37 protein-coding genes and 6 tRNA genes are annotated in these 46,482 nt (G+C 54.4%); 23 read left to right on the top strand and 20 right to left on the bottom strand.

Translation table 11 applies throughout. From position 1 onward, the window contains the following. The first annotated feature begins 112 nt into the window (after positions 1-112). The 8 genes from U869_RS0117145 (at position 113) to U869_RS31505 (ending at position 11,812) form a co-directional block, all read left to right on the top strand. A complete protein-coding gene (locus U869_RS0117145) occupies positions 113-3,529 on the top strand; it encodes a phage tail tape measure protein (protein WP_232785370.1) in 3,417 nt (1,138 codons plus the stop codon). Then, positions 3,529-3,882 carry a phage tail protein gene (locus U869_RS0117140; RefSeq protein WP_025122144.1) on the top strand — a complete coding sequence of 118 codons (354 nt, stop codon included), beginning with the start codon at positions 3,529-3,531 and terminating at the stop codon, positions 3,880-3,882. The genes U869_RS0117145 and U869_RS0117140 overlap by 1 nt, the downstream gene beginning before the upstream one ends. A gap of 11 nt (positions 3,883-3,893) precedes the next feature. Beyond that, entirely contained in the window at positions 3,894-4,646 is a 753-nt protein-coding gene (locus tag U869_RS0117135; protein WP_025122145.1) for a phage minor tail protein L, read from the top strand. A 2-nt stretch (positions 4,647-4,648) separates the two neighbouring features. After that, positions 4,649-5,356: a C40 family peptidase gene (locus tag U869_RS0117130; protein ID WP_025122146.1), complete on the top strand. Its 708-nt coding sequence runs from the start codon at positions 4,649-4,651 to the stop codon at positions 5,354-5,356. 60 nt (positions 5,357-5,416) lie between these two features. Then, positions 5,417-5,932 carry a hypothetical protein gene (locus tag U869_RS0117125; protein WP_025122147.1) on the top strand — a complete coding sequence of 172 codons (516 nt, stop codon included), beginning with the start codon at positions 5,417-5,419 and terminating at the stop codon, positions 5,930-5,932. Between the two features lie 61 nt (positions 5,933-5,993). Beyond that, positions 5,994-6,605 (top strand): tail assembly protein, encoded by a 612-nt coding sequence (locus U869_RS0117120; RefSeq protein WP_025122148.1) that lies wholly within the window; start codon positions 5,994-5,996, stop codon positions 6,603-6,605. 60 nt (positions 6,606-6,665) lie between these two features. Then, positions 6,666-10,043 (top strand): DUF1983 domain-containing protein, encoded by a 3,378-nt coding sequence (locus U869_RS0117115; RefSeq protein ID WP_025122149.1) that lies wholly within the window; start codon positions 6,666-6,668, stop codon positions 10,041-10,043. Positions 10,044-10,111: 68 nt separating this feature from the next. Further along, entirely contained in the window at positions 10,112-11,812 is a 1,701-nt protein-coding gene (locus U869_RS31505; RefSeq protein ID WP_025122150.1) for a prophage tail fiber N-terminal domain-containing protein, read from the top strand. A gap of 163 nt (positions 11,813-11,975) precedes the next feature. Here the strand turns inward: U869_RS31505 and U869_RS0117105 are convergent, their stop codons facing one another. From U869_RS0117105 to cysZ, 5 genes are all read right to left on the bottom strand, one after another. Further along, positions 11,976-12,377 (bottom strand): hypothetical protein, encoded by a 402-nt coding sequence (locus U869_RS0117105; RefSeq protein WP_025122151.1) that lies wholly within the window; start codon positions 12,375-12,377, stop codon positions 11,976-11,978. Further along, positions 12,368-12,778 (bottom strand): helix-turn-helix domain-containing protein, encoded by a 411-nt coding sequence (locus U869_RS0117100; protein WP_025122152.1) that lies wholly within the window; start codon positions 12,776-12,778, stop codon positions 12,368-12,370. Before U869_RS0117100 ends, U869_RS0117105 begins: the two co-directional genes overlap by 10 nt. A gap of 638 nt (positions 12,779-13,416) precedes the next feature. Further along, the gene (locus U869_RS0117090; RefSeq protein ID WP_025122154.1) at positions 13,417-13,656 is read right to left on the bottom strand and encodes a DinI-like family protein; all 240 of its coding nucleotides are present in this window, start codon (positions 13,654-13,656) and stop codon (positions 13,417-13,419) included. A 10-nt stretch (positions 13,657-13,666) separates the two neighbouring features. Next, a complete protein-coding gene (locus tag U869_RS0117085; protein ID WP_025122155.1) occupies positions 13,667-13,930 on the bottom strand; it encodes a hypothetical protein in 264 nt (87 codons plus the stop codon). 302 nt (positions 13,931-14,232) lie between these two features. Further along, positions 14,233-14,994, bottom strand: coding sequence for a sulfate transporter CysZ (gene cysZ / locus U869_RS0117080; protein WP_025122156.1), 762 nt, complete (start codon positions 14,992-14,994; stop codon positions 14,233-14,235). A gap of 222 nt (positions 14,995-15,216) precedes the next feature. On the opposite strand from cysZ, the gene zipA reads away from it, so the two are divergent. The 3 genes from zipA to U869_RS0117065 all read left to right on the top strand — a co-directional run bounded on the left by zipA (position 15,217) and on the right by U869_RS0117065 (position 18,487). Then, on the top strand, positions 15,217-16,173 hold the full coding sequence (gene zipA, locus U869_RS0117075) for a cell division protein ZipA (protein WP_025122157.1): 957 nt from the start codon (positions 15,217-15,219) through the stop codon (positions 16,171-16,173). Positions 16,174-16,250: 77 nt separating this feature from the next. Next, positions 16,251-18,272 carry an NAD-dependent DNA ligase LigA gene (gene ligA / locus U869_RS0117070; RefSeq protein WP_025122158.1) on the top strand — a complete coding sequence of 674 codons (2,022 nt, stop codon included), beginning with the start codon at positions 16,251-16,253 and terminating at the stop codon, positions 18,270-18,272. After that, positions 18,272-18,487: a DUF3820 family protein gene (locus U869_RS0117065; protein ID WP_025122159.1), complete on the top strand. Its 216-nt coding sequence runs from the start codon at positions 18,272-18,274 to the stop codon at positions 18,485-18,487. Before ligA ends, U869_RS0117065 begins: the two co-directional genes overlap by 1 nt. A gap of 35 nt (positions 18,488-18,522) precedes the next feature. Here the strand turns inward: U869_RS0117065 and U869_RS0117060 are convergent, their stop codons facing one another. After that, the gene (locus tag U869_RS0117060) at positions 18,523-19,515 is read right to left on the bottom strand and encodes a bile acid:sodium symporter family protein (RefSeq protein ID WP_025122160.1); all 993 of its coding nucleotides are present in this window, start codon (positions 19,513-19,515) and stop codon (positions 18,523-18,525) included. A 96-nt stretch (positions 19,516-19,611) separates the two neighbouring features. On the opposite strand from U869_RS0117060, the gene U869_RS0117055 reads away from it, so the two are divergent. Continuing rightward, complete coding sequence (locus U869_RS0117055) at positions 19,612-20,532, top strand: LysR family transcriptional regulator (RefSeq protein ID WP_025122161.1); 921 nt, start codon at positions 19,612-19,614, stop codon at positions 20,530-20,532. Between the two features lie 2 nt (positions 20,533-20,534). On the opposite strand, the gene U869_RS0117050 is transcribed toward U869_RS0117055, so the two are convergent. The 3 genes from U869_RS0117050 to U869_RS0117040 all read right to left on the bottom strand — a co-directional run bounded on the left by U869_RS0117050 (position 20,535) and on the right by U869_RS0117040 (position 24,073). Then, positions 20,535-20,984, bottom strand: coding sequence for a FlxA-like family protein (locus tag U869_RS0117050; RefSeq protein WP_025122162.1), 450 nt, complete (start codon positions 20,982-20,984; stop codon positions 20,535-20,537). 91 nt (positions 20,985-21,075) lie between these two features. Beyond that, entirely contained in the window at positions 21,076-21,618 is a 543-nt protein-coding gene (locus U869_RS0117045; RefSeq protein ID WP_025122163.1) for a nucleotidyltransferase family protein, read from the bottom strand. 157 nt (positions 21,619-21,775) lie between these two features. Further along, the gene (locus tag U869_RS0117040) at positions 21,776-24,073 is read right to left on the bottom strand and encodes a TonB-dependent siderophore receptor (protein WP_025122164.1); all 2,298 of its coding nucleotides are present in this window, start codon (positions 24,071-24,073) and stop codon (positions 21,776-21,778) included. Positions 24,074-24,378: 305 nt separating this feature from the next. Here U869_RS0117040 and fes point away from each other — a divergent pair, with 305 nt between their 5' ends. The 3 genes from fes to U869_RS0117025 are packed head-to-tail and all read left to right on the top strand — an operon-like array spanning position 24,379 to position 29,928. Then, positions 24,379-25,731: an enterochelin esterase gene (fes, locus tag U869_RS0117035; protein WP_071998251.1), complete on the top strand. Its 1,353-nt coding sequence runs from the start codon at positions 24,379-24,381 to the stop codon at positions 25,729-25,731. A 10-nt stretch (positions 25,732-25,741) separates the two neighbouring features. Then, positions 25,742-25,948, top strand: a complete 207-nt coding sequence (locus U869_RS0117030) for an MbtH family protein (RefSeq protein ID WP_025122166.1) — start codon at positions 25,742-25,744, stop codon at positions 25,946-25,948. 29 nt (positions 25,949-25,977) lie between these two features. Further along, a complete protein-coding gene (locus U869_RS0117025; protein ID WP_025122167.1) occupies positions 25,978-29,928 on the top strand; it encodes an enterobactin synthase subunit F in 3,951 nt (1,316 codons plus the stop codon). Between the two features lie 29 nt (positions 29,929-29,957). Here U869_RS0117025 and U869_RS0117020 read toward each other — a convergent pair whose 3' ends face one another. The 3 genes from U869_RS0117020 to fepD are packed head-to-tail and all read right to left on the bottom strand — an operon-like array spanning position 29,958 to position 32,858. Then, positions 29,958-30,761, bottom strand: coding sequence for an ATP-binding cassette domain-containing protein (locus U869_RS0117020; RefSeq protein WP_025122168.1), 804 nt, complete (start codon positions 30,759-30,761; stop codon positions 29,958-29,960). After that, complete coding sequence (fepG, locus tag U869_RS0117015; RefSeq protein WP_025122169.1) at positions 30,758-31,783, bottom strand: iron-enterobactin ABC transporter permease; 1,026 nt, start codon at positions 31,781-31,783, stop codon at positions 30,758-30,760. Before fepG ends, U869_RS0117020 begins: the two co-directional genes overlap by 4 nt. 1 nt (position 31,784) lies before the next feature. Further along, positions 31,785-32,858: a Fe(3+)-siderophore ABC transporter permease gene (fepD, locus tag U869_RS0117010; RefSeq protein ID WP_025122170.1), complete on the bottom strand. Its 1,074-nt coding sequence runs from the start codon at positions 32,856-32,858 to the stop codon at positions 31,785-31,787. 160 nt (positions 32,859-33,018) lie between these two features. Here fepD and entS point away from each other — a divergent pair, with 160 nt between their 5' ends. Then, positions 33,019-34,287: an enterobactin transporter EntS gene (gene entS, locus U869_RS0117005; RefSeq protein WP_025122171.1), complete on the top strand. Its 1,269-nt coding sequence runs from the start codon at positions 33,019-33,021 to the stop codon at positions 34,285-34,287. On the opposite strand, the gene fepB is transcribed toward entS, so the two are convergent. Next, on the bottom strand, positions 34,274-35,233 hold the full coding sequence (fepB, locus tag U869_RS0117000) for a Fe2+-enterobactin ABC transporter substrate-binding protein (protein WP_025122172.1): 960 nt from the start codon (positions 35,231-35,233) through the stop codon (positions 34,274-34,276). The genes entS and fepB overlap by 14 nt on opposite strands. Before the next feature lie 195 nt (positions 35,234-35,428). Here fepB and U869_RS0116995 point away from each other — a divergent pair, with 195 nt between their 5' ends. From U869_RS0116995 to dhbA, 4 genes are read left to right on the top strand one after another with little or no spacing between them, the layout of a single operon-like run. After that, the gene (locus tag U869_RS0116995) at positions 35,429-36,637 is read left to right on the top strand and encodes an isochorismate synthase (protein ID WP_025122173.1); all 1,209 of its coding nucleotides are present in this window, start codon (positions 35,429-35,431) and stop codon (positions 36,635-36,637) included. Positions 36,638-36,647: 10 nt separating this feature from the next. Continuing rightward, positions 36,648-38,276: a (2,3-dihydroxybenzoyl)adenylate synthase gene (locus U869_RS0116990; RefSeq protein ID WP_025122174.1), complete on the top strand. Its 1,629-nt coding sequence runs from the start codon at positions 36,648-36,650 to the stop codon at positions 38,274-38,276. Between the two features lie 3 nt (positions 38,277-38,279). Continuing rightward, a complete protein-coding gene (locus U869_RS0116985; RefSeq protein WP_025122175.1) occupies positions 38,280-39,134 on the top strand; it encodes an isochorismatase in 855 nt (284 codons plus the stop codon). After that, complete coding sequence (gene dhbA / locus U869_RS0116980; RefSeq protein ID WP_025122176.1) at positions 39,134-39,892, top strand: 2,3-dihydro-2,3-dihydroxybenzoate dehydrogenase; 759 nt, start codon at positions 39,134-39,136, stop codon at positions 39,890-39,892. Before U869_RS0116985 ends, dhbA begins: the two co-directional genes overlap by 1 nt. Before the next feature lie 550 nt (positions 39,893-40,442). Here the strand turns inward: dhbA and U869_RS0116975 are convergent. The 4 genes from U869_RS0116975 to U869_RS0116960 all read right to left on the bottom strand — a co-directional run bounded on the left by U869_RS0116975 (position 40,443) and on the right by U869_RS0116960 (position 40,850). Then, a tRNA-Lys gene (locus tag U869_RS0116975) sits at positions 40,443-40,518 on the bottom strand. Between the two features lie 33 nt (positions 40,519-40,551). Beyond that, positions 40,552-40,627 (bottom strand) — tRNA-Val (locus U869_RS0116970). A 37-nt stretch (positions 40,628-40,664) separates the two neighbouring features. After that, positions 40,665-40,740 (bottom strand) — tRNA-Val (locus U869_RS0116965). A gap of 34 nt (positions 40,741-40,774) precedes the next feature. After that, a tRNA-Val gene (locus U869_RS0116960) sits at positions 40,775-40,850 on the bottom strand. Positions 40,851-41,133: 283 nt separating this feature from the next. On the opposite strand from U869_RS0116960, the gene gltX reads away from it, so the two are divergent. The 3 genes from gltX to U869_RS0116945 all read left to right on the top strand — a co-directional run bounded on the left by gltX (position 41,134) and on the right by U869_RS0116945 (position 42,984). After that, a complete protein-coding gene (gltX, locus tag U869_RS0116955) occupies positions 41,134-42,549 on the top strand; it encodes a glutamate--tRNA ligase (protein WP_025122177.1) in 1,416 nt (471 codons plus the stop codon). Between the two features lie 220 nt (positions 42,550-42,769). Continuing rightward, positions 42,770-42,845, top strand: a tRNA-Ala gene (locus U869_RS0116950). 63 nt (positions 42,846-42,908) lie between these two features. Then, a tRNA-Ala gene (locus U869_RS0116945) sits at positions 42,909-42,984 on the top strand. A 53-nt stretch (positions 42,985-43,037) separates the two neighbouring features. Here U869_RS0116945 and U869_RS0116940 read toward each other — a convergent pair. The 3 genes from U869_RS0116940 to U869_RS0116930 form a co-directional block, all read right to left on the bottom strand. Next, the gene (locus tag U869_RS0116940) at positions 43,038-44,633 is read right to left on the bottom strand and encodes a UxaA family hydrolase (RefSeq protein WP_025122178.1); all 1,596 of its coding nucleotides are present in this window, start codon (positions 44,631-44,633) and stop codon (positions 43,038-43,040) included. Positions 44,634-44,673: 40 nt separating this feature from the next. Then, positions 44,674-45,984, bottom strand: a complete 1,311-nt coding sequence (locus U869_RS0116935) for an MFS transporter (protein WP_025122179.1) — start codon at positions 45,982-45,984, stop codon at positions 44,674-44,676. Positions 45,985-46,002: 18 nt separating this feature from the next. Next, the coding region (locus U869_RS0116930) for a dihydrodipicolinate synthase family protein (protein ID WP_025122180.1) at positions 46,003-46,482 on the bottom strand (480 nt) is incomplete at its 5' end.

The raw sequence follows: 46,482 nt of genomic DNA, 5'->3' as shown, positions 1-46,482 counted from the left end.
GGGGTGACCATAGATTTTTTATAGGTGAAATATGGCATCTTTGCGTGAGTTAATCATTAAAATATCGGCCAACTCCAGTTCGTTCCAATCGGAGATCGCCCGTGCCTCACGTATGGGAGCCGATTACTTCAAAACCGTGGAGCGCGGTAATCGCCAGGCAGAAAACGCGACACGGCAAAGCCAACGCGCGCTGGCCGATCTGAATGGGCAGCTTGTCTCTGTTCGTGGTAGCGCCTTGGCTATGGGCGGCGCTCTTGCGGGGGCGTTCGCCACTGGCAACCTGGTCGCCATGGCCGATAAGTGGAACTCGCTCAATGCGCGGGTAAAACTGGCCACCACCTCAACGGAAGATTTTACTATTGCCCAGGCTGGCCTGATGAGGATCAGTCAATATACCGGCTCGACTTTTGAGGCGAATGCCAGCCTATTTTCACGCGCATCATCATCCTTGCGTGAATGGGGTTACGGAACGCAAGACATCCTGAAATTAACTGATGCCCTGTCTACCGGCCTACAGGTTTCAGGAGCATCAGCTGATGAAACCGCATCGCTGATCACCCAGCTATCACAGGCGCTAGGGCGTGGTGTCCTGCGCGGCCAAGACTTTAACTCTGTTGCCCAATCCGGTCAGCGGGTAATGAAGGCGCTGGCGGATGGTATGGGGGTAGCTCAAAAGGATTTGAAGGGGTTGGCTGACACAGGAAAGCTGACCACCGATGTGATTGTCCCGGCGCTGATCAGCCAGTTAGGGCAGTTGCGTAAAGAGTTCGACACAATGCCGAACAGCGTTAGCGCTGCGTCTACCCGCGTAATGAATGCCTTCCAACAGTGGGTTGGCGGCCAGAATAATGCAGTTGGCGTAACAGCGACAGTTTCTGCTGGTCTTGATGGTCTGGCTAAAAATATCGATACAGTTGCTTTTGCCCTTGGTGCTATGGCGTCGGTCGGTGCTGCGCGGTTCTTTGGCGGCATGGTATCCAGCATGGGGAATGCAACAACAGGCATACTCAAGGCATATCGTGCCGAAGTATCACTGGCTGCCGCACAACTTGAAGGCACCAAAGTAGCAACCGCTCGCGCTCGCGCGGCAGTTTATCGTGCACAGCAGGCGCTTGCAGCGGCCAGGGGAACAGACAGGCAGGCAGCAGCAGAAAGGCGACTTGAAGCGTCACAAGCGCGAGTGACCCGCAATATTGCAGCGAGAACGACAGCACAAACGGCGCTGAATGGTGTTACATCGGTAGGATCACGCCTGATGTCTGGCGCGCTGGGGTTGGTCGGCGGTATACCCGGCCTTGTCATGATGGGGGCTGGAGCCTGGTACTACATGTACCAGCAGCAGGAGCAGGCACGGGCGTCAGCGCAGGAATACGCTGCTCAGATAGACCAGGTAAGAGAAAAAGTTAAAACGATGTCGTTGCCCCAGACGGCAGATGAAGGTAAGAACGCACAGAAGGCGCTTGCAGAGCAAAATAGACTGATTGATGAGCAGGCTGCGAAAGTTAGAGCGCTGCAGCAGGATGTGGAAACGCTGAATCAAGCCCGAGCTAACCCAGCCTACTCCGCAAATATCAATGATGCCGACCTTGTTGACGGTATAGCAAAGGCAATTGCTGATCTTGCTGTTGAGCAAGAACGCCTCACTCAGATGCAAGGAAGAGCAGGGCAAGTACAGCAGACATTGGCAGAAATCGAACGCCAGCGCGTTAATCAGATACGTGAGCAGGCGTGGCAGCAAAATGCTGCTTATCAGTCTTTGGTGATGATGAGCACGCAGCACAAGGATTTCAATCGGCTACTCATTACGGGTAATGATTTATTGGCCACCCGTAACGGATTACTGGCAAGTAGCCCAATGCGCCTCCCTCAAGCTACGGTTACCGACTCCGAGCAACAGGCTTTGCTGCAAAAACAACAGGCGGCAGCGTTAGCCGGATTGGATGGAGTAGCCCGAGTAACAAAACAGGCTGAGTTTGATCTGCAAAGAATGGGCAAAACAGGCCCGGAAAACGCTACCTATGCCGCTCAGTATACTCAGGCAATGGTGAAGGAATATAACGAAACCCAGCGGTTGGCGGAGGCTAAAAAAGCAGGGGCCAGTGCTACCAACTTGCACAACAAAGCCGAAAATGAGGCCACCAAGACTGCAGAGCAGTACAGCAGGAAAATAGCTGATCTGAGCGTTGCCGTTGACGTTCAGAAGGTCAGGGCAGCCCAGGGGGAAAAGGCTGCCGATCTGTATGCTGCCTCTCATGAGAACGGCGCAAAGTGGACTAACGAGCAGCGGAAAGCGATCGAGGCATCAGCTGTAGAACTGGCAACATGGACGCAAAAGGCCGATGAAGCAGTCAGAAAACAGCGTGAAATGGCCGATGCGCTGAAGGAGTTAACCGATGCAGCCCGGAAATATCGGGACGATGCGGCCGCCAGCGAGAAAACTCGTGGGATGGGCCAGCGCCAGCGCGATCAGTTTGATGAACGGCAGCAGGTAGAGCGCATTTTTGATAAATCCGACAAAGGCAGCGCGGCTGTTGCTGCCAGGATTGCCGCTCTCGATGCGTTGGACATGAAGTATAAGGAGGCGAAAGCTGCCGAGGCGGATTGGATGGGCGGCGTTAGTGCCGGTCTTGCCGATTGGGTTGATGAGGCTTCCGACTATGCAGGCCAAGCAGCCGACGCAACTAAAAGCGCCATGAGCGGTATGGTCAACAACATTACCGACATGCTCAACGGCAATAAGGCGTCATGGAAAGATTGGTCTATCAGCGTTCTGGAGTCCATAGAGAAAATCCTTGTGAATGCGGCCCTTGTGAACAGCCTCAAAGCGCTGGGTAACTCAATGTCTGGCGCTGGCGGTATGTGGGGATCAATCGGCGGTTTTATTTCCAGTGCGGTGGCTAATGCCAAGGGGGGCGTCTACGACTCACCAAGTCTAAGCGCTTACAGCAACAGCGTGGTGTCCTCTCCTACATATTTTGCCTTTGCCAAGGGTGCAGGCTTAATGGGGGAGGCGGGGCCAGAAGCTATCATGCCGTTGACCCGCGCCGCCGATGGTTCGCTGGGTGTCCGTGCTGTTGGTCAGAGTGATCAGTCAGTACAAAATACCCCACAGGGCCGGGAGCAATTAGCGGCAATGGCGACGACAGCTAACGGCATTATGCAAACACTGTCCACCGTGGCCAGCTATCTCAGCGCATCTATACCAGCCAGCAGGGCAAGCGCCGGATCATCAGTCTGGGATGTTTCAGCCGCTTATGCAGCCCCTAACCGCGTTACCGATCGCTCTATGGACGTTAGGCCCACCACGGCCAGCCAACCATCCGGTTCAGGTATGGGTGGTGGTGCAACGGGGGGAAATGTTTACGTAACGATAAACGAGAACGGCTCTACATCCGTCTCTGGCGGCGGGGAGGGCGAGAGCTTTGCGCGTGAGTTAACAGCGGTCTTCCGGCGAGAATATATCAAGTTGCGCGACAAGGATCTGCGCCAGGGTGGGGCTATCAATAGCGCGATCAGAGGGGGTAGATAATGGCGCTGGAAACGTTCACTTATGCCGCCAGGGTAAACCCGACTGGCGATCACTCCTTCCGTGTTCGTGAAGTGCAATTTGGTGACGGCTATAAACAGCAGGTTGGCGATGGGTTGAATGCTGACCTCCAAAGTTGGTCATTAACATTTGTCGGCAACTGGAAGCGCACTTTCGAGATCAGGAGTTTTTTCAAACGCCACGCCGGTTATAAGGCCTTTAAATGGATGACGCCAAATTTTGAACTTGGGTTGTTCACTTGCAAAACATATCAGGTTACCGCCCTGGGCAAGAATGACCGCGGCGATCAGATGTACCAACTTGCGGCCACGTTCGAGACCGCCTTCCGACCATAATAGGTAAAACCATGTCTATCAATGCTGATCACCAGGTGCTTGAGCCTGGGAGTAAAATTCGCCTGTTCGAAGTGGATGGTAGCCAATTCAGCGGGCCTGAGTTGTATTTTCACAGCCACCCGATCCCGTTCACTTCGGCAGAGCTGGAAAAGGCGGGCGATGATCCGGCCAAGCTACCGGCGAAATCCATCTGGTTCGGAGGTCGGGAATATAAGCCGTGGCCGGTGGAGATCGAAGGGCTAGAAGTCACGAGCGACGGTACAGCGCCGAGTCCTACGCTGTCAGTCGGTAATATCGATGGCACTGTGGGCTCTATGTGCCTGGCATACCAAAATCTGGCCATGTTCAAAGTTACGATCCGCGATACCTATGCGCATTACCTGGACGCCCGGAACTTCCCCGAAGGAAACCCCGAAGCCGATCCGACACAGGAAAAGGTTGCCGTGTGGTATATCGATCGCAAGATCAGCGGCAGCAATACCGGCATCCAGTTTGCACTGTCGTCGCCCGCTGACCTGCAAGGCATCATGATCCCCACCCGGCAAATTCACAGCCTTTGTACCTGGTGTATCCGTGGCCAGTATCGCGGGGCGTCGTGCGGGTACACCGGCAGCAAGTATTTTGATGCAGACGGCAAGCCGGTTAGTGACCCGTCAAAAGATGCTTGTTCTGGCCTGCTGTCCACCGGCTGCGAACCCCGCTGGGGGAAGGGTAATCCGCTGCCGTTCGGCGGCTTCCCCGGCTCCGCATTGTTGAAGAGGTAGCAATGAGAAAGCACATTATCAGCGCCATTTTGGCGCATGCCGAAGAAAGCTATCCGGCAGAATGTTGCGGGTTGGTGGTGCAAAATGGCCGCCGCCAGCAGTATCTTCGCTGCCGAAATACCGCACCAGAGCCCGCCGAGCAATTCAGCATGCACCCGGAGGACTATGCAGCAGCGGAGGATGCTGGGGATATCGTCGCTATCGTTCACAGTCACCCGGACGCAACAACACAGCCGAGCCAGCTCGACCAGGCGCAATGTGACCTGTCACAGTTGCCGTGGATTATCGCAAGTTGGCCGGAGGGCGATATCAGAACGGTTATTCCCACCGAGGGTATTAAGCCGCTACTGGGACGCCCGTTCGTGCATGGCATCTGGGACTGTTACGCGATCGTGCGTGATTGGTACCGACTGGAATGCGGTATCGATATCCCCAACTTCGACCGTTCAGATGGCTGGTGGAATCGCGGCGAAAACCTCTACATGCAGCACTATGCAGAGGCCGGGTTTATACCGGCAACCGGTGATCTGCGGGTGGGCGACATAATCATTATGCAGGTGCGAGCCGACGAGCCGAACCATGCTGGGGTATATCTCGGTGATGGGGTGATGCTCCACCACACGTACGGGCAGTTGAGTAAGCATGTCCCGTATGATGGTTATTGGCAGGATAGGACGATCATCGCGCTTCGCTATAGTGGGTCTGCGTAGTGCTATTGCGGTCACACATGTTAAAGTGTTGCTGTTTGTTGGCATAATAAGGATTGAAATATGAATAAAACAATCATTTTCTTTGTCTCGGTATTATTGCTTGGATGTGTTGAAAGGCCGACATTAAAAGACGATTTTAATAAAGAGAGCGGTGATGTAAAAATATACAGCACTACTGATATTAAACTGGCACAATCTAAGGCAGATATGTTATGTGGGCACCATTCTTTCTATTTAAAGTTATATCACGAAAGTAATATTGAACTTGATAAAAGGTCTAATCACGGAATATATCGCTACATTCCTTTCCAGTGTGATGTATATGCTGCTGCCAGAGCCGGGAATCAAGAGGCAGAACAACAAACCGAGGAAAGTCTTGCTAACGCACGTAAGCAATTGAGTGAGGCAAAGCAGCATCAATATGAAGCTCACAAAGCGTATGCTAAAAAGTATGGCGGTGACTCGTATAGCGTGGTGAATCCTGATGGAAGTATCGAGGCGCATAGCTTCGATAGCAAAGGGCGTGCTTGCCATAGTGATGCTGACCAATATGGTTCACAGATATATTGTGATTAAATAGAAGTATATTAAATGATTGTACAACGCCCTCTTCGGAGGGTTTTTTATTGGAGTGAGCATGAATACAACATCACACGAATATCGAATGGTTAGACTCTATGGCGTTCTTGGTTCAACATTTGGCCGAGTTCACGAACTGGTTGTGTCCACGCCGCAAGAAGCAATCAAGGCGTTATCTATAACTATTCCCGGCTTTGAGAGATTCTTACAGACCGCAAAAGAAAGGGGACTGACATTCTCTATTTTTGTTGGGAAGAACAATATCGGTAAAGATGAGCTGGAGTTTTCTGGTAGTGATGATATCAGGATCGCCCCGGTCATTATCGGTAGTAAAAAGGCGGGGGTGTTTCAGACCATCCTTGGCGCGGTGCTGGTCGTCATTGGTGCTATTGGCATGTCTCCGTGGGGGCAGGCATTTGGCGGCGGCGCTTGGGGTTCTGCTGCGTTGCAGATGGGTGCCGCTATGATGATCGGCGGTGTAATACAAATGCTATCCCCCATGCAAGGCGGCTTGGCTCGACGTGAAAGCCCAGACAACAAGCCGAGCTATGCCTTTGGTGGGCCGGTGAATACCATTGCTCAGGGCAATCCGGTACCTATTCTCTACGGCAAGCGCCGGATCGGTGGTGCCATCATCTCTGCGGGGATCTTCGCAGAAGACCAGCAATAAACAACCTGCACTCCTCAATGGCCAGCCTAGAGCTGGTTTTTTTACGCCTGGAGAAAATCAATGTCTATGATAGAAGGCCGCAAGGGTGGCGGCGGTGATGCGCACACGCCAGTAGAATCTCCTGACTCCCTGCAATCCACCTCTTATGCGAAAGTCTTACTGGCGCTTGCCGAAGGTGAATTGGCTGGTGGTTTGGACGGAAAGAATATTTTTCTCGACGGAACCCCGATCATCGGCCCAGATGGTTCGGAAAACTTTCCCGGCGTGAAGTGGGAATTTCGCTCTGGCACTCCGGATCAGGACTATATCCCCGGCATGCCTGATGTTGAGAACGAGATAACCGTTGCTACAGAACTGACTAGCGCTAACCCGTGGGTGCGTTCTTTGACGAATACCCAACTTTCTGCATTTCGTGTGCGCTTCTCGTGGCAGCAACTGCAAGAACAGTGGGATAACGGCGACGTGGTGGGCTATCGTATTGAGTACGCGATCGACGTGGCGACCGATGGCGGTGCCTATCGTGAAATGCTGAAAACGGCTGTTGATGGCAAGACTACGACGAAATACGAGCGCAGCCACCGTATTGATTTACCCAAGGCCAGCACTAGCTGGCAGGTTAGGGTACGTCGGATCACGCCAAACAGCACCAGCAACCGCATAGCCGATAAAATGGTTACTGAGTCGATTACCGAGCTGATCGACGTGAAACTGCGGTACCCGGAAACCGCGCTGTTGTTTGTCCAGTTCGATGCCAAGCAGTTCCAGAACATCCCGCAAGTGTCGTGTGAGCCGAAAGGCAGCGTGATCCGCATCCCCACGACCTACGACCCGATCAAGCGCACCTATACCGGTACGTGGAACGGCAGCTTTAAATGGGCTTGGACGAATAACCCCGCCTGGGTGTTTTACGATTTGCTGATCAACGACCGCTACAGCATCGGCAGCCGCGTGAAAGCCGAGAACCTGGCGCTCACAAAGTGGGATTTGTATGCCATCGCGCAATATTGCGATCAACTGGTACCCGATGGGCGCGGCGGCAGCGGTACAGAGCCGCGTTTCCTGTGTGACGCCTACATCCAGTCCCAAGAGGAAGCCTGGACTGTACTGCGTGACTTCGCAAACATTTTTCGCGGCATGACCTACTGGGCGAACAACAGCATGAATGCGCTGGCTGATATGCCCCGCGATGTGGATTACATCTACACGCGCGCCAACGTCAAGGACGGGCTATTTACCGACAGCAGCGCCAGTGAGAAGACGCACTACAGCACGGCGATGGTGAGCTGGAGCGACCCGGAAAACGGCTACCAGGACTCTGTAGAACCGGTATTTGATAACAATCTGATTCGCCGTTACAACGTCAAGCAGGCCGATCTAACTGCTATCGGCTGTACCCGGCAAACCGAAGCAATCCGGCGCGGTAAGTGGCTGCTGCTGACAAATGACAAAGACCGGGTGATCTCCTTCACGGTTGGGATGGACGGGAATATCCCGCTACCGGGGTGGATTATCGGCGTTGCTGATGAGGCAATGGCTGGCCGCCCGCTCGGTGGCCGTATCAGCTCTGTTTCTGGCCGTAACATCACCCTAGACCGTGTGTCGTCGGCAAAAGTTGGTGAGCGCCTGATTGTGAACCTGCCAAGCGGCAAATCACAAGCCCGGACAATCAGCGCCGTGAGCGGCAAGGTGGTAACGGTTTCGACCAACTACAGCGAAGTGCCAGCGGCAGAATGTGCGTGGGCTGTCGATGCGACTGATCTGGCTATTCAACAATTCCGCGTTACCGGCATCACTGAAAATGAGGACGGTGTTTCGTTCGATATAACGGCTATCGAGCATGACCCGGATAAGTACGCCCGTATCGATACCGGTGCGCGTATCGAAAACCGCCCGATCACTGTAATCCCACCAGGCGTTCAGGCTCCACCGGCCAACGTCAGGATCAGGGAGAACTCTGCAACCATCCAGGGGTTGGCGGTGGCTACGCTCTACGTGACGTGGGACAAAGCCGAAAGCGCTATTGCGTACGAAACGGAGTGGCGCAGAGATAACGGCAACTGGATACCCGGCCCGCGCGTGTCAACGCTGGGCTTTGAAGTGCAGGGAATTTACGCCGGCCGCTATCAAGCCCGCGTTCGTGCAATAAACCCGGCTGAGATTTCCAGTGTGTGGGCCAACGCCCCGGAAATGACGCTTAAGGGCAAGATAGGAGAGCCGCCAGCGCTGGCCAGCTTTACCACTGCTGGCCAGGTCTTTGGCATTGTGCTGAATTGGGCGTTCCCACCTGGGGCTGAGGACACCCAAAGGACGGAGATCTGGTATAGCCGCAGCTCGAACGGTAGCGGCAAAATGCACCTGGGCGATTATGCCTACCCGCAGCGCAGCCACACAATGACCGGGTTGGCTGCCGGCGTGAATTTCTGGTTCCAGGCTCGCTTAGTTGACCGACTCGGCAACGCAGGGCCGTGGACTGCATGGACGCAAGGCACATCAAGCAGCGACGCTAGTGACGTTCTGGACTACCTCACAGGCCAAATCACCCAAACGCAGCTCGGCAAGGACTTGCTGGGGCCGGTTGAGGATGCCAGCAAACTGCAAGATATGTGGTCTGTCAAAGTGGGTAAAACGCAAGATGGCAAGCTATACACTGCGGGGATTGGTGTTGGTGTCGAAAATACGCCCGAGGGAATGCAAAGCCAGGTGCTTATAGTTGCGGATCGGTTCGCCATTTTGAATACGGCTAGTGGTACCGGCTCTGCGGTATCGAGTCCGTTCGCGGTCGAAGGTGGCCAGGTATTCATGAACTCGGCATTCATCAAAAACGCATCAATAGATAGCGCTAAAATAGCCCAGCATATCCAGTCAGATAACTGGGATAGCGGTAAAACTGGGTGGGCCATTAATAAAAATGGTTATGCTGAGTTTCAGCAGGTTAACGTACGCGGGAATGTATATGCTGATAGCGGATACTTTGCTGGTGAACTTCGTGCATATAATGGTTACTTCGGCGGTGAGCTGCGCGGTGCGGATGGATACTTTACCGGCACAGTTTACGCTGAAAAAATCCTAGGGGATGTGGTTTCCGCTAGTGTGTGGAAAGGCTTTAGCCTTGTTGGTGTGAATGCCTATACAAACCGCTACTTTAGCGGTGGCTTACCTTATGAGTCCATTGTTGTTGTCCCATACGCAAATATTATACCCGCGTCGGTTAGTGGCGGCGGTAGTGGGAAAGTCTTTATATCTGTAAATGGTGTGACGTATTGGGAAGACTCTGCTAATACAAGGGGCATTTTTTCTGGCGCATTAGTTATTAATGTGCCCGCTTACGGGTCGCTGGACGTGCAATTTGGAATAACTGGCGCTCCGAGTGGGCAAAATTGGAATAGTGGCGATATGGCCGTAATGGCATTCCGCAAGGGGCAAAACCGTTTCTCTTAGTAGTTATGGAAAACTAACAATCACTATCACCCGCCATTGAGCGGGCTTTTTATTGGAGAGTAAAAAATATGGCAGTAATCAGCGGTGTATTAAAAGGCCCAATGGGTGACGCGCGCGTGGGTGTGGTAATCGAGCTACATGCTGTCCGAACTTCTGCAACAGTTGTTATCCAGGCACGTTCTCAATCTGTCACTGACGCCACAGGGCGCTATACGCTGAGCGTCGAACCTGGTCAGTATGATGTAATGATTACTGCCGCAGGTCGCCAGCCGGAGCGCGTGGGCGGTATTCAGGTAATGCTAAACTCTGCAACGGGGACGTTAAACGACTTTTTGACCATTCCCGGTGAAACTGACCTTAACCCGGAGATCGTAGCGACTGTAGACCGCATGCGCGCAGATGCGGCTGCATCAGCAGCAGCGGCAAAGGCGAGTGAAACCAACGCGACAGCAGTAACGGGCGTCTTAAACAGCTCCCCTGGTGGCGCAACCGCAGAAATCGTCTGGCGCAGAATTGGTAAAATCACAAATTTTGGGCAGGGCGGGAAAACGCTGGTTATAACCATTGGCGGTACAGCTCAGTATAATGGGCGCACAAGCACAAACGGCTTGACTCAAATAGTTATTAGATCGGGTAGTGGTGGGGTTACCACAATTAATACATCCGGCAGGGCATCTATAAGTGCCTACGTAACAAATGGAGCGGGGACAGCAAACAGTTCACAATTGATAAACGATCTTGGGCTAATTGAGGTGTCTGCAAATACTTATGAGGTTTACCTTCGATACAATCCATTTATTGGAGATATATCTGCCTCGATAGATGGTGTATCCATGTCAGACTTAATCAATAACTGGAAGTGGGAAAGAACAATAGTTGATAGTCCAACAATTGTATTAGACCGTGAAATTATCAAAGTATGGACTGAGGGAAACCTGCCAACCCCTTTAAAACCCGGTGATTATGGTTTAGGTTCAGCCACACCAGTGACTTACACTGACGCTAATACTCTCGGGATAAATCAGTTCATAAGGTTGGCACCAGGAACACCGAACATGCCGACTCCAACAACGGCGGCTTGGGCTGGGATTTCCTGGGGTTATGATGGTGGTTCTAGAGCGCAGTTATTGAGCCAGCAGGGGCAAAATCTCAATAATCTAGTTTTCCGAGTTAGTGCGCCAGGTGCTGTCTGGTCAAACTGGGCTACGCTATGGCATAGCACAAACACCACTGTAGACGCCAACGGTTTTGTTAAGAAAGCCTCCCCGATCGTTAAGCTGTTCGGTACCGGCGAGAGTGAGCTCAACGATCAGAGCCAGGGCGTGACCACCGAGCGGGTTTCCGAAGGGGTTTATCGAATCTCTGGCACCCTGGGGTTTAATGCTGATGCTGAGTGGGGCGGGGTAGATGGCGGTATCGAAATCCCGACTGACCGCAACAAGTTGCCGCTGGTCTGGGTAGACTATGAAGTTGATGAAACCGGTGATCTGTTGATTAAGACGTTCCACCGGGTTAACTCTACCGCACCGAAGTTCGCGCAGAACGTCAAGACAGGCTACAAAGAAGGCCAGCCGATAGATATCCCAGTGGGCCGGTGGATTGATCTGCGTGTTGAGATGCCAGGTAGCGATGAGCCAGAGTACGTCCCCGAGCCGGAAACGGAAGAGGACGTTATCTTGGAACCAGGGCAGCCGGATGTAACAGAGCCGGAAAGCGGTGAAGAATCGGCACCAGGTGAAACTGAACCGACAGAAGAACCTCGCGAGTAGTAACAAGGCCGGGAGAAATCCCGGCCTAGATGAAGCCTAAAGGTAAACACTAAGAAGTTAAAGCATGCTATATATTATATGGTAATTTAGGTCGTGATTTTTGGAGAGGAATTTTCTGCCGGAAAAAATCAGAAATTTCAGCTTAATTAAGATTACGAAACTTCTAGTTTAAAGGCAATTCCACACCGCTTATTGTTGTATTTTTCAAAATATCATCAGCGAAAAATTTGAAGTGTGTCCGTAATAAAGATGCAAAATACCAAGTATTTTCTTCTAAAAATGATTCATTTAAAGAAACCGTTCTTGGATAAGTATAAAGCATATGCATGGTAATTTTTAGTGAGAAATCAATTTTTTTAAAATTATCTCTACCCCCTACAACCGAAGGCTTCGCTGTAACTTTTATCGTAGACTTTGACTCATCATCAGACAGTATTCCGCCACCTTCAAACACCAATTGACCATACTCAATTTTTAACATTCCGTCACCAGAACCAAGAGATTTCTGGGCGAAGTTTATGTCAACCACTGATGCTTCAATTAATGTAAGTTCACTTAGCAGCATTTTGTATATTCCATTTTTTGAGTGCTGAGTTTTATTTTTATTGTGTACGCAGATTTTGTTGATATGTTATTTGATGTGGTTATATATTGCTGGCGCTCAGGTATTAGATGATGAGAAACATCTCGACCATCCTTGATTATCGCGACTTTTGCTTCCGCGCCGAGAGCGAATGAAATATCAGCTAAAGTTTTTAGCGTCATATTTCTGGTGCCATCAAGAAGTTTGGATACGTATGGTCTCGACTTCCCTATTTTTTTTGCGAGTACAGACTGAGTAACGCCACTGTCCTGCATGGCTAAAAGAATATCTTCAGTAGTGTTGAACAGCAAGCGCTCGCAAGCCATCTCTCTCTCGCTCACAATGGGAAACTCAAAGTCTTCCACCTGTATCTTAGCTCTCATCTAACAACTCCTCGATTCGATTCCAGTTATTGCATACTTTCTTGGTATCTGAATCATGCAATTGATCAAAATCCTTGTAAATATAATGACTTATAAAGTAAGTCATTTCTTTCCTCTCGGACTCCCAGTAATACCCTCTAATAGGTATCTTCTTGATAGCCCAAAAATTTTTAGGGGGTCTACTTTTGAAAGAAGGTAAAAGCCCTTCCTTCCTTACACTAAGCTCCGCAGATCTCTTCCCTGAAGTTAGTCTTTCGATCTGTAGTTTTAGGCTAATGATCATTGATTTCTGTTTCTTCGCCGGTGAGATGCTTTTGAGCGATTCAGTTAGAGACTTTATGGCACCTTCACAATGAACTAAAGTGAAGCACTCCCCACGAAAAATTTTCTCAATCATCTACTAGTCCATAGTTAATATATATATTAACTCACAAACTCCAAGTGAGCCAACCAAAAAATGTAACTGCTTTTGATGCAATCTACTATGCATCTTGATACTGAATCTTCTGTGTACCTAACCGTTTTGATTACAGTATCATAGAACAGATCTTTTGGTTCTCAAATGCTGGTATTTTAATCAGTATTTCTAATCATTGAGGGCATACTCTCACTTGTCCGAATTATTAGGCGTGTAATCATCATTGTTGAAACCAATCTTCGGCACTTTCCCACGTCTCCTGTAGTATTTCCTCGATCGCCGCTTTATCGTCATCGGTACCACCTCGCACCGATAGCCCACCCGTTCCCGCCAGCCTAACCGTAGCTTCTACATCTGGAAACTTACGTTGTAATCGCTTGTTCAGTTCAACGGCCAGTGCTGAGGCGGCCCCCTCCGGCAGTTTCTTTTTCTTATCGATGATCACTTCAACATGCAGCATGATTTTATCCTCAATCTAAGATTTTGAATTCGTTATGCTCAATGCCTGCCTCGATGTAATCGACGCGTTTTTGTAGCTCACTGATAAGGGCTTTGGCGACATCCAGGCGGATCATTACCTGCTGATCAGGGTAATCGGTGGCCTTAGCTAGGCAGACGGAAGCCATAGTGTCTGCGAAGGAAGAGTGGAGCAATACAAATTGGCCATAGGCGCTGTGGTCAGTTTGGAATTCAGTTAACACCCGCATACCTTGGAGTTCGTCTTGAGGTTTCATTGATAGGATGCCTTATAGGTTTTACTGTGCATGCATACAGTATAATCCAAAGAAAAAACGTTCTGCAAAACTATTTTTAATGTGTTGTTTTTTCAGTAATTTTAATTTATAAGATTTCGATGATGCTGACTGATTATTGTGGCGATAACTAACGCATAAACAATTAGTTATCTCCAGCGGATTGGTATAATATTAGAGAATAAGTTTTAAGCACAATAACAAGGGCGCCAAAGCGCCCTAGAGACCACTGACAAACCTCGTGAAGCTGGCTACGTAGGGGCGCTGCATGCTGCGCCCGGTCATTAGTGGCGCACAAATTGCGAACGATAACGGTCCACCCACATCGCCGTGGCACCGCACACCGCGACCGGCAGGATCACCAGATTGAGGATCGGGATCATGGTGAACAGGCTGACCAATGCACCAAACTGCAGGTTATCGGTTTTGTGCTGGCGCAATGCCAGGCGCATATCGGCAAAGCTGACCTTGTGATTATCAAACGGATAATCGCAGTATTGAATAGCCAGCATCCAGGCGCTGAACAGGAACCACAGCACCGGTGCCAGCGTTTGGCCGATGCCTGGTATGAAATAGAGCAACAACAGGCCCAGCGCGCGCGGCAGGTAATACATGAGCTTGCGCCATTCACGGGACATGATGCGCGGCAGATCTTTGACCACACCCAGCATGCCGGTATCCGGCAGCGGTTTACCGGTCAGGCTGCCTTCGAGCTGTTCCGCCAGCAGCCCACAAAACGGCGCGGCGATCAGGTTGGTGATGGTGCTAAACAGGTAGCTGAATACCAACAATACGGAAATGACCGCGATCGGCCAGAGCAGATAACTCAGCCACTGGAGCCAGCTTGGCACGTGGCTCATCATGCTGGGGATCCAGTCACCCAGTTGGCTGAACAGCCACCAGAAGGCAGACCCCATCAGCAGCACGTTAACCAGCAAGGGCAAAACGACATAGCGTTTAATTCCCGGGCGCGAAATCAGGCGCCAGCCTTGGGCAAAATAATGGAAGCCGTTGGTGGAGCCGACAGGGGGAGGTACATAGGACATATCTTGGGATTTTCTCTTTGGCTGAACAGGCAACTCCATCATATAGGGTTGATTTTCCACTGGCTAGAGTCACATTGGCTGAAAAAACAGCAAAAAAATGCCGAATAATCATCTTTATTGGCATAAAGTTCAGCACGGACTTGCACTTGTGCCTGCGGGCAAATAGAGTTAAAGAGTGAATGTTTGCCGCGGTGGCAATGTCTTGGAACAACAGAGATAGCAATGATGCAGGATTTGCGTCTGATATTAATCGTTGTTGGCGCGATCGCCATAATAGCGTTGTTATTACATGGTCTGTGGACCAGCCGTAAGGAACGCTCGTCCCTTTTTCGCGATCGCCCAGCCAAACGCTCGAAAAACGAGCGTGAACCAACTCCCGTTGATGAACCAGCCGAAGGTGTGGGGGAGGTGCGTATTCGTGCCACTCGTTCCGAGCCTGAGGATGAGCCCTCAATGGGTCATATCGATGTCGCACGCGAAGAGCCGGTGATTGCACCAAGGCCCGCTCCTGCAGCACAGCCAGCGCCTCGGCCAGCTCAGCCTGCGCCGCTTTCCCAGCGGCCGGACTACGACGACATCCTGTTGGACAACTATGCCCAGGACGAAGACGAAGAGCCGCAGCAGCCTGTTGTGCGTCGTGAACCGCGCGTTGACGATATGCCTGCGGCCCATACGCCTGAGCCAGCCTTCCACCACGCAGAACCCGTGCGTGAGCCGCAGCCTGCTCCGGCTCCTGAACCGCTTAAACCGGCAAAATTGCAGGAAACCGTATTGGTGCTGCACGTTGCTGCTCATCAAGGCGGCGTGATCGGCGGTGAAGTGTTGCTGCAAAGTGTGCTGCAGGCAGGCTTCCAATTTGGTGAAATGGGGATCTTCCATCGCCATATCAGCCCGGCAGGCAGTGGCCCTGTGTTGTTCAGCCTGGCCAATATGGTCAAGCCTGGGTCATTCGATCCGGAAATGATGTCTGATTTCTCTACGCCGGGCGTATCGATGTTTATGATGGTGCCGTCTTATGGCGATGCCAATCAGAACTTCAAGCTGATGCTGCAATCGGCGCAACGCATTGCCGACGACGTGGGTGGCGTGGTGCTGGACGACGAGCGCCGCATGATGACCCCGCAAAAGCTGGAAACCTATAAAGCACGCATCCGCGAAGTGTTGGAAAACAACGCCTGACCGGTTGCCAGTGCGCTGCATAATCCGTAATCCAGAACCCCCGCCAGCCGGGGGTTTTTTATCTTTGATGGTGAACCATGGCCTCGATTAACGAAACAATCAATCAACTACGCACCGCATTACGCCATCACGAGTATCAGTATCACGTACTCGATGCGCCGGAGATCCCGGATGTGGAATACGATCGCCTGATGGGTGAGCTGCGTAAGCTGGAAGAGGCCCATCCTGAGCTGATCACCGCCGATTCGCCAACCCAGCGAGTAGGGGCGTCCCCCTTGGCGGCATTTGAGCAGGTGCGCCATGAAGTGCCGATGCTGTCGCTGGACAACGTCTTTGATGAAGAAAGCTATCTGGCATTTTACAAGCGCGTGCAGGATCGCTTGAAAAGCAGCGAACCGCTGACCTTCTGCTGTGAGCTGAAGCTAGACGGGTTGGCCGTCAGCCTGCTGTATGAAGACGGTGAGCTGGTGCGTGCCTCCACGCGTGGCGATGGCACCACCGGTGAGAATATCACCTCCAATGTGCGCACCATCCGCGCCATCCCGCTACGCTTGACCGGTGACAATATTCCGCGTCGCGTGGAAGTCCGTGGCGAAGTGTTTATGCCGCACGCCGGTTTTGAGCAGATGAACGAAGAAGCGCGTCGCAAGGATGGCAAAATCTTTGCCAACCCGCGTAATGCGGCGGCGGGGTCGCTGCGCCAGCTCGATCCACGCATCACGGCCAAGCGGCCACTGACCTTCTTCTGCTATGGCGTTGGCTTGCTGGAAGGGGGCGAACTGCCGCGCAGCCATTGGCAACGCCTGATGCAGTTCAAAGCCTGGGGCTTGCCGGTGAGCGGTCGCGTCAAGCTCTGTACCGGTAGCGATGAGGTGTTGGCGTTCTACCGTCAGGTAGAACAGGATCGTATCAATCTTGGTTTTGATATCGATGGCGTAGTGGTGAAGATCGACGATATCGATTTGCAAGAATCTCTGGGTTTTGTCGCCCGTGCACCACGCTGGGCGACGGCATTCAAATTCCCGGCACAAGAGCAGATCACCGTAGTACGTGAAGTGGAATTCCAGGTTGGGCGCACCGGGGCCATTACGCCGGTAGCACGTCTGGAGCCAGTGCTGGTCGCCGGGGTGATTGTCAGCAATGCCACGCTGCATAATGCCGATGAAATCGAACGCCTTGGCCTGCGCATTGGCGACACGGTGATTGTACGCCGTGCCGGAGATGTGATCCCGAAAGTGGTCGGGGTGATTGAAGAGCGCCGCCCACAGGATGCGCGTGAAGTGGTGTTCCCACTGCACTGCCCAGTATGTGGTTCCGATGTGGAGCGGGTAGAAGGTGAAGCCATTGCGCGCTGTACCGGTGGCCTGATCTGCGGTGCCCAACGGAAAGAGGCGTTGAAGCACTTCGTTTCCCGCCGTGCGATGGACGTTGACGGCATGGGCGATAAAATCATCGAGCAACTGGTCGATAAAGAATATGTCAAAACGCCGGCCGATTTGTTCCGTCTTTCCGCCGGTATTCTGACTGGGTTGGATCGTATGGGGCCAAAATCGGCACAGAATCTGGTCAATGCGTTAAACACCGCCAAACAGACTACGTTTGCGCGCTTCCTGTATGCGTTGGGCATCCGGGAAGTGGGAGAGGCGACCGCCGCCGGTCTGGCGGCGCATTTTGGCTCGCTGGAGAAGCTGCGAGAAGCCGATCTGGAGGCATTAAAGCAGGTGCCGGATGTTGGCGGAGTGGTGGCTAGCCACGTGGTGAACTTCTTTGCTGAAGCGCATAACCAACAGGTGATTAACGAACTGACCAGCCCAGAAATCGGCATTAACTGGCCTGCGCCGGTAGTGGTGGTGGCGGAAGAGATCGACAGCCCGTTTGCCGGTAAAACTGTGGTGCTGACCGGTTCTCTCAGCCAGCTTTCCCGCGACGAAGCCAAAGATCGGCTGACCGTGCTGGGGGCCAAGGTCAGCGGCAGCGTATCCAAGAAAACCGATTTGGTGATCGCCGGTGAGGCTGCGGGTTCCAAGCTGGTCAAGGCGCAGGAATTGGGGATCGAGGTGATTGACGAAGCTGAGATGATCCGCCTGCTGGGGGTATGATGGAAAAGGAAAACCTGATTGAGATCGCCAATACCATCATGCCTTTTGGCAAATACCAGGGCCGGGCGCTAATCGACCTGCCGGAAGAGTATCTGCTATGGTTTGCCCGCAAGGGCGAATTCCCCAATGGCAAGCTGGGGATGTTGATGGAAATGACGTTGGCGATTAAAATTGAAGGGCTGGATCATCTGATCAAACCCCTGAAGAAAAGCTGAACCGATGGGCGCAACACTATGCTGCGCCCGTCAGATTATCCCTCCGCCGCTTTGGCGTTCAGTATTGCCTGTCTTGCCTGCTGCTGTTTCTGGTAGCGTTTGGCCAGCACGGCGCAAGTCATCAACTGCACCTGATGAAAGATCATCAGCGGCAGCACCATCATCCCTACGCTGGCTGCCGGGAACAGAATGTTGGCCATCGGAATGCCATTGGCCAGGCTTTTCTTGGACCCGCAGAACACAATGGTGATCTCATCGGGCTTGCTGAACCCCAGCCAGCGCGCCATGTAAGTATTCACTAGCAGCACCAGCGTCAGCAGTACCAGACTGAACACTACAATAAACACCAGCGAACCAATGCCGACCTGATGCCAGATGCCATGTGTTACCGCCTCGCTGAATGCGGCGTAAACCACTAGCAGAATTGAAGTCTGATCGGTTTTGCCAATCAGCTTGCGATTACGCTCGATCCAGTTGCCGATCAGCGGGCGTGAAAGATGCCCGGCCACAAAAGGCACCAACAGTTGCAACACAATAGACCCCACCTGTTGCAGACTGGCGGTATCACCGTGCACATTCATCAGCAGACCAACCAACAAGGGGGAGACAAAAATCCCCAACAGGCTTGAGGCGGACGCACTGCATACCGCCGCCGCGACGTTGCCTCCGGCCAGCGAAGTGAAGGCTATGGCCGATTGTACGGTGGCAGGCAGAATGCATAGGTAGATAAAGCCGGAATACAGCTCGGGGCTGACGTTGATGGGAGACCACCATTTGAACAATACGCCCAGCAATGGGAACACCAGGAAAGTGCTGCACATCACCCACAGGTGTAAGCGCCAGTTATTGCTGCCCGCCAGGATCGCTTCGCGGGACAGTTTGGCACCGTGCATAAAAAACAGCAGGGCGATGGCAGCAATGGTCAACCCATTGAGCCAACCGACAAACTCGCCGCGTGCGGGTAAAAAGGAAGCCAGCAGCACAGTAGCTATCAGCGTCAGGGTGAAACGGTCGGGCAAGAATTTCATCGCGGCATACTCGGGGTAAAAATCGATGCGTCCATTGTTGCGTGGCGGCATATAATAATAAAATTGATTTATTGCATTCATCTATGAATAAAACACATGAATTACTCTCTCAAACAACTACGGATCTTTGTTGCAATCGCCCGGCATGGCAGCTTTAGCCGCGCAGGTGAAGCTATCGGACTATCGCAGTCAGCGGTCAGCCACAGCGTCAAGGAGTTGGAGGCGGAAATGGGCGTGCGGTTATTGGATCGCACCACGCGTGAGGTGATCCTCACCGAGGCTGGACAACGGCTTGCCAAGCGCGTTGAGCGCTTGCTGGATGAACTTCAGGCCACTTTGCTGGATGCCCGCAGCTTTGGTGTGCAACGCAGTGGCACGGTGCGCGTCGCCTCGAGCCAGACTATTTCCGCCCATCTGATGCCACAGTGCATCGCCGCAGGCGAACAGCAATATCCAGAGATCCGTTTTCTGTTACGCGACCAGCCGCAACAGCAGGTGCTGCAAAGTATCCGCAACGCCGAGGTGGATTTTGGCATTGTGGTCGATCCGGTGCAGGCGGTGGATCTGGACTGTGAACCGATCCTGCATGAGCCCTTTTTGTTGCTGTGCCGTAACGACCATCCGTTTGCTGCCTTGCAAACGGTGGAATGGTCGGCGCTGAATGGTTGCCGTCTGGTGTTGCAGGACTATGCGTCCGGCAGCCGCCCGCTGATTGATAGCGCGCTACGTCAGCAACGGGTGAATGCGCAGGTAGTGCAGGAGATTGGCCACCCGGCCACGCTGTTCCCCATGGTTACAGCGGGGATCGGTGTCAGTATTTTCCCTGCTTTGGCATTACCGCTGCCGGAAGGAGGGCAACTGGCGGTACGGCGTTTGGTACCGGAAATCAACCGGGCATTGATGCTGGTACGGCGTAAGAACCGTTCACTGACGCCGGCGGCGGAGGTGATCTGGCAGATCGTGCGCGAACAAGCGGAACGGCTACAGCAACGGCGTGAGCAGCAGGCCGATTACTAGGTTTATATATAAACATCCACGGCGTTGTCTGCCGTCGGGCGGTTGATGCCATCACCTTGCATGGCCTTGGCCATCTGCTCTTGCTGCTGCTGTTCCATTTCTTGTTGCTGAATGCGTGCGATCTCGGCCTGGAGCATCTGGATCTGGCTCATGATCAGCTGTTTTTGCTGTTCGATCTGCTTGGCGTCGCCATCCGAGTTTTGCAGCTCAACGAGCTTTTGCTGCAAGTTCTGGATCTGCTTGAACAGTGCTGAAATACGCGAGGCCGCGCTGCTATCTTTCGGAGCCACCGGTGCATCATTGTCGGTTTTTTTGGCCTTCCCCGCTTCTGGGGCATTATTAACCGGTGCTGCCATCAGTGCAGCCCCACCTTTGCCGGTGGCGGTGAAAACTTCGCTGACCCCGGCAATAGGGTTCTTGATAGGCACAATCATCGTAATATTAGCCGACATAAATTTCTCCCTGGTATCTTGCAGGAAGTATCGGCAGATTGCGGCAAAACTTTATCGGGCGCAGCATGCGGCCCCCCTACGTAATAAGTATTTACACCCGTTTGAGCTTTGGCCAGTGCTCAAGCCACCGTTTTTCCGCTACGCGCTGTTCGAAAGCGAGCTGGTTGTTGCTCTTGGGGTTGAAGGTGATGGTGTTGTTGAACAGTGCCTGTAGGCCAAAAGGGGCGACCAGTTGGATACTGTCGTCGGCCTGCAATCTGGCACCTATGGCAGTTTCGATCTCTGTCCAGTAACTGATGGCATCTTCGCTGTCGCGATAGGGAGCACGATTGCTGCGCAGGTGCATCCGCGCCTGATTCTTTACCGACCAAGGTTGCGGCATCCATTCCAGCAGGCGTGACTCCAGCATCTGGTCGCGCTCGGCGTCGTTATGGCGCGGATCGAAATGGATCACATCGATATCGTTGAGTGGCGTGCTGGTCGTAAAGCCATGCAGCCGGTCCCATACCAGATTGCGTACAAAACCTGCCCCTAGGCACCAGTCGTGCAGACCAAGCCGCCGAACGGTGCACAATGCCTGCATACGCTCGCTATCTTGGCGTAACCAATCAATAATTTGTTGCTGCGGATCCATGTATTCTCCTTTGTCGCCGCTACTGTAACCCGAAACCCGCGGTAGCGTGATAGCGAAAAGGGCAAAAAAAAGCGCGGCATATGTGCCGCGCTGAGATGACTGACGAACCCGACCGGGCTCATAACCTAGGAGCGCAGCATGCTGCGCCCGTTCAAAATCAGAACTGGGTGTTCAGGCTCATAAAGTAAGTCCGGCCCGGTTCGTTATAGGTTGCCGCCCCTGCGCCGTAGATATTGACTGCCCCGGTGATCGGGTTACCCACGTTTTGCGAGTTACCGGAACGGAACTGACGTTTGTCGAACATGTTGTCGATCCCCGTCGTCACGCTGACATTTTTAGTCAACGCATAGGTACCGCTCAGGCCAAAGATCGCGTAAGGACTAACCTCACGGGTTTCCGGGCCAGTGGTAGGTTCGCCACGGTAGTTGTACTTCTTCGGCTTCTGACGGCCGTACCAGGTTGCGGTGGTTTGCAATGACAGATCCTGCGTGGCCTGCCAGCTCAGGGTTGAGTTGATGGTGAACTTGGGAATAATCGACAGGTAATCACCGGTGGTTTTATTCTCGTTTTCAATCATGTAGGTGGCATTGTTGTTCCAGGCTACGGTTTCGCTAACCGGCACGTTCAACGTCCCTTCCAGGCCCTGGATCACCGCTTTAGGCACGTTCTCCCAGCGATAGATATCGGTTTTGCTGGCGGTAGAGGCCGTTGGCGAGTAGCCAGCCTCGATCTTGTTACGATAATCATTACGGAAGTAGGTGATACCGGCCTGCCAACCTTCATAGTGGAATTCCAGCCCGATCTCTTTGTTGACGCTGTTCTCGGCCTTCAGATCGTCGTTACCTACCAGGTAGCACCCGGTTCCCGTCGCACTGGCGGCGCAGCCTTGGCCTTTACTGTAGAGAATGTAATTGCCGTTGCTCTGGAACAGGTTGGGTGCCTTGTAGGCACGAGCGATGCCCATTTTCAGGGTAAACAGATCGCCCAATTCCTGTGACAGGTTAAGCGATGGGCTCCAGTTGTTACCGGCCTCGGAGTGGTGATCGTAACGCATGCCTGGAGTCAGCATCGTAGTGTCGGTCAGCTCGATATTATCTTCGGCAAACAGCGAGAAGATATCTGCGGAGGAATACGGGCTGCGGTTGGTGCTGTCGGTACCAGGAATGGCGCCACCGGTATTGGTGCCGGTCAACGACTGGGTGGTTGAAGACGGATCCTTCATCTTCTGTTGATTCCACTCGGTACCCAGCGTTGCGGTTTGTGGCACCCACATATCGAAGGGAATGCTGATTTCGCTGTGCGCCAGGAAATCGTCCAGACGGGTGGTGTTATAGCTGTCGCTGGAGAAGATCCCTTCGGTACCCCCGGCCAGCCCTTCGGCTAAACGGGTATTGCGGGTACGCTCAAACTGGACATAGTTGGTGGTGCTTACACCACTATCCCATGTCCCGCGATAATTGACCGCATAGGTTTCGCGATACATACGGTTGGTCTCTTTACCGTAGTTACTTTGTACCAACGCATTGGTATTGGTGTTTTGCGTGTCCCCGGCGTACAGGTTGCCCTGACGGCCATAGGCATACTGGAATTCCAATGACTGTAAGTGGGCAAATTCCCAGTGCAGCAGGGCATCGATATTTTTGTCGATCAACCCTTCGCGGCCCGCGGGCAGGGTATTGGCATAGGTGCCGGTACGCTCGGACTGATGCCCCTGGTTAATATCCCAGGCGTCGGCCTGCGTTTTGCTGTAGCCACCGAACAGGCGGAAGCTCAACTGGTCGCTTAACGGGCCAGAAAGGCTGAAATCGGTACGCTTGGTCGAACCTTCCTCTTTGTGCTGCGGCACGTTGAAATAACCGTTCAGGGTGCCGTGCAGCTCCTGGGTAGTCTTCTTGGTGATGATGTTGACTACGCCGCCTGCTGCGCCATTACCGTAGCGGGCAGCCGCTGGGCCACGCAGGACTTCGATACGCTCGATCATATCCGGTGGCACCCAGGCGGTATCGCCACGGGTATCACGCTCGCCACGCCAGCCCTGACGCACCGAGTTGCGGCTGCTGGCAGGTTTGCCATCGATCAGGATCAAGGTGTTTTCTGGCCCCATGCCGCGGATATCGATCTGGCGGTTGTTGCCGCGCTGGCCGCTGGTGGAGTTACCGGTCAGGTTTACCCCCGGCATGGTGCGGATTAATTCATTGATATCACGAGCCGGAGGGCGTCGTTTGATTTCTTCGGCGGTGATGGTGGAAACGCCGGGAGCCTGAAGGTTTTGCTTGGCAGCGGTGACTACAATGACATCTTCAGCGGCGGCTTCTTTTTTATTTTTCTCAGACTGCGCAGCGCTGCCTGAGGCGGTGGCCGTTTGCTCGGCATTGACCGTAACGGAAAATGCAGACGTGCCCAATCCTAACCCGATGAGTGTGGCTAAAGAATAACGAGATAACTTCCGATTCATTTTAGGTTCCTACCTAACAACCTTCCTTACGCGGCGCTGTGTGCAAGCCGGTAACGGAACGGTTTGTTGTAGTTTTATTGTGTAGTCGAAAATTGCAACGGAACTCATGAGCCAGGCTGGCTGACCACAAAATGCCGTTCAATAATACGGCACCCATCCCTGTTGAAGAATGCCGGCTCTATTTGGAGCCTGTATACACTATTGCAAATGCAAATAATTATCAATAGTATTCCTTATGCCGTTTGGCATTTGGGAACCGGTGAGTCGCACGGCGTGCCTTGCCAACAACACAATGAGTGGGCGTTTTGAAAACTGAACAACAACCAGCAAGCAGTACGTTATTGGCGAGCAAGCATGCAGGGAGCCACGGTTGGTGGCTGGACATCGCCCGGCGTGGTACCCCTTTGGTGGAGCCGCTGGATAATGGCAGATGGAAGGTGACGTTCTTATGGCGCGACCCTCAGGGCGGTGAACTTACCTCGGCCTATCGGCGGGTTTGGATCCATGTCAACTGCCTCACCGATCATCATCAAGCGTCGCCCCCACAAAGTTTAGAGCGATTAACCGGCTCGGATGTCTGGTATTGGCAAACCGAGCTGCAAGGCGACTGGCGCGGCAGCTACTGTTTTATCCCCAGCATGGTGGATCGCCCGTTCGAACCGCAGGGAAACAATACTCACGCCAACATGCATTCCACCCGCCATTGGTGGCAACAGGTGTTTGCCAGCGCAACTCACGATCTGCTTAATCCTTACCGCGCCTGGCCCGGCGTGGGGGGGCATTATCTCTCTGGCCTGCATATGCCGCAGGCACCTCAGCAGCCAGCCTGGCAAGATTTCGACAACTATGCGGTGACCAGCGGGCGCTGCACGCCTGCTCCTCCAGCCAAACTGCAACGGTATACCTGGCATAGTCAGCGATTAGGGACTTCCCGCCACGTCTGGGTTTACACCACTGGTGAAAGTCATCCGGCGGAGCGGCCATTGGCTATTTTGCTCGATGGCCAATTCTGGGCCAGACAGATGCCGGTTTGGGATCCACTGATGCAGCTGACACGTGCTGGCCAATTGCCAGAAGCGGTTTACCTGCTGATCGATGTGATAGACCAGCAACACCGTGCGCGGGAACTGACCTGTAACGACGAATTCTGGCTGGCGTTGCAGGAAGAGCTATTACCGCAACTGGCCGACTGGGCACCGCACAGCCGTGAGGCTGTCAGCACTGTGGTCGCCGGACAAAGCTTTGGTGGCCTGGGATCGCTCTACGCGGGTCTGCGCTGGCCGGAATATTTTGGTGCCACCATCAGCCAATCGGGCTCTTTCTGGTGGCCTCGCCGCGATATGTTGCAGCTGCCGAGCGTGCCTGAGGATGCCTGCTGGCTGATCCGTCAGGTAGAAGAGCGGCAGTTGGGGGCTCGCGGCAAGCTGAAGGTATTTTTAGAAGCCGGATCGCATGAAAAACTGGTCCACCGGGTTAACGACCAGATGGCGGCTCTGTTAAGCGCCACCGGACATCAGGTGCAATATCGGCTGGTAGAGGGGGGGCATGATGCCTTGTGCTGGCGCGGCGGCCTGATGGATGGCTTGTTGGCTCACTGGGCGGATAAGACCAACCGCCTTGCCGAACCTAACCCCTCGGCCGACCCTCTTCACGCTTAAGGAGCAAGTAATGGAAACCTTGAACCCGTTCGATGATGAGCAGCAAATTTGCTACGTCCTGCGTAATGACCAGCAGCTTTACAGCCTGTGGCCGGATTTCAGCGCCATCCCGACAGGCTGGGTCAGCGTGTTTGGCCCAGACTCCCGCGAGCACTGTGTCCATTGGCTGGAGCAACATTGGCAGGATATGCGGCCCGCAGCACAGTCTCAGGCTTGAAGCAAATAACGACAACTGGAGCAAACGTCGTGTCAGAAACCTCTATTTTACCCACCGGGCAGCAGGTTGTTAGCGCTGAGTTGCCATTGGTAGCGGCGCAGCCCGGTATTTGGGTTGCCGATCAAATTTCGCCGTACGGTAATGCCTATGCGGTCGCCCATTATATCGAACTGAATGGCCCGCTGGAGAAAGACCACCTGTTACAGGCGATCGCTCTAGGTTTGGCCGAAGTGGATACCTTACGGTTGCGTTTCGTCGAGCGTGATGGTGTGCCGATGCAGTATTACGACGCCACTATGCCGCTGGCTGCGGCGGAGTGGGTTGATTTAAGCGACTCGGCGGATGCAGAAGCGGCGGCACATGCGCTGATGCAGATCGATCTGGGTGCCGAATTGCGGGTGAGCAGCGGTAAGCCGCTCTATCGCCATATCTTGATGCGTCTGGCTGACGATCGCTGGTTCTGGTATCAGCGTTACCACCATCTGGTGGTTGATGGCTTTAGCTTTACCGCCATCGCTCGGCGTATCGCCAATATTTACACCCGACTGTGCCAACACCAGCAGCTGGAGCCTTCACCGTTTACGCCGTTCAGCGATGTGGTGGCGGAATATCAGCAGTATCAGCAGTCCCCGGGTTACCAGCGTGACGCCGAGTTTTGGTTGAACAAGGCACGGCAGCTGCCTACGCCTGCCACCCTGTGCCCTCAGCCGTTGGCCGGGCAGGCACCCTCCACGCGTATTCATCGTTTGGCGCAGTTCTGTGCCGCGCAGGATTTTGCGCCACTAGTCAGCGCAGGCCAGCAACAACAGCTCAGCGCTGCCGATATGGCAATGGCGCTGGTGGCCGTGTGGGTCGCTCGCCTGACGGGCCAAACCAGCTACAGTGCCGGGTTTATCTTTATGCGTCGTATGGGGTCGGCCGCTCTTTGTGCCGCCGGGCCGGTCATTAACGTGCTGCCAGTAGAGATGCACGTCGCACCGCAGGCAACGTTGGCCGATATCGCCGCGCAAATCAGCCGGGAATTGAAGTTTGCCCGCCGCCACCAGCGCTATGATGCCGAGCAGGTACAGCGCGATCTGGGGCGGATTGGCGACAGCCAACCGCTGTATGGCACCGTCTTCAACTTTAAAATGTTTGATTATCAGCTCGATTTTGCTGGCATCGAAGGGATCACTCACGATCTGGCCTCTGGGCCGGTGCGCGATCTGGAAATCGCCTTGTTTATCGACGAGGCCGGTACGCTGAAGATTGAGCTGTTAGCCAATGCCGAGCGCTATCAACTGGCCGAATTGACGGAACACTTACAGCGTTTGCCGCTGTTGCTACGGCAGTTTGCGGCCCAACCGGCATTGCCAGTGAGCGAAGCCGATTTGCTGAGTGAAAAAGATCACGCCCTGCTGGCCAAGGTGAACGACACCACCTACCCGGTGCCAGCACAGACCCTTAGCGGTCTGCTGGCCGAGCAAGCAGATAAAACTCCGCATGCCCCGGCACTGGCGGATGAACATTATCGGTTCAACTACCGCGAAACTCGTGAACAGGTGATCGCTCTGGCTCAGCGCTTGGTGGCTCAAGGTGTGCAACCGGGCGACATCGTGGCGGTGGCCTTGCCGCGTTCGGTCTTCTTGTCACTGGCGCTGATGGCGATTGTGGAGGCGGGGGCTGCCTATTTGCCATTGGATACCGGCTATCCAGATGAACGCCTCAGCATGATGCTGGAGGACGCGGTACCGCGCTTGATCATCACCGACGCTTCACAACAAGCACGCTTTGTGGGGCAGGGCGAAGTGCTGTTATACGATGCGCCGCTGGCCGCCGATGCAACTGCATTGAGCCCTATCCAAGGCCCAACGCCGCATCATCCGGCCTATATCATTTTTACTTCCGGTTCAACCGGGCGGCCAAAAGGCGTGCTGGTTGGTCATCAGGCCATCGTTAACCGTTTACTGTGGATGCAGCATCAGTACCCGCTGACGGCAGATGATGTGGTGCTGCAAAAAACGCCGTGCAGCTTTGACGTTTCGGTGTGGGAATTCTTCTGGCCGCTGATGGTGGGCGCACAGTTAGTGATGGCTCCACCGGAGGCGCATCGCGATCCGCAGCAGCTGCAAACGCTAATCGATCGACATAAAGTCACGACCATGCACTTTGTTCCCTCGATGCTGGCGGCCTTCGTCGGCGCGCTGGATAGCGCCACCGCCATCGCCCATTGCCAACCATTGCGTCAGGTGTTCTGTAGCGGTGAAGCATTACCGGCAGAGCTGTGCCGCCTGTGGCAGAGCCGCACTCAGGTACCATTGCATAATTTGTATGGCCCGACCGAGGCGGCAGTGGATGTGACCTGGCATCCAGCCTTTGGTGATGCTCTTGCCGCAGTCACTGGCGCCAACGTTCCTATCGGTTTACCAGTGTGGAATACCGGTTTACGTATTCTGGATGCGCGCTTACGGCCCGTGCCACCTGGTGTTGCTGGCGATCTCTATCTGACCGGTGTGCAGTTGGCTCATGGTTATCTAGCTAGGCCGGATCTGACTGCCAGCCGTTTCGTCGCCGATCCGCAAGGTGATGGTGGCCGGATGTATCGCACCGGTGATGTTGCCCGCTGGCTACCAGACGGCGCGGTAGAATATCTGGGGCGTAGCGACGATCAACTGAAAATTCGTGGCCAGCGGATTGAGCTCAGTGAGATCGACCACGCTTTGTTGTCACTGCCTGGCGTGCGTCAGGCGGTGGCCCATGCCTTGGTTCTGGAGGGCACGGTCGCCGATGCGATGGGTGGCGATGCCCGGCAACTGGTGGGCTACCTGGTCGCGCAATCCGATGTGCAACTGGACAGCGAAGCCTTGCGGGCCGCATTAGCCGATCGCTTGCCGCCGCATATGGTACCGATTGCGCTGGTTGAAATGGCCGAATTGCCACTGAGCGCTAACGGTAAACTCGATCGCAAAGCCTTACCCCAGCCACAAACCGGAGCAAGTAAGGCCGGGCGTGAGCCAGAGCCGGGTTTGGAAAGTGATATCGCCGCCGTCTTTGCCCGTTTGCTCCAGCGCGAACAGGTGTTTGCCGATGATGATTTCTTTGCCCTGGGCGGGCATTCGTTGCTGGCGATGCGTCTGGCGGCGGAGTTGCGGCGCGATCTGGGTAAAGCGGTGTCGGTCGGGCAGGTGATGGTAGCTTCCAAAGTGGAGCAACTGGCTCAACTGCTGGCAGAAGAACGCACGCAGGAAGAGGCTGACCAATGCGGCTTCGACAGCGTGCTGCCGCTGCGCGTTACCGAAGGCCCGACGTTGTTCTGCCTGCATCCGGCTTCTGGTTTCTCCTGGCAGTTCAGCGTGCTGCCGCGCTATATCGATCAGCATTGGTCGCTGGTGGGCATTCAATCTCCTCGGCCAGATGGCCCGTTAGCGCTGGGGGAGGATATGGATCAGGTCTGCGATGCGCATCTGGCCACGGTATTGCAGGTACAGCCGCATGGCCCGTATCACTTTATCGGCTATTCGCTGGGCGGGACGTTGGCTCAAGGTATTGCGGCCCGCTTGCAGGCGCGGGGTGAGGAAGTCGCTTTCCTTGGCTTGCTGGATACCTATCCGCCAGAAACCCAGAACTGGGACGTGATGCTGGACGATAACGTGCTTAAAGAGGTGCAGCGTGAGCGCGAGCAGTTCCTGGCGGTATCGGAAGATACGCTCGATCCGGCGCTGGGCGAAACGCGGGTGGCGATGTTTGACAATATCGAGGCTAACTACGCGGATTCGGTCAGGCTGTTGTCACGCACCCACACAGCGCAATTCCAGGGGCAGGCGACGCTGTTTGTCGCTAAGCGCACCTTGCAGGCAGGTATGGACGTGCAGCAGACCTGGGCGGAGTATGTCGATGCGTTGCAGGTGTTTGAACTGGACTGTGCGCATGTGGATATCGTTTCACCGGCCTCGTTCAAGGTGCTCGGCCCGTTGTTGAACCGGGTATTGCGGGCGTTGTAATGGCATGGCCCCCGTAAGCGGGGGCCGATTTACTCTTTCCCCAACGGCACCACCAGCGGCGTATGCGAAACCGGATCGTCGATGATCACGCACTTCAGCCCGTAAACCTCTTCGATTAGCTCCGGCGTCACAATAGCTTTTGGGGCACCCTCGGCCACCACTTTGCCGTCACGCATAGCGATCAGATGGGTGGCATAGCGGCAGGCATGGTTGAGATCGTGCAGCACCACCACCAGCGTGTAATTATTCTCCCGGTTCAGTTGGCGCAGAAGTTCCAACAGATCGATTTGATGGGTGATATCTAGCCAGGTGGTTGGTTCATCCAACAGCAGCAGCGGCGTTTGCTGGGCCAGTACCATCGCAATCCACACCCGCTGGCGTTGTCCGCCTGACAGGGTATCGACCGGTTGGTCAGCCAACTGGGCGACGCCGGTAGAGCGCATGGCGTGCTCCACGGCTTGCTGATCTTGTTCCTGCCAGCGGCTGAACAGGCTCTGATGAGGATAGCGGCCACGGGCAACCAGATCGAATACCGTAATATCGCCTGGGGCTATCGAGCTTTGCGGTAACAGGCCTAACTGACGTGCGACTTCCTTGGTGGGATATTCCCGGATTTGTCGGCCATTCAGCCACACCGAACCGGCCTGGGGCTGCATCAACCGGCTGAGGGTGCGCAGCAGCGTGGATTTACCGCAGGCGTTCGGCCCAATAATCACCGTCAGTTCGCCCTGAGGAATAGACACTGAAAGATCGCGTGCGACGATTTTCTTGTCGTAGCCCAGCGTCAGGTTTTCGGCACGCAACGGTGCGGTTAACGAGGTTTCAGCATTCATTTGTTTCGTGACTCGCGGATTAGTAACCAAATCAGATAGATGCCACCAATGCTGACGGTCAACACGCCGACCGGCAGTTGATAAGGCATAAACAAGCGCTGCGCAGCCACATCGGCCGCCAGCAATAATAAGGCACCGGTCAGTGCGGTGAGTAGCAGGACGTTCTGGTTGGCGCACAGGCGGCGGGCAATTTGCGGGGCAACCAGGGCAATAAAGGAAATCGGGCCCGCCACGGCGGTGGCAGCAGCGGTTAGCACCACGCCCGTCAGCAACAGCAGCAGACGGGAACGTTCAACACCTACGCCGAGTGCGCAGGCGGTATCATCACCCATTTCCAGCATTCGCATACGCCGCGTCAACGTCAGCAATAGCAGTAACGCCAGCAGCAGTACCGCCAGCACCGGCAGGCTTTTTGCCCAGGTGATACCGTTGAGGGAGCCGGCGTTCCACAATCCGGCGGCCATCGATGCTTCCAGCGAGGCGCTAACGATCATCCAGGTATTGACCGCCATCAACAAGGCGCGAACGGCAATCCCGACAATGATCAGGCGGAAGGTTTCGACCCCATGACTCCAGGCCAGCAGATAAACCACTGCGGCGGTTAACAGGCCACCGGCCAACGCGCCAGAAGTTATGCCGATAACCCCGCCGTTAAACAGCACGATGGCGACCAGCACGCCACTATAGGCACCGGTATTGAAGCCGATCACGTCTGGGCTGCCGAGTGGGTTACGCAGTAGTGACTGGAAAATCGCACCGCTGAGGCCAAGCGCCGCACCTAGCAGCAAGGCCATGGCAACGCGAGGCAAACGCCACTGGGTGACGATTACCGCAAGGTTGGCCGGGCCTTCGCCGCGCAGCGCATCGATCACCTGTGCCGCGCTGAGTTGCAAGGTGCCAGAACCGAGGGCATAGACTGCCAGCGCCAGGCAGGCGAATAACAATAGCAACGCAGTGGCCAACGGGCGAGCCAGCCGCAGCGGTTTTTTGTTGAGGATCAGGCGGGAAACCAGCAGGCTCATCTTATCCCCCCCGCCGGAACATACGGCGCTGGCGCACCAGCATAATCAACATCGGCGCGCCGATCAGGGACAGTACGATGGAGACCCGTAGTTCACCTGCCACCAGAAAACGTCCCAGTAAATCGGCACTCAGCATCAGGATCGGAGTTAAAACCAGCGTCCAGGGCAGCATCCAGCTTAATTCTGAGCCCGCCATGCGGCGGGCAATATGGGGCATCATCAGCCCGACAAAGGCGATTGGGCCAACGGCGGCGGTCGCACCGCCACACAGCAACGTAATCGCTAACAGGCCAAGCAGCTGGGTGCGGATAATCCCGGTGCCGAGCGCCGCTGCAAGCTCACTCCCCATGCTCAAAGTGTTCAGCGCTTTGCTAAGCCACAGGGTGATCAGGGTGCCGAGCAGGATGGGCCATGCCACGGTGCGCACCACGGCCATACTCTGAATGTCGAGTGAGCCAGCCTGCCAGAAACGCAGTTGATCGAACACTAAAGGGTTGAGCAGGGCAATGCCGGTGCTCATCCCTTCCAGTACCGCGGCCAGCGCCACCCCGGCCAGCGTCAGGCGTACAGGGTTAACGCGGCTGCCACCCAATGCCCCTACCAGCGCCACCAAGAGTGAGGCAAACAGCGCACCGGCAAAGGCAAACCACAGATACTCGCTGACGGTGGCCGCGCCAAAGAAGGTGATGCCCAACACCACGGCGAAACCGGCACCGGAGTTAACCCCTAAAATGCCGGGATCCGCCAGCGGATTGCGGGTGAGGGTTTGCATCAGCGCACCAGCCAGCCCCAACGCGATGCCAGCCAGTACGCCGATCAGCGTGCGTGGCAGGCGGGCTTCGGTGATGATCACACAGTCTGCGCCACTGCACTGGCCGCTAAGCGCAGCCATCACGTTGGCGAAAGGAATGGATTTAGCCCCTAGCGACAGGCTGAGCATCATCATTACCAACAGCACTGCAACGGCGCATAGCAGGCCAAGCAGGCGTAGCCAGAAGGAACGGGGTAAACCCAGAAATAGTGTGCCCCGGTGGTCAGGGAGCGGGGAAGAGCAATTAGGTGTAAGCCGGAACATGACAGCCCATTTTTAATTGAACATGAATGATATCTATTATCATTATTGATTGTGTTTATCTATGGTAGCATGGCAGCCTGACCAGCACTAGCGCTGCACTTCTGGAATATCAAGACGTTGTTTGTGGAAGATCAAGGATATAAGTTGTGGTGATAACAAAATGAACAAACCCTCTATTTTGCTCGATTTCAGTCTGCTCAAGACCAACCCCGCGTTTCGCGCCGTATTCTGCGCCCGCTTTATTTCGATTGTGGCATTAGGCCTGATGGCGATCGCCATTCCGGTGCAGATCCAGGCGTTAACCGGCTCAACCCTGTTGGTCGGGCTGGCAGTGACCCTGGCAGGCAGCGGCATGTTTGCCGGCCTGCTGATGGGGGGCGTATTGGCCGATCGCTATGAACGCCGTCGTCTGATCCTGTTTGCCCGTTCAACCTGTGGCGTGGGTTTTCTGGGGCTGTGCCTCAATGCTGCGCTACCCGTGCCTTCGTTGACGGCCATTTATCTGCTAGCGGTGTGGGACGGATTTTTTGGTGCGGTGGGGGTAACGGCGTTGCTGGCCGCGACACCAGCCATCGTTGGCCGTGAGAATATCGTGCAGGCCGGTGCCATCAGCATGCTGACCGTGCGCTTTGGCTCGATCCTGTCACCGGCTATTGGTGGTCTGGTGATTGCCGGGGCCGGTATCAGTTGGAACTATGCACTGGCAGCTTTGGGCACGCTGATTACCTTGATACCTCTCCTCAAACTGCCGCAGTTGCCGCCGCCGCCTCAGCCGCGCGAGCATCCGTTGCGGGCGTTGATCGGTGGCTTCACTTTCCTGTTCCAGAACAAAGTGATTGGCATGGTGGCGCTGATTGGCGCGCTGATGACCATGGCCAGTGCGGTTCGCGTGTTATATCCGGCCATCTCGGGCATGTGGCAGGTTACCACCCAGAGTCTGGGGATCATGTATGCCGCGGTGCCATTAGGTGCAGCGATTGGCGCCTTCACCAGTGGTCGGATCGCTCAGGTGGCCAGGCCGGGCTGGATGATGCTGATAACGGCGATAGCGGCTTTCGCAGCCATTGGACTGTTTGGGTTGATGCCTTGGTACAGCATGGCGCTGTTATGCCTGGTGGTGTTTGGCTATCTCAGTGCGCTGAACTCCCTGCTGCAATATGGTTTGATTCAGAACCTGACACCGGACGCGTTTCTGGGGCGGATTAATGGCCTGTGGACTGCGCAGAACGTGGTGGGGGATGCGCTTGGTGCCTTGTTGCTTGGCGCGATGGGGGCATTTATGCTGCCAGCGATGAGCTCGACCAGTTTCGGCTTTGGTGCGGCGCTGCTGGCTGTGGTGCTGGCGTTTGCCATGCGCAGCCTGCGCAACGTAAGCATGGGCGGGCAGAGTGAAGAACTCCAACCCGCCACCGAGGCTACGGGGAAATAAACAGCTTTTCCAGACGCGTCAGCAAGTTGCTGGCGCTGTAATAATCCAGACGGAAAGTATCGTTCCCCAGGGGATAAACCCGTTTATTCTCCACCGCAGGCAGATGGGCCAGGAAACTGTTGCTCATCAGCCGCTGTGCGTCGCTTTCATCGTTGGCGAATAACAGCAGCGTCTGACCATTCAGGCCTTCCGCCAGGTTTTCACTCCCCAGTTGTACGATATCTTTCCGCGCGCCCTGGCTGGTGCTGGCGTTGAGTTTTGGCGGCAAGGTGGCCAGCGTAAAGCCTAGCTGTTGCAGCAGTTGCCCCTGCGACGACTCGGCGGTCCACAGGTTGGCGTTCTTACCATCGCCGCGAAACACCAGTGCCGTAATGGGCTGTGGCGGCAATGTCATCTGTTGTTTGAGCGTTTTTTCCCGTTGATCAAACTCGCTGACGATCTTCTCCGCCTGCGCTTCATGGCCGGTAGCGACGCCGAGTATTTCGGCCAGCTCCTGCCAGCTTTTATCGTCGTAGTTGACAACCAGCACCGGAGCAATGGCCGACAGTTGATCGTATAGGCGCACCGCAGAGTCAGCTCCAGTCGCTGACATGATAATCAGATCCGGTGCTTCGCCAGCGATCGCTTCGGCATTGGGTTCACCGATATACAACCGCTTCACCCCACGTTGGGCCGCGATCTCTCCCCACTGATGGAAAAAACCTTGTTTATCCGACAGCCGGTTATTTGGGCTGGTGGCTCCGCTGGCGATCACCGGGGCGTCGATCGCCAACAGTGTGCCGGTCACCGTCACGCTGGTGGAGACGATGCGCTGCGGTGGTTGATCAAGGGTAATAACGCCGTGCGAGGTTTCGATACTACGCGGCCAGGTTTGGGTCCCGGCTTGGGCCGCGCTTAACGTCAGCAGGCCAAACAGTGCCAGGCTGAGCCGCAGGGGAATGGACATCAATGAGATCCTTTTAATTTGAATGATAATTATTCATTGGTCTGAAACCAGCAAGTTTACCCCTTAATGTGGGCGAGCAGAAGAGCTTACGTTTTATTGACATGCTCTGTTCTGGCAGGTACTTTATCGCGGATGCAATACAAATGATAATCATTATTATATTGGTTATTATTGATGAAACGAGAGGAAGTACCTATGGACGTAGCCGTTAAGGGCGCTGCGCAAAAGGACCTGCAACAGGGTGTAGAGCTGGCACAGTCCGCCACCGTATCACCGACTTCAGGTTTCTTTTTTACCTCGCCTTTTCGCAGTCTGAGCACCCAAGGATGCTTTGCCCGCATCACCTTGCCAGCGATTGATGGCGATGATCTGCAAGGCCAATTCCAGCAGGCGATACAACAAGCCTTTACGCAGGCCCGCAAGGCCGGCATCAAGGATCCGTTGCTGTGCGGCGCGATCCCTTTCGATACTCGTCAGCCCTCGGCACTGTTTATCCCGCAACAGACGCAATGGTTCGATCGTGAAACCCTGCTGGCCAGCTTGGCACCGGCGACAGGATCGATCCCCGAGATTGTTCGCCAGACCGAATTGCCAGCACAGCCGCAGTTTATGCAGATGGTTAGCGATGCCGTGCTGGCCACCAGCGGTGAGCAACTGGATAAGGTGGTGCTCGCTCGTTTGTTGGATATTGAAACCAGCAAGCCGGTAGACCATGAAGCGTTGATGACGCGCATCATTGCCCAGAATCCCCACGGTTTCCATTTCCACGTGCCGCTGGAAGAAGGGGCGTTGGTGGGAGCCAGCCCGGAGCTGCTACTGCGTAAATTTGGCGACCAGTTCCATTCCAATCCGCTGGCCGGTTCGGCACGGCGCGAAAGCGATCCACAACAAGATCGAGCCGTCAGCGAGCAACTGTTGCTCTCCGGCAAAGATCGCTATGAGCACCAGATCGTGACCGAAGGCATGCGCCAGGTATTGGCTGGGCGTTGCAGTCATTTGCATATTCCCGCGATCCCCGAACTGCTGAGCACCACCACCTTATGGCATCTTTCAACGCCAATCGACGGAGAAGTGGCCAATCGGGCAGAAAATGCTCTATCGCTGGCCTGCTTGCTGCATCCGACTCCGGCATTGTGCGGTACCCCAACATTGGCCGCGCGGGATCTTATCGAACAGCTTGAGCCATTTGATCGCCAGCTGTTTGGCGGCATCGTCGGCTGGTGTGACGCCGAAGGCAACGGGGAGTGGGTCGTTACCATCCGTTGCGGCACCGTCAAGGGTAATCAGGTTCGCCTGTTTGCCGGTGCAGGCATTGTACAAGACTCCTCCCCGCAGTCCGAATGGCACGAAACCGGCACCAAACTCAGCACCATTCTGCGTGCGTTTGGCCTCAATCAAGGATAGAGAGTTCCCCATGACTATTGCTTTTACCCCCTGGCCGGAAGCGCTCGCGCGCCGTTACCGCGAACGTGGCTATTGGATCGATCGACCATTGACCGACATCTTGTCTCGTCAGGCAGACAACGACGCTATTGCCACGATCGACGCACAGCGCAGCTTGAGCTACCGCCAGATGGAACAGCTTTCCGATCGTCTGGCCGCTGCCCTGTTACGACGTGGGCTGCAATCCGGTGATACCGCGCTGGTGCAGCTTGGCAACGTGGTTGAATTCTATGTGGTGTTCTTTGCCCTGCTGAAAATCGGTGTAGTGCCGGTGAATGCCCTGTTCAGCCATCAACGTAGCGAACTGAACGCCTATGCCAGCCAAATCAAGCCTGCGCTGTTGATTGCCGATCGCGATCATGCCCTGTTTGCACAGGATCAGTTCCTGGAAACGTTCAGGGAACAGCATCCTTCGCTGCGAGTGATCGGGTTGCGTAATCAGTCCGAAGGTGAACAAGCGTTGGCTGCCTGGCTGGAGGAGGAGTCTGGCACTTTTGAACCGACGCCAACGGCTGCCGATCAAGTGGCATTTTTCCAGCTATCCGGTGGCAGCACCGGCACGCCGAAGCTGATCCCGCGCACTCATAACGATTATTACTACAGCATTCGCCGTAGCGTGGAGATTTGCCGTTTCGACAGTTCCACCCGCTACCTGTGCGCCTTACCGGTGGCCCATAACTATCCGATGAGCTCTCCTGGGGTGCTGGGGGTGTTCTATGGTGCCGGGTTGGTGGTGTTTGCCAGCGATCCTGCCGCGGCCCAATGTTTCAAGCTGATCGAACAGCATCAGATCACGGTCACCGCGCTGGTGCCGCCAGCCGTTACCCTGTGGCTACAGGCGATTGAAGAGTGGGGCAGCAATCAACCGTTGGCCAGCCTGACGCTGTTGCAGGTTGGTGGCGCCAAACTGGGAGAAACCCTGGCGGCTCGGATACGCAATGAGATCGGCTGTCAGTTACAGCAGGTGTTCGGCATGGCCGAAGGGCTGGTGAACTACACGCTGCTGGATGATGACGATCAACACATTCTCACTACCCAAGGCACGCCAATGTGCCCGGACGATGAGCTGTGGGTGGCCGATGAGCAGGGCAATCCGCTGCCAGTGGGAGAGACTGGCCGCCTGATGACGCGCGGGCCATACACCTTCCGTGGCTATTACCAAAGCCCGGAGCACAATGCCGAAGCCTTTGACGAGAACGGCTTCTATTGTTCAGGCGATCTGATCAGCCTGACGGCGGACGGCTATGTCCAGGTGCAAGGACGGCAGAAAGACCAAATCAACCGTGGTGGTGAAAAGATTGCCGCAGAAGAAATTGAAAACCTGCTGCTGCGCCACCCTGCGGTGATTAACGCCGCCCTGGTATCGATGCCGGATGCGCTGATGGGGGAAAAAAGCTGCGCCTTTGTGATCGCGCACGAGGCCGTCAAACCCGTGGTACTGCGCCGCCATCTGCGTGAGCAGGGCGTGGCCGAATTTAAATTGCCCGACCGCTTTATCCAGGTTGAGTCACTACCGCTAACCCCGGTCGGCAAAGTCGATAAAAAACTGCTGCGTGAACGTCTGGAAGCGCAACAACTGGCTCAGGCCACAGGAGAATAAGTCATGGCGATCCCTAAACTTAACGATTATGCGTTGCCAGCGCCGAGTGAGCTGCCGGTTAACAAGGTTAGCTGGGCCTTCGAACCACAGCGCGCGGCACTGTTGATCCACGATATGCAGCAATATTTCCTCAATTTCTGGGGTGAAGACAGCCCGCTGATCAAGCAGGTGGTTGAGAACATCGCGGCTCTGCGCCGCTACTGCAAGCAACAGGGCATTCCGGTGTTTTATACCGCGCAGCCTAATCAGCAAAGTGATGAAGACCGTGCCTTGCTCAATGATATGTGGGGACCAGGGCTGAATAAGCATCCTGAACAACAGGCGGTGGTCAGCGCATTGGCGCCGGATGCTGACGATACGGTGTTGGTGAAATGGCGTTATAGCGCCTTCCATCGTTCCCCACTGCAAGAGATCTTGCAGGAAAGCGGGCGCGATCAGCTGATTATCTGCGGCGTGTACGCACATATCGGCTGTATGACCACGGCAATCGATGCCTTTATGCGTAATATCAAACCGTTTATGGTGGCCGATGGCTTGGCAGATTTCTCCCGCGAGGAACACCTGATGGCGCTGCGTTATACCGCCGGGCGTTGTGGCCGCGTGGTGACGACTGCCGATCTGCTGCCAGGTATTGCCAGCATTGATGTGCTGCGCCAGCAAATCATCCCACTGCTCGATGAAGACAGCGAAGACATTGGTAATGACGAAAACCTGATCGATTACGGTCTGGATTCGGTGCGCATCATGGAGTTGGCCACCCGCTGGCGCAAAATTCGTGAAGATATCGATTTTATCGCCCTGGCCAAATCACCGACCATCGATAGCTGGTGGGCGCTGCTTTCTGAAAGGAGAGCATGATGGCTAATGAACTGGAATTTAGCGGTAAACGCGTTTGGGTGACCGGTGCCGGGGCAGGGATTGGTTACCAAACCGCGCTGGCATTTGCCCAGAGCGGAGCTGAAGTCATTGGTTTCGATCTGCATTTCGCCGATCTGGACTACCCGTTCCGCACCGAAGTGCTGGATATTACCGATGCCGATGCGGTAGATAGCGTTTGCCAGCGTTTGTTGGCAGAACATGAGCGGTTGGACGTGTTGGTCAATGGTGCGGGCGTGCTGCGCATGGGGCTGACCGATGAAACCAGCAATGCGGACTGGCTGGCCTGTATGGCGGTGAACGCCGGTGGGGCATTTAACCTGTTCCGCCATACCTTGCCGGTTTTCCGCCGCCAGAAGCGGGGGGCTATCGTTAGCATCGCTTCTAATGCGGCGCATGTACCACGCGTTGGCATGGCGGCTTACTGTGCCTCCAAGGCTGCTATGCGCAGCCTGTGCCAAACTGTCGGGCTGGAGATGGCGCCTTACGGTGTACGCAGTAACCTGGTCTCTCCTGGTTCGACTAATACCCCGATGCTGCGCGGCATGTGGCAGGACGAACACGGTGAAAGCAATATGATCAAAGGATTCCCCGACCAGTTTAAGTTGGGTATCCCGTTGGGCAAGATTGCCCAGCCGCAGGAGATTGCTGATGCGATCCTGTTCCTGGCGTCCGATCGGGCTAGCCATATCACGATGCAGGATATTGTGATAGATGGTGGGGCGACGCTGGCGGCTTGAGTTGTTGCTGATGCTTTGATACCGCAGGGGGCCTAGTTGGCTCCCTTTTTGTTTTTTGGGGACCGATGCTGATGCTAGGCTCAGAAGTTAATCTTTGGCACGGACTGTTCCCTCTCCTTGGGGAGAGGGTTAGGGTGAGGGAGATATCACCTTGGCTTGAATAGGTAGGTCAAAAGACGAAAGAGCGTGCATCAGGCACCGGTACGGTGGGTCGTACAGGATGACCGGCCGCCGCCGTTGTCTCGCAAGCGAGACGCGAACCTGCACGCAGGTTCTCACCCACACGACCCTTCTTTGCGTATGTGACTAGAGAGTTTGTTCTTGGGATAGGGGCATATAAACGAAAAAAGCGCCAAAAGGCGCTTTTCTCTGAATGATGGTGGGTCTGGCAGGATGACCGGCCGCCGCCGTTGTCTCGCAAGCGAGACTCGAACCTGAACACAGGTTCTCACCCACACGACCCTTCGTTGCTTATGTGGTAAAGGAGACGCTACGAAAGTGTGGAGCGCACATGCGAAAAAGGCGCCAAAAGGCGCCTTTTTCTGAATGGTGGTGGGTCGTGCAGGATTCGAACCTGCGACCAATTGATTAAAAGTCAACTGCTCTACCAACTGAGCTAACGACCCACGAAAGTGGTTTACTGCTTTTTGAAGCTGAAATGGTGGGTGATGACGGGCTCGAACCGCCGACCCCCTCCGTGTAAAGGAGATGCTCTACCAACTGAGCTAATCACCCACTTCAGGACTTCAGGTACTGCTAAACGAGAGAATGATGGTGGGTGATGACGGGCTCGAACCGCCGACCCCCTCCGTGTAAAGGAGATGCTCTACCAACTGAGCTAATCACCCTCATTCGTTCTCATTTCTTACTGCGTTAACAAGATGGTGGGTGATGACGGGCTCGAACCGCCGACCCCCTCCGTGTAAAGGAGATGCTCTACCAACTGAGCTAATCACCCCGTCTTGTTGGAGTCGCATTATAGGGATAGTTGAAAGTGAGTCAACGGTTTTTAAAATGATTTCAATCGTTCGCCGCAAATTTAGACAGGATGCGATATTTATCGTCGGCCATGACCATTCTTTGCACATTATCATGCGTAACGGGCCGCAAAGCCAACAGGCCATTCGCGTGTCGGCGTTGAGGAATTAGCATGGAGTGGTAGAATGTCGCCCACTATTTTAAATTCCGAGCAATCGTCGGCACTCCGCTGACACGCGTTGCGTAATAAGGCAGTGAACCCAATGAAAATCAAAACCCGTTTCGCCCCCAGCCCAACCGGCTATCTTCACGTCGGCGGCGCCCGTACTGCGCTCTATTCCTGGTTGTTCAGCCGCCATTCCGGTGGTGAGTTTGTGTTGCGTATCGAAGATACCGATCTCGAACGTTCAACCCAGGAGGCTATCGACGCAATTATGGATGGCATGAACTGGTTAAACCTGGATTGGGATGAGGGTCCGTACTTCCAGACCAAGCGTTTCGATCGCTACAACGCGGTGATTGATGAAATGCTGCAACAGGGAACGGCCTATAAATGCTATTGCTCGAAAGAACGCCTGGAAGCGCTGCGCGAGAAGCAAATGGAAAATGGCGAGAAGCCACGCTATGACGGCCATTGCCGCGACAGCCAGTGCAGCCATTCGGCCGACGAACCACACGTGGTGCGTTTCCGTAACCCGCAGGAAGGCTCGGTCATCTTCGACGATAAAATCCGTGGCCCAATCGAATTCAGCAATCAGGAGCTGGACGATCTGATCATTCGCCGTACCGACGGTGCGCCAACCTATAACTTCTGTGTCGTGATCGATGACTGGGATATGGAAATCACCCACGTGATCCGTGGCGAAGACCATATCAATAACACACCACGCCAGATCAATATTCTGAAAGCACTGGGTGCACCGGTGCCAGAATATGCTCACGTATCGATGATCCTGGGTGATGACGGTAAAAAGCTGTCTAAACGCCACGGTGCCGTTGGTGTGATGCAATATCGTGATGATGGTTACCTGCCGCAGGCGTTGCTGAACTATCTGGTACGTCTGGGTTGGTCCCATGGCGATCAGGAAATCTTCTCTATTGATGAGATGAAAGAATTCTTCACGCTGGATGCGATCAACAAATCTGCCAGTGCCTTCAACACCGAAAAGCTGCAATGGTTGAACCATCACTACATTAACCATATGCCGGCGGAAGAAGTCGCCGTGTACTTGGCATGGCATGTTGAACAGCAGGGGATTGAAACCCGTAACGGCCCAGAGCTGAAAGATCTGGTCAAACTGTTGGGCGAGCGTTGCAAAACGCTGAAGGAAATGGCGGAATCCTGCCATTACTTCTACCAGGACTTCAGCGAGTTTGACGCCGATGCGGCGAAGAAACACCTGCGCCCGGTCGCACGCCAGCCGCTGGAGGCCGTACGCGCCAAACTGGCCGCTATTACCAACTGGACGCCAGAAAACGTACACGATGCCATTCAGGGCACCGCAGACGAGTTGGGCGTAGGTATGGGCAAGGTAGGGATGCCATTGCGTGTCGCGGTCACTGGCGCTGGCCAGTCACCGGGTATGGACGTTACCGTCCATGCTATCGGCCAGGCTCGTTCCCTCAAGCGTATTGACCAGGCGCTGGCCTATATTGCCGAGCGTGAAGCCCAAGCTTGACCCCTAACGGTTAAATAAACCGATAAAGCCCTGCGAAGTGATTCGCGGGGCTTTTTTATATCTGGTTTATTTTCTGCCCAAAGCGGCGGTTTTTTAGCATTAAACGCGCTGATTTGGCGGCTTTTTCAGCGCTTGATCGAGGAATTCAATTTAGCCGTTGACAGGGTTTCTGGGGTTTCATATTATGCGCCCCGTTCACAGGATTTTGTGTTTGTGGATTGGGGCTATAGCTCAGCTGGGAGAGCGCTTGCATGGCATGCAAGAGGTCGACGGTTCGATCCCGTCTAGCTCCACCAACCTTTTATCTCAGGAAGGTTGGGGGAATACCGTAACGCACGGTTAACGCGTACCACTTTTGTGGGGCTATAGCTCAGCTGGGAGAGCGCTTGCATGGCATGCAAGAGGTCGACGGTTCGATCCCGTCTAGCTCCACCACAATTTGAAAAGCCGACCCTCGGGTCGGCTTTTTGCTGTTCACCATCGCTCGGCTAGAGATCCAGTGAACGTTTCCACAGCATAAAATCATACTGCTCCAACCGATCGGCCTTCACCTGGTAACTCCCGCTGGCGGTCTCGATAACCTTGGTAAACAGGCCATCGGCAATCGAGGATAGCGGCTGACCTTCAATCACGCCGCCGCAGTCATAATCAATGACGTCAGGCATCCTTGCTGCAATCGCTGAATTGGTCGAAATCTTTAATACCGGCACGGTCGGGTTACCGGTAGGCGTGCCCAAGCCGGTAGAGAAAATCACGACGTTACAGCCTGCGGCCACTAGCCCGGTAACCGCATCCACATCGTTCCCAGGAGTACAGACCAGTGAAAGTCCAGTATCTGGCATGGGCTCAGCATAATCACATACCGCAGTGATCGGTGCCCGGCCTCCTTTCTTGGCTGCACCCGCAGATTTAATCGCATCCGTGATCAAACCATCGGCAATATTGCCAGGGCTGGGGTTGTCTGCAATCGACGTATCAAAAAAGTTGGCCACTGCCTCGTAGCGTTGCATCAATGCAAGAAACTTCTCTTTCAACGGCAGGCTGACGCAGCGTCTGACAATGTCGCCTTCGGCACCGCACAGTTCCGGGAACTCAGCCAACCCTGAAGCCCCTCCGAGGGCAATCAGCCGGTCGGATACCACGCCCATGGCCGGGTTGGCGCTGATCCCTGAAAAACCGTCGGAAGCTCCGCATTTAACCCCGATCTTCAGTCTGGAGAGCGGAACATCCACCCGTTCCACGATTGGCGCATCCCGGATAAGATGGTAGGTCGAGGTTAATGCATCCTGCATCATTTTCTCTTCACTGCTCCACTCCTGCTGCTTGAAGTAGATAACCGGTTTGTCGAACGCCGGATTGCGCTGCTTTAGTGCCTGCTGAAAATCGACAATCCGTGCCTTTTCACAGCCCAATGCAAATACGGTCACTCCCATCACATTAGGGTGATCCGCATAGGCAGCCAATACCTCACACATGGTCATACTATCTGAGGTAGCGCCGCCGCAACCTGAGGTCACGGTAATACAGCGGACTCCGTCCAAATGGGGGAAGGGCCGTGAAACCTCCGGGGAACTAGCGTTACCGGAAGCAATCTGATGGGCAAAGTTCTTCAGGTTGTTATTGCTGTAGCCTAATGCTTCATTCATGGCATCAGTGACTTTTTGTACGTTGCGGTTTTGACAAAACACCAATGGCAGCACTAGCCAATAATTCGCCGTACCGACCCGGCCATCGTCACGCACGATGCCGCGAAACGCGAGGTTCTGCCAGGCCGAAATGTCCGGGTTTTCGAAGTGGTATGTGGTTTCATCTTCCAGAGTGACCGGCGCCGCATAATGGCTGATATTGTCGGTGGTAACGGCATCCCCTTTGGCAATGGGTTTGGTGGCTTTGCCGACCGGCACACCATACAGGGATACAATGTCTCCTACGGCAACGTCCTGAGTCGCAAATTTATGCTTGGCTTTAACATCGCTGTTTAAAATATATTCTTGCTGCTCCCAGGTGACCCGTTGGTCTTTCTTTAAGTCTTTCAGGGCAACAATAAGATTATCTGTAGGGTCAATTTTCAAAATGGTCTGCATACGATGATCCTTTATTATTTTGTGACCGCTTAAGCAGGGATTAATGATGTTGCAGCGCAACCGCCTCTACTGTTTTTCTTTTTGCCAGACCGGCAATCAATAATGCGCAACACACGGTGATTAACGATAATGCCAACAGCCCTGCGGTATCGCTGTTAAACCATTTATCCACTTCGACGCGAATCAACGGTGCCAGGAAGCTACAGAAGGCCCCCATGGTGGTACAGAAACCGATACAGGCAGCCAATGCTGAACCCGAAACGATCTGCGGTGGGAAGGTCCAGAAAATAGGTTGTACCGAGAGGAAACCAATAGCTGACAGGGACAACGCGGCTATCGCCAGGACTGGCCCGGCATAGGCGGACACTGCCAAGCCAATGGCGGCCGCCACCATACAACAGACGGAAATGGTGACTCGGCGGGTAGGCATTTTGTCGGACAGGCGCGGAATGTAATAAACGCCTACGGCTGAACAAGCCCAGGGGATCGCCGCAACCAGCGACTCTTTAAACCCTAAGGTCGACCCCATCAGCGTAGCCACTTGTGACGGCAAGAAGAACATCAAGCCATAGACACTGATTTGGATCGTGCCGTAGATCAGCGCCAGATGCCAAACTTTGATGCTTTTCAGCGCCGTGCTTACGCTGCTGGTTTCGGTTTGCTGTTGCTCCAGAGTCAATTGATCTATCAGGGCTTTCTTTTCACTGGCGCTGAGAAAACGTGCTTTTGCCGGTGAATCATCCAGATAAAACCAGGCAAAGATCCCCATGAAGACGGCCGGTAGCCCCTCAATAAAGAACATCCAGAACCAACCCGGTTTTCCCAGGAAACCGTGCATTTCCAACAAGGCACCAGAAAGAGGGGAACCTAATGTGAGGGCCAGGGGGACGCCAAGCACAAAGATACCGACAACCGAAGCTCTGACCTTGTTAGGGAAGTAAATGGAAGCCAGTAATAGAATGCCAGGATAGAAACCTGCTTCTCCCAGCCCCAATAAAAAACGCAAAACGATAAACTGTGTTTCAGTTTGCACCAGGCCCGTCAGCGCAGACAGCACGCCCCAGAATGCCGTGGTGATACTTAACCATTTTTGCGCGCCAATTTTATTCAGGATCAGGTTGGCGGGAATGCCAAACAGGGCGTAGGCCGCAAAGAATATGCCAGCGCCGAGAGCAAATGCAGAGTTAGACAGGCCGATATCAACCTGCATTGCCTCTTTGGCAAACCCCACGTTGACCCGATCAAGAAAGGCAATAAAGTACAGAATAAACATTAATGGCACTAAGCGTTTCCACGATTTTTTTATCGCAGAGTTCAGTTCAGGATTATCATAAGCAGCAAGCGTATTCATAAATCCTCCGTAATGGAATTAACGTGGTAGATCGATATCGGCGCGGGAAAATATGTTTAAAATCTCTTCCGTCTGTGCGTCTTGCAGCTCATTGAACGGGGGAGTGCAATATACCGAATCAATCACGCCACGCAGTTGCAGCGTTTTCTTGAAGGTGGGTATGAAAGGGTCGTTGACGTTATAAATATCCATCAAGCCATCGACCTTTCGTTGATACGAGGCGACAGCAGCGAGATCGTTGCGGTCAAACGCGTTCATCCATGCCTGGAAAACCTCAGGGCATATATTGGAAAGCCCGCCAATGCAGCCGTCCCCCCCTGATAACACGTTGTGGGCAAAGTTATTGTCATAGCCGGCATAGACCTCAAAATGAGGGATCTCTGACTTGATTTTCTTGATCACCTGAGCGGTGTGCGCGGTATCCGGGATCGTGTCCTTAAGGCCCACAATATTAGGATAACGGTCGGCCAATCTCAGGCTGTAGTGGTCAACTAATAC

Origin of the sequence: Serratia sp. H1w (assembly GCF_000633355.1) — a bacterium.
Classification (GTDB): Bacteria; Pseudomonadota; Gammaproteobacteria; order Enterobacterales; family Enterobacteriaceae; genus Chania.
The sequence above is the reverse complement of the archived record's forward strand: the minus strand, read 5'-3'. Positions and strand labels throughout refer to the sequence as shown.

What these genes read in the sequence shown, in the direction of transcription:
- U869_RS0117030 (WP_025122166.1), top strand. Translation starts at nt 25,742, where the DNA reads ATGGAAACCTTGAACCCGTTCGATGATGAGCAGCAAATTTGCTACGTC.
- U869_RS0117100 (WP_025122152.1), bottom strand. Translation starts at nt 12,778, where the DNA reads ATGAGAGCTAAGATACAGGTGGAAGACTTTGAGTTTCCCATTGTGAGC.
- U869_RS0117090 (WP_025122154.1), bottom strand. Translation starts at nt 13,656, where the DNA reads ATGCTGCATGTTGAAGTGATCATCGATAAGAAAAAGAAACTGCCGGAG.
- U869_RS0117115 (WP_025122149.1), top strand. Translation starts at nt 6,666, where the DNA reads ATGTCTATGATAGAAGGCCGCAAGGGTGGCGGCGGTGATGCGCACACG.
- gltX (WP_025122177.1), top strand. Translation starts at nt 41,134, where the DNA reads ATGAAAATCAAAACCCGTTTCGCCCCCAGCCCAACCGGCTATCTTCAC.
- fepG (WP_025122169.1), bottom strand. Translation starts at nt 31,783, where the DNA reads ATGAGCCTGCTGGTTTCCCGCCTGATCCTCAACAAAAAACCGCTGCGG.
- U869_RS0116995 (WP_025122173.1), top strand. Translation starts at nt 35,429, where the DNA reads ATGGACGTAGCCGTTAAGGGCGCTGCGCAAAAGGACCTGCAACAGGGT.
- U869_RS0116940 (WP_025122178.1), bottom strand. Translation starts at nt 44,633, where the DNA reads ATGCAGACCATTTTGAAAATTGACCCTACAGATAATCTTATTGTTGCC.
- U869_RS0117140 (WP_025122144.1), top strand. Translation starts at nt 3,529, where the DNA reads ATGGCGCTGGAAACGTTCACTTATGCCGCCAGGGTAAACCCGACTGGC.
- U869_RS0117020 (WP_025122168.1), bottom strand. Translation starts at nt 30,761, where the DNA reads ATGAATGCTGAAACCTCGTTAACCGCACCGTTGCGTGCCGAAAACCTG.
- U869_RS0117085 (WP_025122155.1), bottom strand. Translation starts at nt 13,930, where the DNA reads ATGAAACCTCAAGACGAACTCCAAGGTATGCGGGTGTTAACTGAATTC.
- U869_RS0116985 (WP_025122175.1), top strand. Translation starts at nt 38,280, where the DNA reads ATGGCGATCCCTAAACTTAACGATTATGCGTTGCCAGCGCCGAGTGAG.
- U869_RS0117130 (WP_025122146.1), top strand. Translation starts at nt 4,649, where the DNA reads ATGAGAAAGCACATTATCAGCGCCATTTTGGCGCATGCCGAAGAAAGC.
- fepB (WP_025122172.1), bottom strand. Translation starts at nt 35,233, where the DNA reads ATGTCCATTCCCCTGCGGCTCAGCCTGGCACTGTTTGGCCTGCTGACG.
- fepD (WP_025122170.1), bottom strand. Translation starts at nt 32,858, where the DNA reads ATGTTCCGGCTTACACCTAATTGCTCTTCCCCGCTCCCTGACCACCGG.
- U869_RS0116990 (WP_025122174.1), top strand. Translation starts at nt 36,648, where the DNA reads ATGACTATTGCTTTTACCCCCTGGCCGGAAGCGCTCGCGCGCCGTTAC.
- U869_RS0117040 (WP_025122164.1), bottom strand. Translation starts at nt 24,073, where the DNA reads ATGAATCGGAAGTTATCTCGTTATTCTTTAGCCACACTCATCGGGTTA.
- ligA (WP_025122158.1), top strand. Translation starts at nt 16,251, where the DNA reads ATGGCCTCGATTAACGAAACAATCAATCAACTACGCACCGCATTACGC.
- U869_RS0117120 (WP_025122148.1), top strand. Translation starts at nt 5,994, where the DNA reads ATGAATACAACATCACACGAATATCGAATGGTTAGACTCTATGGCGTT.
- U869_RS0117105 (WP_025122151.1), bottom strand. Translation starts at nt 12,377, where the DNA reads ATGCTGCTAAGTGAACTTACATTAATTGAAGCATCAGTGGTTGACATA.
- U869_RS31505 (WP_025122150.1), top strand. Translation starts at nt 10,112, where the DNA reads ATGGCAGTAATCAGCGGTGTATTAAAAGGCCCAATGGGTGACGCGCGC.
- U869_RS0117065 (WP_025122159.1), top strand. Translation starts at nt 18,272, where the DNA reads ATGGAAAAGGAAAACCTGATTGAGATCGCCAATACCATCATGCCTTTT.
- dhbA (WP_025122176.1), top strand. Translation starts at nt 39,134, where the DNA reads ATGGCTAATGAACTGGAATTTAGCGGTAAACGCGTTTGGGTGACCGGT.
- U869_RS0117125 (WP_025122147.1), top strand. Translation starts at nt 5,417, where the DNA reads ATGAATAAAACAATCATTTTCTTTGTCTCGGTATTATTGCTTGGATGT.
- entS (WP_025122171.1), top strand. Translation starts at nt 33,019, where the DNA reads ATGAACAAACCCTCTATTTTGCTCGATTTCAGTCTGCTCAAGACCAAC.
- U869_RS0117145 (WP_232785370.1), top strand. Translation starts at nt 113, where the DNA reads ATGGGAGCCGATTACTTCAAAACCGTGGAGCGCGGTAATCGCCAGGCA.
- U869_RS0117050 (WP_025122162.1), bottom strand. Translation starts at nt 20,984, where the DNA reads ATGTCGGCTAATATTACGATGATTGTGCCTATCAAGAACCCTATTGCC.
- U869_RS0116935 (WP_025122179.1), bottom strand. Translation starts at nt 45,984, where the DNA reads ATGAATACGCTTGCTGCTTATGATAATCCTGAACTGAACTCTGCGATA.
- U869_RS0117045 (WP_025122163.1), bottom strand. Translation starts at nt 21,618, where the DNA reads ATGGATCCGCAGCAACAAATTATTGATTGGTTACGCCAAGATAGCGAG.
- U869_RS0117055 (WP_025122161.1), top strand. Translation starts at nt 19,612, where the DNA reads ATGAATTACTCTCTCAAACAACTACGGATCTTTGTTGCAATCGCCCGG.
- zipA (WP_025122157.1), top strand. Translation starts at nt 15,217, where the DNA reads ATGATGCAGGATTTGCGTCTGATATTAATCGTTGTTGGCGCGATCGCC.
- U869_RS0117135 (WP_025122145.1), top strand. Translation starts at nt 3,894, where the DNA reads ATGTCTATCAATGCTGATCACCAGGTGCTTGAGCCTGGGAGTAAAATT.
- U869_RS0117060 (WP_025122160.1), bottom strand. Translation starts at nt 19,515, where the DNA reads ATGAAATTCTTGCCCGACCGTTTCACCCTGACGCTGATAGCTACTGTG.
- cysZ (WP_025122156.1), bottom strand. Translation starts at nt 14,994, where the DNA reads ATGTCCTATGTACCTCCCCCTGTCGGCTCCACCAACGGCTTCCATTAT.